Genomic DNA, 57,671 nt, shown 5'->3' with positions numbered 1-57,671 from the left:
CTTCGCCGATTGCAGCAAAAGTAAATGCAGTAGGATCGTCAACCACCAGCATGTTGTCTTGTTCCACTTTAAACATCGCAATGGAGCCAAATAAAGCGCCATCGTTTAAAGTAAATTTAACCCCCAACTCTGTTGAAGTAGATTGATTTGGTTCAAACCCATCGCCATTTGTATCAGTGCCCGATAAAGGCCTAAAGTTTTCGCCATAAGCAGCATAAACAGATACAAACTCGCTCGCCTCATACACAACACCCAACTGGGGGCTAACACGTGACTCATTTTGTTTTGATTGCGTATCAGCTAAACGATTATTAAGTGTTTGTTCGTAATCATCAAAACGTACACCAACGCGAATATCAAGCTTATCGGTTAGGCTTATTTGGTCTTGTATAAATACACCTAACGACTCTTGAACTTCTAACTTATCGGTATTGGCCGTCGGCGTAGGTAACTCATACGCCCCATATACAGGATTAAAAACATTTATATACTGATCGCCACGAACACGAAGAACAAATTGATCATTTTCGAACTTATCAGAATCAACACCTACTATTAAGCGGTGTTCTAATCCTGCAACCTCTAAATTACCCGTCACTTCTGCTCTAAACACCTGATATTTTGCATCGTAATCACGGTAACGTCTAAAGCGATTTACCTCTGCATCAACTACACCCGCAAAACCGGTTTCGGTAGCAAACCCTTCAAGCGACGTATCACGGTAGTTAGCGCCCAGTAATACGCTCCAATTATCATTAAAGTCATGAATAAACTCCAATTGATGACCCAGTACGTCAGCCTCTATTGGACCATCACCTGGCTCACCTAAAAAGCGACTTTCAGGAATAAGCCCAAGCTCGCCATCTATTGCTAATACGCCTCTATCAAAAGGAACTTCTTGGTCGCTGTATTCAAGCTCATATATTAATTGGCTGTTGTCATTAATGTTCCATGTAATTGAAGGGCTAAAGCCCTTTTTTGTTGTTTCTATCGTATCGCGAAAACTTTTGGCATCTTCATAAAAACCAACCAGCCTAATTGCTACGTCGTCATTAAGGGGGGTTGTGTAATCTACATCAGCGCGGTAGGTATCAAAGCTTCCTACGCTTAGCTTTAGCTCGCCGCTCGTATCAAACGTTGGGCGTTTAGTTACTAAGTTTACCGTACCGCCAGGTTCACCACGGCCAAATAAAGCAGCACGTGGACCTTTTAACACCTCAACCGATTCAATACCCGACAAATCACGTGAGCCACCAAAGCCACGCCCGGCATTAAACCCATTAACAAGATAATTACTTGGTAAGTTTTCATCGCCGACAAAGCCACGTAGCGCAAAGCTATTCCAAAGTCCGCCAAAGTTATTTTGACGCGCTACCGACGCCGATAAATCAAGCGCTTGATTTAAATTTATCGCACCCGCGTTTTCAAGTGCTTCTAAATCTATTTTTAATTCTGATTGCGGCGTTTCTAAAGGGCTAAAATTTCCTTGATAAGCTTGGCGTGTTCCAGTAACAGCAAGCCTTTCAATAACACTCATATTTACACTATCAACTTGCTCACTTTTATCAGCTGCTATTACCTGACTGCTAAATAAACTCACTAAACATGTGCTTAAATAAGTAAGTTTCAGCCCTTTTTTATTAGTATTCATTATAAACCTTGTTAATTAGTTGACTCATAAATTTTATTTTAACTGAACGCCTATGACCTCAGGCTCATCCTTTTTATTCAGTATTGTTTTACTAAAACTAGGCATGTTGTTAAGCGCAGCTTTAGTGGGCTCACCTTTAATAAATAACCAAGGGTAGTAAAATTCCCTTAAACATTTATGAAACCCTCGTATTTGATGCTCGTATCTAAATGCCGCTATTGCATCTGTTTTGGCTTTTCGCGTTAAGCTGCGTTGTAACAATAATGCAGGCGAAAACCACGATACCATTCCAGCTAACTGATACTTTTTGCGTGCTGCATCGCGGTACGCATGCGAAAGTTCAGCCGCTTTTTCATCCCCTACTTGTTGAAAGGCGTAATACCATTTCCACTCAAACTCGCTTTGCATATCAACATGATCTTTCCATGCGGGATTATTAGCTACAAAGGCGTCCATTGTAATTTGTTTTGGTAAGTCCCATGCATCGTTAACCGCCTCTCGCTGGCTAAGTACAATTTCGCCACCTTTAGGTGAATGCACTATTTTGTTAATCGCTAAATCACCTAAAATAGGAATAATAAAAGCAACTAGGACCCATATACCTATTAAAGCGGAGGCAACACGCGGCGCACTACTTGCTTGCTTGCCCATCCAAATACAAAGTGCAGCCCAAAAAACTAGATAGGCAACACACATAGTTGTTATCAATAAAACATCATAAATTGAACTACCAGCTACATAAGCGCCACCATAGAATGGCAACATTAAACACACGAGTAATAAAATAAACCTCACCAATATGCGTGCGCCCCATAAAGCAAAGTAAGAGCTCGACGTTGTGACTAATAAATCGTAACGACCACTGGTACGTTCGTTGGCAAATAAATCATGGAACAGCAAAATCACTATCAGCGGTGCCAAAGCACTTAACACAAACGCAAAATCAATTTTACCTGCTTGGGCAAGCTCAGGGTTTTGCGCATCGCTTTCGTAAATTTGTCCCTCCAGAGCGAGTAAGTTTACGCGGTGTTTCCATGGGTAAATATCGCGTTCACCCAAAGCAGCAAACGCTAAATTTGAAGGCGCTGAATACGTTAAATGAAAAGTATAATAAGCCAACATACCTGCATCAGTTTGCTGCGTTTGCACATTTAATCGTTCGGTTAGATCAGCTGATTTTAAACGTTCAATAGTTTCGCGTTGCTGACTTACTTCACTCAACCCACTGATAACGGCAAAGGCAGACACAGCAAATGTACAAAGTAAAAGCACCACTAAATATTTTTGACGAAGTAAAAAGCCAAATTCTCGCTTGAGGTGTAAAAATAAATAGCTCATAACAAACGTTTCCCTACAAACTTAATACCGCCGGCTAACACTGCAATCCACAGTAATAGCTGTAAAAATGCAGATGTACTTCGCTGGGCTCGCACCAACGCACTATCGCTATGAAAGGTAAAGTTTTGCAGTATTTTCCAATTATCAGCGCTAACACGTGCTTTTTTAGTGGCTGCGGCATCAGCATTGCGGTTCATGTCGTCTTGGTAATCAAGTTCTTCAATATGAACTTTGTTAAGCCCTTGCACAAAATCAAAACGTAGCTGCTCGGTTTCGCGTAAAAAGCGATGATGCGTTTCTATACTTGTACCAACCACAATCATAGAGAGCGAGCGAATCGCTACCATTGGTGAAACCCAACCAAAATAACGCGATACCTGCGTTTGCTTAAGCTCAGCTTGCATACGTTGCTGGGCAAATTGATTAAGTACTTCAGTTTGCTTAGCCTCTGATTCACTTGCCACTAACCCTCTAAAGTTTACCGGCAGCTCGTCAATGCTATTTACGTTGTACTTTTTAAGAAGTGATTGTTTAAATTGCTCAAAGGCAGGGTCGTTAGTGTTATGGCCATCGCCTACCTTTCTAAGCTCGGCTTTTACAGCAAAATCTGTTTCTATTTTACCGGCAGATGGCACAACTGTAGCTGCTGTCGTACTCGCTACGCGTGGCATAACAATACACAGTAAAATCCATACAAAGGCAAGTGCGGTAAAACTGCCACTGTTTTTACTAAACACACTAGAGGCCAGTAAAATAAGTAATACCCACACAGTTAAATATAAAGCGTAGCCAACAACAAAACTTACAACTGCCAGTAAGCTTTCACCTGTACCAAGTGTGAATAAAGCCGATACCGTAAGCGGAGTCAAAATTAAACCCACAACAGAAAGTAGCGCTAATCCTTTACCTGCAATTAGCGTTACACCCGATGTACCTTGCGATAACAAATACGAAAGCGTTTGCGATTCGCGCTCTCGGCTAATACCGCTGTAACCAATTAAAATCAGTAATAACGGCGCTAATGTTTGCACTATAAAGGCAGGCGTTAAACTGCCTAATTTAGTTAATGCAGTCCCTTGGCGACTATCTGCAAACATTGCGCTATTTTGTCTGTGCCCTTCTAAAAATATAGAGTTGCCTGTGTAAGCGTCAATACCGGGGTCGAGCGTACTAAGCGGCGCAGGCGTTCTAAACGCATAATGCCCGTAATGCACCATTCGGTGAGGATGGCGGTCGGGTTGATCAACAAAGCTTTTATCGCTTGTTGTTTGCAGTTCGTGCCTAGTATGGCTTAATTCCAGCATGGTAATGGCCGTTACAACTACCGAAGAAAGTGTAAGGATCAAACCAATGGCAAGCACAGTGACTGCCAATTTAGAGCGTAACCAATAACGCCATTCATCCTTGGCTATTAGCACTACTTTTGAAACGTTGTTTATACTCATTAATTGCCTCGGCTCTTATAATCACCAAAGGCAGCATGAACTTGTTCGGTATTAATACGCCCATTCTCAGGGGCATTAAATTCTCCTACCAGCTCGCCATTTTTTAATAAACCAATGCGATTAGCAACTTGGCAAGCACCATAAACATCATGCGTTACCATTAAAATAGTCGCACCCGTTAATGCAAGTTCACGTACAAGTTGATTAAATTCATCAATAGCAACTGGATCAAGGCCTGAGGTTGGCTCATCAAGTAAAAAAATCGGTGCTTCACGCAGTATCGCAAGTGCAATCGCTGTTTTTTGTCTCATGCCTTTTGAATAAGTTTGCATGTTGCGATCCCACGCATCTTGTTGCAGTGCAACACGATTAAAAGCCGCGTTAATTTGCTCATCTGATTTTTTAATATCAGCGAGTGATAAAAAATATTCAACATTTTCACGAGCAGTTAAATGGGGATATAACGTAGCCGACTCTGGCAAATACGCGGTTTTACCTCGTACAAAATCAAGCGCTTTACTCACCTCTTTACCCACGACTTTTACAGAGCCTTTAGTGGGCTTATTAAAACCCAATAACGTTTTTAAGGTGCTAGATTTACCCGCACCATTTCCTCCTAGTAGCGCATAAACCTCACCTGCCGCCACGCTGAAGCTTAAGTTTTTTAAAATGATGTTGTTTTTAATGCTAAAACTTAACGAGTCTACTTCAATAACTGCTTCGTTTTTAGTGGCTTGGGTCGTATTTGATGCTTTATTACGTGTTTGTTCCACACGCTGAGGTTCTATTGGTGATCTTTGATTAATTGCTGTTGATGTTGTCACATTCAAACTCTATTAAGGGGAAATTAGAATACCGTGAATGTTATACTATATCAAACACCAATTGCAACACTATAACATATTAATAGCTAACAATAGATACATCGTGCTGGGTTTCATTAACGAAAAGTTGTTCTATCCAAAATTACCATTTAGTGGAACAACTAAGCACAATAAAGAATAAGAATTGTAAAAAGCAGCAACTAATCAAAGTGATAAAACATATTTAAAGACCAATCTATAAAGAATAGTGAACAATAAACTTTTCAATTGTTAGAATGCCCACCTATTTTATTATCAAGAGATACAATGGCAAATTTCAATACTCATCTTAATACTGCCGTAATCATCACAGGCTTATGCTCTGCCACCTTATTATCTGCAGGCCATATTGATTTAAAGGGCGCACTCTGGTTATGGTTTTTAGGCTCAATTGGCGGCTTATTACCCGACATAGATTCAGATAACTCCACGTCACTCGATACTATTTTTAACTTATTTGCACTCAGCGCTGTATTACTGGTACTGCATTACATAACCACCAAGCTCATTATTGAAATTAGCTTTGTTGAGTTAATCGTAGTGCCCTTATTGGTTTACGGATTTATGAAATACATTATTAGACCCATTTTTGAATGGATCACAGTACACAGAGGCAGTTGCCACTCTTTACTATTTATACTGTTATGCGCGCTATTAACAACTCAAGTAACATGGAAACTAAATGACCAATCAACTACACAAGCAGCCGTCTTTGCTTGGTTAACAGGTGGGTTTATTTTACTCGGCGGGTTAATTCATTTATTGCTGGATGAAATTTACAGTGTCGATTTAAGTAATGTCACCATTAAACGCTCTTTCGGCACTGCTTTAAAAATAGCTGACTTTGATAATAAATTAATTACGCTAGCTTCAATTATTGCCATTGCAGGTTTAATCTATGTTGCCCCTCCTACAAAGCAAACTATTACAGCGTTAAGTGACTGGTCTCATTTTACGTTTTTATCATAACGTTTTAAGTAATAAGCCGTTTAACCACATACTCAAGAGGTGCTGCGCTTTTAGACCACACATTGCTTGAATCAAAACGATTTTGCCAATTAAATTTAGATTCAAAAAGTCATAGCTTTAGGCTATTTTTTATTAATTAATACTTTTATAGGTTTACATGAAATAATTAACTCGTTTTACCTGTCTTTTACCCAAGTATGAGAGCTATTACAGCTTTTAAAAGCATTAAATATAAAATTATAAGAGGTCCAAATGGAATTTACGAATAAACGCACCATCCTAATTACAGCATCTTTATTGTTGGTGTTAGCGATATCACAGGCTATTTTTTCTGCCCTTTACAGTGCTCAAATTAGCTTTTCAAGACAGTTTGCTTGGGGACTAGAAGCACTCGTTTTTACTTTACTTGTTGCCTTTGCGGGTTCTGCCATGGTGCAAGCAAAAAACGCTCAACTAGGCTGGTCGGCTATCGCGTTTAGCGCAGTACTTAACATAGTTCAGGTAAGCATTGGCCTAACTTTGTTTTCTACATTTGGAAAAGTTGCGGGTACCGTAGAAGGCGCACAACCTTTAATTAGTGGTGTGGTGTCTTTGTCATTCATGATTTACTACGCAGCCAAAGTATTATTGGGATTAGCAGCACTTGTTTTTGGACTGTCTTTTATTGCTAAAGGTGGCAAAGCGATTGGAGGCCTTACAGCCTTAGCTGGCGGAGTTGCAATGTTAGCCAATGGTATTTTAATAACTTTTGGCCGTGATGGATTTCTCCCATCAGGTGTTGCTGGCGCTTCGGGCATGATTGCAACGTTACTTTTGGCAATCTGTTTAATAAGCCTTTACCGTAAACAAGACTAAGGCTAATACCTTATTAGTAAGGTAGTTACTTAAATAAGTTATAAACATCAGCGTGTATTAGAGTGCTAATTCGCCGATGTTTTACGTTTAATGTGACAGCCATCTTATTTTTTAAGACTAATTCACAAAGTTGGTATGAGGCGCTGCGCTTTTAGAGGGGATAATAGATTGAATCAAAATTTATATCGGTAGACGATTTCTTTAGGTGTAAATGCTCAATCATTTTTTATGAATAACTTGGTAATATAATTTTTGCCGTTATCTTGGATATAATGTATTTCAACATAACCTCCATCAAAAATAACCTTATCGTTATATTTCCGGTTTGCAAAAAAATATGGCGCTGTTTGATAGTTATTATATTTAAAAAATACTCCTGACACTGAAAAACTCTGTGTTCGACTTGCCCCTTCTTTTTCTACTAATTTTTCAATTTCGCCTGTTACAACTCTCTGCTCATGCGATTTTATTTTAGCTATATATTGCATTTTTGAATATAAAGAAGTTATAGAAACTAGATTGTAAAGAATAAAAATAAAAAATAAGACGAAGAAATTAAACTTAAAAAACCGTTTAATATATAAATCGTATAATTTTTTGAGCCTCCCAATAAAGATTAAACTTATAACTATAAAAAGCACATATGGCAAAAATTCAATGCTATTAAAGCTAATTGTTGTCTCGTAGTAGTTTTTCATCATATGCACTTAAAATATCTCAACTTTTACACAAACTAACTAAACTAAACTAAACTAGACAGCCACTTTAATTGAACAAACAAAACAATGCCAAAAAATTCGCTCTTCAGGTTAAGAATTTATCTTTTATAACTGGGTCACTTTATTTCATCCGTTAAATAAGTCATTAGCCCTATTAAACCTAAATTACACGCATGAAAATAACTGCATAATGCAGTTGTGATTTATTACTGAATAGTTTTACTGAGTAGCTTAAGCTTTATGCAAGTAGCTTTTCGCAATTGCTAATATTTGATCGCCGTTTACGCTTTAAATTTTCACAGTAACTTGCTTGTGAGGCTGGCCTGCCTACTGCGCCATGAAATACGCGCGTAAATTGGGTTGTAAGCTTTAACCAGTTTTCTGGGGATATATTTAACCTTTCAAGCAAAGGAAGGTTCATATTATCAATATACCCGCGTTTATCCTCTCGTATTATTCGTCCTGTTAATTCAACAAGCTCAAGGTACGATTTAAGCTCAAACGGCAGCCCTTTTGGCATTGTTTGACGAGGCTTGCCTGCAAAGCGCAGTAGTGGTTTTGGTTGCTTACCTTCTTTTGCGTGTGTTATGCGTTGCTTGATGCTGGTATGGTTTGACTCTTCGGGCGTTTCTGCCATTTTTGCTCTAATGGGGTTTAAATCAACATAGGCCATACAGGCAGCAAGGGCTGCTTCATCTAATAATGCTTGAGACGTAAAGCGCCCCTCCCAAAAGCGGCCTGTGCAATTATCTTCTTTATTTGCTCTGCGGGCAATGTCTTCATTTAATAATCGCATAAACCAGCTGATACTGGATAGGCGCTCGCGGTAGTCATTTACTGTTTGATTGAAAAAGATGAGTTCGGCTTTACTTAGCTTTCCACCCTGTATGTATTTTTGCGTAAGTACAGTACCTTTACAGAGCTTATGCCAGCGAATGATAATCGCTTTATCGTTTAATCGATTCGCTTTTTTATCATCAACATACAGTACTAAGTGGGTGTGATTACTCATAACAGCGTAAGCACATACATCAATACAAAATACCTTCGCTAATTCAAGCAGCTTATCTTCAACCCACCCTCGTCGATGCTCGTAAGATTGACCAGTAAAACGGTCTTCGCCACATAAAAATGCACGGCGCACGCAACGCGAAATACAGTGATAGTATTTTGTATCAACCAAACTTACTTGACGCTTTCTTGCAATTGCCATAAGACACCCTGCTCGTTTTTTGCACTAACTAAAACGTAGTCCTAAATTTCGAAAAGAGCAAAATTTAGGATGGGTGTCATTGTTAATCGGTGTACGCGGCTGGGGACACTACTACCTAATAGCCAACGCTTATCAGCTAACGGTGGATTTAGATCACTGGATCCGCCGTAGGATAAGAATGTGCTACTGGCGGCAATGGCGTAAACCTCGCACCAAAGTACGCAGTTTAATGAAATTGGGTGTTAGCGAACGACTCGCCATAGCCTGTGGTATCACCAGTAAAGGCCCTTGTAGAAGCTCAAAAACAAAAGGAATTAACATTGCGCTAGGCAATGACTACTTAGCGTCACAAGGTTTAGTGTCATTGAGAGATATTTGGATCAATATTCATTACGGGAGATGAACCGCCCATTGCGGACCCGCATGATGGGTGGTGTAGGGGCTGGAGGTTAGAGACCTCCGGCTACCCGATTAGCACTACATACGCAAATGCCTGCTTATTTCATTTAACCAAGATAAAACTTCACCATCAAGGTCAATGTTACTTAAACGCTCAGGAGTCATATTATTTATAGCTCCTCGATTTAATCGTTTTTTAGCCTTACTTTCTTTTTGCCCTTGCTTTTTATCACTTACCTCATCCCAAGGAACGGTTGATTCTGAAGCTTCATGAACTGCTTGCGCAACTAAGGTTGGTACATCATCAAATGCTTGGAAATTTTCTGTCAAAGTAATTTCAAATTCCTCATTAATAGCCTCAAAATGAATATAGTTTTCCATTTCTCTTTTATTTGTAATAAATGAGCAACAATGATCTCCTCTTGCATTCACTCTGTCTGCTGCTGCTTGATACTTTGCTGCTTCAGGTGGTTCAATATCTCTATCTAAAACATGTACTTCTGGAACCTGTAGCCCCTCAAGTCTATTCGTCCATAGTTCCAATGTGGAACCACCCATTGGTATATAAACCAATTCACCATTCTGCTCCGCTAGTCTTAGATCGACAATATTGTCATCTGTAGCTGAAAGACAAGCTGATATATTACTCAGGTATTCAATGTCATTAGGTCCTTCTACGCCAACAAACACTTTTATGTTGTGGTTGGCAAACATACCGAGACTATCTTTGATCTTAAGAAATGTATTTTCATCATTATCTGCAAGTAGTCTTGTACCATCTTCAGCTTTATCAAGAAAACGTATAGAGTCTCGATCTATTCTCCCTGCTAAAATCGGGTTGTGTGTAGTAAAAATAACTTGATGATTATCTTCTAGTGAAAGCTCCTTCAAAGCATCAAGTAACAACAATTGGTTATTAGGGTGTTGAGATGTTTCTGGTTCTTCAATAGCAAAAATAACATCTTGAACATCTCTTTCACTTGCTAACTGTTCTGCTTTTGCTCTAAAGAAGTTAATTAAAAAAAGTCGTCTAACACCACTGCCACGTTTATTTAAAGGGATTTGATCTTCATTGGTTAGTGAAACAGAAAACACTTTACTCCAATTGAAGTTTGAAAAGTTTGGATTGAGTTGACTCGCTAATTCAGGGTCCATTTCTCTAATTTTGTCTATAGTTAAGTTAGTAACTTCTTCAACTTGCCTTTGTACAAACTCACCTATAGCATCTAAATCCACTGATTTTTCTTTAAGCGCTTCTTTAATTGCAAACTTTATAGGATCTTGAGCTTCTGCATCCTGATCTGAACTTGGTCTATCAGATTTAAATAATTGAAATAAAGGTAAGATGTTCTGTAGTGGTTTCCAGATTTTGGCTTTAATTTCTAGTTCTACCACTTCTTTTGATAGAGCATTCACAGGAACACTTGACCAGATAGCATGGCGTAAAGCTGACTTGATGGTTTGATTTACATCATCAAGTTCAATTTCTAACTGTCTTGCTCTACTACGCAACTGTGTTACTGATAGCGAAAATAAATCGTTAAAATTTTCTGCTGTTGGATGAACAGCATTCAGGTAGATTTCTTCACATTTTAATGCTGCGCCAGAATATACTCTTCTAATTTCAAGCTTGCTTTCTGAATTTAATAGATGTTCGTTTAATGGAGAAATTAAATTATCTGTATCTATTATCAAACTTTCAGGGATATCTCCAAACACACAAGTTATTTCAACATTATCGCTATTCCTTAACCCTGAAGAACGATCACCAGACTCAAGCCTGTCTGAGTTAAAAAAAGCATCAACGGCTTCAAGCACGCTAGACTTACCAACATCATTTTTTGCGATTAACGCTGTAAGTTCTGTGACAGGAATAGTTATTTCTTCTCTATAACAACGAAAATTTTTAATCTTAATTTTTTCAAGTTTCATCCAATGAATCCTATAAATATTTGGAGGTTAACAGCAGACTATGATTGGTAGTGCTAACAGTTTATTGAATCCCACTTTGGTGGGTTATAACACCCAAAAACGGCGTATATTACATTGTTCGATATTTACACTAAATAACTAGTAAGAACTAACTACAAGGGTTATTTAATGGCCTTCGTTATTTAACCCCAAAACGACTTTCAATAATGTTATGGGACAAAACTTACATGGCTTTATTTATACAGCCATTAATAAATCTATTTTTAAATGATTTATAAAATTACCACTCAGTTTTAAACCGTGAATCGTTCTCACAAGGTTTTCCATCACCATCGCCATCCATTTTTGTATTCGGGCAATTATTAATAAAAAATACAGCCTCTTCGCGTGAGCGCATTTCAGTACAATATTGCCTGCCATCACACGTAAAATTTTGCGTGTTTTTAGGAATAACGACTTTTGGGTATTTTTCATCAAAGGTGGCTAAATCGGCGTTGGTAATAACGGGAGTATGGTTATTAAATTGCTCGTTAGTTTTATAATGGTTGTATTTATTTACTGCGACAAAGCCAAGCACGGCAATAATGCTAATTGAGGCAACTTTACCTAAAAAGCTACTGGCAAAATTAGATTTAGCCATACGGTGCGGCTGTTGATTGTGTTTTTGATAAGGTGCTTTAAGCTCTGCAACGCCTTCTATACGGCAGTTAATTGCTTTGGTTTTACCGTCGGGCTGTGTTGCAACTTCAAAGTAAATGGTGTCGCCGACTTTTGGCTTGCGGCTCATGTGTTTGAGCGCTGATATGTGTATAAATGTGTCGTGTTCTAGGGTGTCTGATTTAATAAAACCAAAACCTTTGTCGGTTTTCCACGTCTTTAACAATCCTTTGTTCATTTATCCACCTGTTCTGCCTAAGCTGCGATTTACGCAAATTCCATTTAGTTAACACTTGTTATTATACGTTCCAGAATTAAAACCATGCAACAAGTAATATTATTTACAGTTATTTTAAATCTTCAAATTATTGGTATTTGTCAGCCGATTAAATAGCTAAAAAACATCTTTTAACGCAGTTTTAGAGCCACTGTTATTGTGCGCTATTACACTAAAACTGCCGTCTGTTTCGAGTACGACTGCGGCTACATCTTCAATGGCTAATATGCCTGCACCACGAATAGCAGCGCGAATTTCTGATTTAGTTACCCGCTGCGATTTAAGTTCAGCAGTGCAGTATTCACCATCACTCATTAAAAACGTGGGCTCTGCTTTTATAAGCGCTGCAAATTTTGACGAGCGCACACTAAGCCACGTAATAATATATTGCAGCCCTATTAACACAACAAACGCCAATATGCCCTCAGCTAACGGAACACTTTTTGAAATAATAACAGACGCCAATATAGAGCCCAGCGCAATGGTGACTATAAAATCGAACACGTTCCACTTTGAAAGCGTACGTTTACCCGATATACGTAGCCAAAACACCAGTGCAATATAACCCAGTACACCTATTGTAAGTACACGTAATAACCCCTGAATATCATCGTAAAACATAGTGGCTCCTTGTATTTAAAATTACTTATAGCGTTTAGTTAAACCGTACACGCATACAAATTAAAGCTATATGAATAAAAGGGTAAGTAATGAGTTAAAGCAGTTTAAATTTAACTTATGGTTGATTATGATAGCTTAAGCATTATATCTCTATTTTCGCTTCTTAATTTATACAAAGGATTACCATGTCTAGCTATAACGAATCTCCAGAGCAAATTGAACAAGCCACTAAAGGCTATGTGATGCAGCAAACTATGTTGCGTATTAAAGATCCCAAACCGTCGCTCGAATTTTATCAAAATGTATTAGGTATGAAGCTGTTAGGTAAGTATGACTTTCCTGAAATGAAGTTTACATTGTACTTTTTAGGCTACGAGCCAGAGCAGCCAGAAGGTGATGATAAAACCAAAGCTAAATGGGTATTTGGTCGCCCTGCACTCATTGAGCTTACCCATAACTGGGGCACAGAAAACGACGACAGCTTTGAGGGCTACCACAGCGGTAACCAAGAACCTAAAGGCTTTGGTCACATTGGTATTAGTGTACCCGATGTATACGCAGCCAGTGAACGCTTTGCAAAGTACGATGTAGAATTTGTGAAAAAGCCAGACGATGGCTCAATGAAGGGCTTAGCATTTATAAAAGACCCTGACGGTTACTGGATAGAAATACTCTCACCAGAAGGCATTACCGATATTATTTTTGGTAAATAACCAGCTTACTACACACTAAAAAGCCAGCTATTACGCTGGCTTTTGTGTTTGTAAATAAGAGTTACCTTATTTACGTAGTGCGTCTATTCGCGCATCAAGCGGTGGGTGCGATGAAAACAGCTCAGCAACACCTTTGCCACTTGCAATACCAAAGGCCATCATTGAGCCTTCTAATTGCGAAGGATGGTTTTGCTTTAATCGCTCAAGGGCTGAACGCATTTTATCAGCACCAACTAGTTTTGCTGCGCCGCTGTCGGCTGCAAATTCTCGTTTACGGCTGTAACTTGCAACCACTATGCTTGCTAGTACACCAAATAGTACTTGGAATAACATATCGAATAAGAAGTATGTCCAGCTACTGCCGCCCTCTTCCTCATCGCTATTAATAAAGTTATCTACAATGCCTGCCAGTACTTTTGCGGCAAATATTACAAAGGTGTTTACCACGCCTTGTATTAGCGTAAGCGTTACCATGTCGCCGTTAGCCACGTGCGATACTTCGTGGGCAAGTACGGCTTCGGCCTGATCTTTGGTCATGTTGTGCATTAAGCCTGTGCTTACTGCCACTAACGAGTTGTTTTTACTTGGGCCCGTTGCAAACGCGTTCATTTCTGGGCTGTCGTAAATAGCCACTTCTGGCATTTTAATACCTGCTTTTTGTGCTTGCGCAGATACCGTTTGTACAAGCCAATGTTCGGTTTCGTTTCGAGGCTGCGTAATTACATGCGCGCCTGTTGATTTTTTAGCGATCCATTTCGACATAAATAACGAAATAAACGATCCACCAAAACCAAATACGGTGGCTATAAGTAAAATTCCGCCAAGGCTACGATGGCTTAAGCCCAGCGCACTCATGATTATTGAAAGCACTACACCTAATACCAACATAACCGCTAGGTTAGTTAATAAAAACAAAAATATACGTTTCATATTGTCCTCACAAAAATAGGTTTGATCACCGAACATAAAATTAAATTAGGTTAAAGCAATCACTGCGTTATGACACACTATGTCATAACGTTAACGCTATTCTGTGACAAACTATGTCATAACACAAGTGTTATTTATGTGTTTATTGATAATTTTTTTAAGAAGCGTTTTACAGCAAATTTAAGTATGAGGTTTACTTATAGATCAGCTTTTTACAAGCTGTTATTTAGCTCTGCCATATCAATTGGAAAACCGCGCTCGTGTGCCAATATGCGTGCAACTTCGTCAATTTTGTCGCCGCTATTATGTTTAAGGTACGACCATTGGTGTGAACTGCGGTGATGATTTACAGCAGGATCGCTGCTTATTATTCCTAATTTTATAAACTCAGCCACTATTTGATCTGCCGCTATTAACGTTGACGATGCTTTAACATTTTCGGCCCGTGCATAATTAATATGCGAATATAAACTTACATCGGCTACGCGCAAAGTGTCGTCATCCCCTGGGATTTGTTGCCCGCCAAACAAGGCATTATTTTGTGTGCTAGCAGTTTTAAATGCAGGGACAAACTCGGCTACATACTCAATTGCTGTTTGGGTGCGTGTTTGCAAAGCTCCTTTATCCCAGCCATTTTTAATACAGTGCAGGTATTTATTGGGAATTTTAGGCTGTGCGCTCATTGGCGTTGCATCAGCTAAGCCATCATTAAACAATGTAATGTTGTTAGTCATGCCATGTATTTGAAAATATCCGTTAGGGTAAGGCGTTAGCTGCGCCATACCTTCTGGCGTACCACGGTTACCATAAATGATTATTTCGGGTATTTGCCCACCAGCACCTTGCCAATGAGTAATGTAAGAGGCTTTAAATTCGACCATGCGTTTTACATCTACACCAACGAGGTCGTCAATAATACCGGTTTGAAAACCACACGCATTAATTAGGTAATCTACCTCAATGGTTTGTGTATCAGATTGTTCATCAAGGCTTGGCTCTGATTGGTATTCAATGCACCACTTATGTGTTTGCTTATCTTTATTGGTATTTATAACTGGCGATACATTTTTAACACTGGTGCTTGTTAAAACATGAGCGTGTTTGTACTGTGCAAGGGCGAGTTGTGCACTGGCCGATAAACGAAATATATTCCAACCATATTCTTGTGCAACTATGAGCGGGAACTTTAACTTATCTAAATCTAAATGCTTAGCCACGGGTATCATCCACTCATCTAACGACGTGGGCTTGGCTACTTGTTTTTGTTTAGCAAGCTTTAGCATTTGCTCATAACTATATAACTGATAATAATGCTCTGGCTCTCCTAATACTTTATTAGCGCTGTCTTGCTCTACAAGCTCGCTGTAGGCTTGTGTTAATTTATTTAAACGCGGAAATAAATCCTCCGGGGCGTCGTCATCGCGCTTAGGCACTGCAAATACTGTGGGGCGAACATCGATGGTGTGAGGATAAAGGCGCGCAATATCTATACATTGCTTGAGTAAATCTATGCAGTCTTCGTCGGGTATTTCGCGATATAAGTTGCCACCAGCATGCAAATGGCACATTGGTGGGCCATCAATTAACGACTTTTTCTTTTCAAGTACATAAGTCTCTAACCCTAACGCAGCAAGCCTAATGGCTATTGTGGCGCCAGCTGTGCCTCCACCTATTATACCTACGCGTTTTTTAGGTAAGCCATAGTTTAGTGCTTTTGGCTCAGCGCTTACGTGCGCATCTGGGGCGTAGTTTTCAATAAATGGGGGCGTCATATAGTCGTTATGTCCTTAGTAACATTGTCTTTAAGCAAACTATGTATTTATAAACGTTTATATGTGTACTAAGGCTGACTATTTCAAGATTTACCTAAAAAGTAACTTTTTTAAAACCACTTAAGTGTTAATAGATAACGCACTAAGCAAGCTTTTGTATATTTGTAACTTAGGAGTTTGCTCGCTGTATGGGCTTATAGCAAGTATTGGAAACGGTAAACGTGCTTTAAGTGAATCAAGGTTTGCTTGGTATTCGTCCATGTTTTTATCAACTTGGTTTGCAATCCAGCCAACGCAGTTTATACCCATACTTTGCATATGCGCAGCGGTTAGTAACGCATGATTTAAGCAACCTAGTTTCATACCAACAACGAGTATTACCGGCAGTTGCTCTGCTTTAACCCAGTCGTATAAATAATCGTTTTTATTAATTGGTAATGCCCAGCCACCAGCGCCTTCAGTAAGTATGTAATTAGCGCCCTGTTGTTTTACGTTTTTATAAGCATCACTAAGTTTATCTACAGTAATACTCACCCCAACTTTCTCCGCTGCTATGTGCGGTGCAATAGGCGGTGCAAACGCAAACGGATTTACTACGTCGTATTTAGCGCTGACTGTTGCGCTTTCCATTAGTATTAGAGCATCGGCATTTACCAGCTGATCGAACGCCATTTCGCAGCCAGCAGCAAGGGGTTTAAAGCCAATGGCTTGTTTTTTGTGTTGGGCAAGTAACTTTAATAGCAAACTGGTAACGTGGGTTTTTCCGGCATCGGTGTCGGTGCCTGTTATAAAAAATTCTTTCATGCGTTGCCTTTAATGTCTTTGGGCTTATTTAATGTTTTTGTAATGATAACAGCACCACATGATAAGACACACATGCTTTGTTATTTATAAGCGGATACGCACTGCATACTTTTTGTAGCGCCGATTTAGTAAGTAGCCCTTGACGCGTATTGGTATGATTTTGTGTGGTAGCCCCAATAGCCTTAATAGAGGCAATAGCTTTTAAAGGTGTTGTGTATTCATCGGTGTAAATACGTTTTTTAGCGCTGTTAATAATAAACCCTGCATTTTGGACTGATTGGTTTATATGCAATTCACTATTAAAGGTATTTATGTGGCTGTTTGAATCAAGCGCGGCAAAGGCTGTTTTTATTTCGTTAAGTGAGCCCTCTACCACAGTGCTTATGTACGCCCGCCCGCCTGATTTTAATATACTGTAAAGTGATTGCATTAAAGCCGAAAAATTAGCAGACCACTGCACTGCAAAGTTACTGTAAATAACATCAACACTGTTTGCTTGTAGCGGTAAGTTATCCATATCGGCGCATATTTTTGGTGCGGTTAAATTACTACTTTGCAGCATGTTTATGCTCAAATCCATGGCAATAACGCTTGCAAACATACTTTGTAAGCGTTGTGTATTAACAAGCGGCCCTGCGCCTAAATCAACACAAAGCTTATTTTTATTAGAGCCTGGTTTTATGAGTGAAAATAGATCGCTCGCAGCATGTTTTTGTACATTTGCATGGGTGTTATAACTCGCCGCCGCCTTTGAAAACTTACTTTGGGTGGACTTTTTAAGCTCCTTGTTTAGCTCTCGACTTGGCTCCTTGTTTAACTCTATGTCCAATTCGCTACTTACTAGGCACGGTTTTACAAGTTGTGTTTGCACTAGGTCTGTTTTTAATACTGGCTGAGCAGTCATGCTATTGCACCTACTAAATGTTTAACTAAGTGCGTTATGTCCTGCTCGGTATGTGCGGCGGTTAAAGTAATGCGCAAACGTGAGGTGTTATATGCAACCGTTGGCGGTCTAATTGCAGTGAGCCAAATATCCTGTTGTTTAAGTTTATCTGCCGCTTGCAACGTTTGCTCAGCACAGCCTAATACTATGGGTTGTATGGCGGTGTTTGACTCCATTACAGCAATATTATGGGTTTTAGCGAGTTGCTTAAATAATGCAATATTAGCATTTAGCTTATCGCGTTTATCATCAGCTGTTTTTATGCTTTTAATACGCGCAAGTGTGTGGCTTGCCATAAGCGGTGACATAGCGGTTGAATAGGTGTAATCGCGATTAAATTGCAGCATGTAATCAATAAACTGTTTACTGCCTAATACACACGCGCCACTACTAGCCACTGCTTTACCAAAGGTAATGACTAATATATCTGGCAGCGTTTGGGTAATAAACGCTTCGCAACTCCCCAAACCTGTTTTACCTAATGCACCAAAGCCGTGTGCGTCGTCAATCATTAGCCATGCGTTGTGCTGTTTTGCAAGTGCGAGTAATTCTTTAAGAGGCGCGGTATCGCCATCCATCGAAAACACACCTTCGCTTATAATTAGCTTGTTTTGCGCTTTTGATTTTTCGAGCCGTGAGCGTAAATGGTTCATGTAGTTGTGATTAAAACGCACTAAAGCCGCGCTTGAGTGCATAGCCCCGTCAATCAAGCTTGCATGATTTAACTTATCTTGAAAAATAGCGCTGTTTTGTGCAGTGGCTTTATCTTGAAACAACGCTTTAATTACGCTGCTATTAGCGCTAAACCCTGAGTTAAATAACATTGCAGCGCCATAACCGAACTGCTCACATAAGTATTGTTCAAGCGCTTTTTGCTGCGCCTGATAACCTGTAACCAATGCTGAGCTGTGGCTGCCTAATGCGTGGGAGTCATTAAGATTAACAGCCACATCACCAAAACCTAAGTAATCGTTACTGGCAAAATTAAGATAGGTTTTATTATTAACCGTTATGGTGCGCGCTGTAGCGTGTTGTACTACGTGGCGTTTACGAAGTAACGCATCTTGCTGGCGAGCCTGCAGATGCGTATTTATAAAATCAAAAGGCATAGATATAAAAGCCTACGCTTCGTAAAACAATTCAGAGGTTGCTTTGTCGGCTACTTGCGATGAAAGCGAGGCTTCTACTGCTTCGTCTGAATAGTCGTGACGTTTTTCTGGGTTCATGCCTAATTTTTTAATTAGGTTCATATCGGCATCAGCGTCTGGGTTTTCGGTGGTAAGTAGTTTGTCACCATAAAATATTGAGTTAGCGCCTGCAAAAAAGCACATAGATTGCATTTGCTCGTTCATGGCGTTGCGCCCTGCCGATAAACGTACATAACTGTGTGGCATCATAATACGCGCTGTTGCTATGGTACGTATAAATTCAAAGTGATCTAAATCGTCTACGTTTTCAAGCGGTGTGCCTTTAACTTTAACGAGCATATTAATAGGCACGCTTTCTGGCTGTTGTGGCAAATTAGCTAGTTGCATAAGTAGTCCAAAGCGGTCGCTTGCTTGCTCGCCCATACCGACAATTCCGCCCGAGCATACTTTCATACCAGCATCGCGTACGTGGTCAATGGTATTTAATCTATCTTGAAAAGTACGGGTTGATATAATTTGCTCGTAATACTCAGGTGATGTGTCGAGATTATGGTTGTAGTAATCAAGCCCTGCGTCTCTAAGCTCATGGGCTTTTTCGTTTGTGAGTTTACCCAGCGTCATACAGGTTTCTAACCCTAGCTCTTTTACTTCTTTAACCATTTGCGAAATGTATGGCATGTCTCTGTCTTTTGGATCTGACCATGCAGCGCCCATACAAAAACGGGTAGCGCCTTTTTGTTTTGCAAGGCGTGCTTGCTCGACTACTTTTTCTACTTCTATTAAGCGTTCGCGTTCTAAATCTGTTCGGTAATGGCCCGACTGCGGGCAGTACTTACAGTCTTCTGGGCAAGCGCCTGTTTTAATTGATAACAACGTAGAAATTTGCACTTCATTTGGGTTGAAGTTAGCACGGTGAACCGATGCGGCTTTAAACAGTAAATCGTTAAATGGCATTTCAAATAATGCTTTAACCTCAGCGTGGGTCCAATCGTGACGAACAGGTGCAAGTTCCATAATACTCTCTTATTTTTTTCATAACGGTGATATTGGCTTAGTCTACGAGTTGAAGTACCATTGTCAACGAAGTCCACCAAGTTAAAGTTTACATATGATTAAAAAGAATACGATTGACCTTGATTTTGATCGTGAGCACATTTGGCACCCATATACGTCTATGACTAAGCCAATTCCGGTATACCCCGTTACACATGCTAATCACAATATTATTCACCTCGAAACTGGCGAGCAATTAATCGATGGCATGGCCTCGTGGTGGAGCGCAATACATGGCTATAACCACCCTGTTATAAATAACGCCATGATTGAGCAAATTAATAATATGAGCCACATTATGTTTGGCGGTATTACGCATAACAGCGCGGTAGAGCTGTGCAAAAAAATAGTAAATATAACGCCGCCCAGTTTAACTAAAGTATTTTTAGCCGACAGCGGCTCAGTAAGTGTTGAAGTAGCGATTAAAATGGCGCTGCAGTATTGGTTAAGCCAAGGCATTACAACAAAACAAAAATTAATGACGCCTTACAAGGGCTACCATGGCGACACCTTTGCAGCCATGAGCGTATGCGACCCAGTTAACTCAATGCATAGTTTATATTCAGGCTTTTTACCTGAGCATGTATTTGTACCCGCACCGGTTAGTCAATTTGGGGGCGAGTTTAACCAAACCGAAGCCCAAGAGCTTGAAGAATACTTTAAAGCAAACCACAGCCAAGTAGCCGCCTTTATCATTGAGCCTATTGTACAAAACGCGGGGGGTATGAACTTTTATCACCCTGATTATTTAGCCTGCGTGCGTAAATTGTGCACCCAATATAACGTACTGCTAATTTGCGACGAAATTGCCACAGGCTTTGGCCGTACAGGTAAATTATTTGCTGTAGAGCACGCCAATATAGAACCCGATATAATGTGTATTGGTAAAGCATTAACCGGCGGTTCAATGACGCTATCGGCCACTATCACTAGCGATAAAATAGCCATTGGCATAAGCGAAGGTGAAGCCGGTGTTTTAATGCACGGCCCTACGTTTATGGGTAATCCGCTTGCCTGTGCAGCGGCCTGCGCAAGTATTGATTTATTACTTGAACAAAACTGGCAACAACGAATAAAGCAAATAAACACACAGCTACAACAACTTAAGAAATGCAGTGAACTAGATGCGGTTGCCAATGTGCGTACCTTAGGTGCAATAGGTGTTGTTGAACTAAGCGACACTACGGGCAATGTTGATGTTGCTAAAATTCAGGCTTATTTTGTAGAGCAAGGCGTATGGATACGCCCATTCGGTAAACTAATTTACCTTATGCCACCGTATATAAGTGACGACACAAGTATAAAAACACTGTGTGATGCCATTTATAATGCCATTAAGGGCAAGCATTACGCTTAATAGTCGGTCTCAATAACTAATCCTAATACTGGTTATAGCGCTATTTGCTGTAACCTACCGCTACATTTAGTGTTTTTATCTATTAAGCGAGTTTGTGGTTATTGATCTCGTTAACTATTAGCTATATGATAATGTCTATCATTTACAATTACCTTTTTGGACTTCTTTGCTATGAAATTACTATTTAAACCAGCCAAAACTTTAGGTGCAAGCCTTTTACTAGCCTCGGCGTTTATGGCTCAACCAGTATTAGCTAACGGCCCTATTGGCGAGCATGTTAATCATCTTCAAGCTAACCTTAAAAGTTACGCAGAAGAAGTAGAATGGATGGTAGGCAAAGTTGATACCATGGTAAGCGACTACGATACTAAAGGCGCAAAATCTGTAAAAACTGATGATTTAATTGAATATTGGGAATCAGTTAAGTTTCACAGCGCAATAGAAACTAACTTTGTACCAGTATACGCTTCTATTTGGCAGGGTCTTTATGGCGTAAAAATGGCCATTGATAATAAGCAGCCTGCTGAGGAAGTTCGTAAACAGCAAAAAGCGATGAACATAGCCTTGTGGCAAGGTCTTGGGGCTGTTAAGCTTGCTGCAAAATTCCAGCAAAAAGGCTTGTTAGACACTGTAAAAGCAACCGCTACAGCTCAAATGACACAAAGTGCCACAATTGATGAAATTAAGCACAAATTAGACCGTGTAGTAGCTAAATTTGCTGAGCGTTTACGAGACGAAGCAACTGAAATTGTTCACGATACTTATCTGCACCTGTTTGAAGGCGTTGAAGGTACTCTTATTGAACAAGATGCAAAACTAGTTGAAGTGCTGGAAAAAGACTTTAACGTAACACTGCCACAAGCCATTAAAAACAGCAAAAGCGTAGACGAAGTACGCGATGTGATCAGTGACATGCAAACAAAATTAGACCGCGCTAAGGTTTTAATAGAAAAAGCCGAAAAAGCTCGTAAGGATGTATTTTAAGTGAAGCGTAGGACCTTTATTCAAGGCCTAGCTGCGTTAGGGGTGGTTGGCTCATTGCCACTGCCTTTTTCTCGTGCGCTAGCCGCTGATATAGCAAACCCTGTTTCTGTTGACGATTTACCAAAGCTTAAAGGCGAGTTAACGCTTTATTTAGGCCGAGGCGAAGGTGGTTTGTATGAAAACGTATTACAAGCAATCCAGAAAAAAAATCCAGACTTTAAACTCGGTATACGCCGAGGTCCTACTGCTGCTTTAGCAAATACCATTGTTGCAGAAGCTAAAGCTGGCGTTCGCCGCGCTGATTTATTTTGGGCGGTTGATTCAGGCGCAATTGGTTTAGTAACCGATGCAGGCCTTGCACAACCCATCCCTGGTGATTTATCTGCCCAGTTACAACCACAGTTTAGATATAAAGAATGGGCACCAGTAACTGGCCGTATTCGTACATTGCCATATAACACGTCGCGTTTGACTAAAGATCAAATTCCAACAAGTATTATGGAAATTGCCGACAGCGATTTAAGTATTGGTTGGGCACCCGCCTACGCTTCTTTTCAATCGTTTGTAACCGCAATGCGAATTTTAGAAGGCGACGACAAAACCGCTAAGTGGCTTAAAAAGATTCAAAAACGTGCTAAAACATACGCCGGCGAGCTAGGTGTTGTTATGGGCGTTGAGCGCGGTGAAGTTGATATTGGTTTTGCAAATCACTATTACACTTTGCGTTTAAAATCAGGTAAGCCTGATGCCAAGCTAGATTTAGCATTTACACAAAATGATGCGGGCTGTTTAGTTAATGCATCGGGTGTATTAGCGCTTAACGACGATCCGCTTGCTACTAACTTTATGCGTTACTTACTAAGTAAAGAAGTACAAGGTTACTTAGCCAGTGAAGCGTACGAAATTCCGTTAGTAAATGGTATTACCCAACCAGAGGGTTTACCGTCACTTGCTAATATTTCTCCACCTGAAGTAGATTTAACACAGCTAGCTGATTTACGCCCTACTATAGATTTGATGCGAAGCAGCGGCGTATTGTAATGAAAATACCTGCCTCTTATCCAATGGCGCTGCTTGCAGCGCTTGTTGCGCTAACACCTGTTTATGTATTAATTGTGCTTGCAAGCGATGCAAGCTCAGTGTTTGACACCCACAATCTGCAAATTTTAGGTAACACGTTATCGTTAATGGGTTTAACGGTACTCGGATCTATTTTAATTGGTGTGCCACTTGCGTTTATTAGCGCGTATGTGCATTTACCATTTAAAAAGCTCTGGCTGGTTGTATTTGCAGCCCCGCTGGCAATTCCCAGTTATATTGGCGCATTTACCCTCTATGCTGCTTTTGGCCCCGGTGGCGAAATAAACACCTTAACAGGAATAGAAACACCATCAATGTATGGCCTAACAGGTGCCGCCATTGTAATGACGCTTTATACCTTCCCGTTTGTAATGATGACAACTCGCTCATCTTTACTGAGCCTTGATGCAAGCATGGTTAATGCCGCGCGTACGCTGGGCATGTCGATGACGCAAAGTATATTTAAAGTTATATTACCGCGCGTAGTTAACGGTATTGCAGCAGGCTCTTTATTAGTCGCGCTTTATACGTTATCAGACTTTGGCACGCCGGCAATGATGCGCTTAGATACCTTTACCCGCGTAATTTATGTTGAATACAACGCCTTTGCGTTAGGGCGCGCTGCAATGCTTTCACTTCAACTGATGGTTATTGTTGGCTTTTTACTTTTAGTTGAATCACAAATAAAAACAGCGCCTGAGCGCCATGGTCGCCCGTTAATTTTATTTCCAAGTAAATTACAGTTAAGTGCCATGTTTGTTACGTTTGCACCTGTTTTACTACTCGCTATTGGCTTGCCTTTGGCTATATTTTCGCTTTGGTTAGCTCGCGATGGTTTTAGCTCTTTTGATTTTAGTATTGCGTGGAACTCTACGTATGCATCGAGTATTGCGGCAATTGTAGCAGTTATCGTTGCGATCCCCGTTGCACATGCTGCACTGAGTGGAAAAGCGGGTCGTATAATGGAGCGTGTTACTTACTTTGGTTTTGGTATTCCAGGCATAGTAATGGGCACAGCGCTTGTTTACGGTGGTTTGCAGTTACCGTTTTTATATCAAACACTGGGATTGCTTATTATTGCTTATATGCTGCGATTTTTACCACTTGCTGTAGGCTCTGTTAGAACAAGCACCGAACACTTAGATCCAAGCTTAGTAAAGTCTGCGCGGGTATTAGGGGCAAGCCCACGAGAAGTATTTACTCGCATAACACTGCCTTTAACTATGCGCGGTATTATTGCCGGTGCAGCACTGGTGTTTTTAGAGGCAATGCGCGAACTAGAAGCCACGCTACTACTTGGCCCAACAGGGTTTGAAACACTCTCTACTTATTTATGGCGTGTATACGAAGCGGGCTATTTTGGTCGCGCCGCTATTCCTGGATTATTGTTAGTAGTGATATCTGCCTGCGGCTTAGCTATTATGATGTCTGGCGAAAAACGCAACCAGTTTGAACATTAAGGATTTAAAAAATAATGCTATCTGTAAGTCAGTTGTCTATAGATTATGGCAGTAACCGCGTAGTAAGCGATTTAAATTTTTCGCTGGGTGAAAACGAAATCCTTATGCTTGTAGGGCCAACAGGTTGTGGTAAAAGTACAATTTTACAAGCCCTTGCTGGCCTTATACCTATTAGCGAAGGCGAAATAAACACGGGTAAATGGCGCGCTACTCCCAAATTAACACTACCTCCTGAAAAACGCAGTGTAGGTATGGTGTTTCAAGATTTTGCGTTATTTCCGCACTTAACCGTACAGCAAAACATTTGTTTTAGATTAAAAGATACAGCCCCTGCTGAGTATTGGATAAACCTACTTGGACTGAGCGATTTTAGAGATAAAAAACCAGCAACGCTTTCTGGCGGACAAAAGCAACGTGTAGCACTTGCGCGCACCCTTGCCCACCAACCTGATTTTGTATTGCTTGATGAGCCGCTTTCAAACTTAGATGCCGCCCTTAAAGACATGCTTCGTTGGGATATTAGAAACGCACTTAAAGCAGCTGGCGTACCGGCGATTTGGGTAACACACGACCAAGAAGAAGCACTCTCCGTTGGCGATCGTGTTGGTGTGCTTAAAGGCGGTAAAATTCAGCAAATCGATACACCCGAGCGCTGCTTTAGTACCCCAAACAATCGCTTTGTAGCACGTTTTTTAGGTGAAGCCAGCTTTATTAGCGGCCAATTTAGCCAAGGACAAGCCACTACCTCAATTGGTAATGCGCCAGCTCATGGCGTTGACTGTGAAAGTGGCAACGTTGATGTACTACTACGCCCTGACGATGTATTGCTTGTACAAAGCAGTGTTGGTAATAACGGCGAAGTGATTTGGGTACGCTTTGAAGGTGGCAGCCGCTTGTGCGCTGTAAAACTTGCGTGCTCTACTGTTGTAACCAGCCGAGTAAGCCATGAAGTTGTGGTAAACCTAGGCGACGAAGTGCATGTATCACTAAGTACATCGCACCCACTAGCGGTTTATAAATCTATAGATTAATATCTATACCTAACTCAAAATTAAGAGGAAACCCCATGAACGGACCAAACCCCAATAATCCTTCACCAATGGAAGGTTTTCCTCAAGTAGGTTTTTTAAAAAACTATATTACTTCTACCAATATTGAAGTAGGCGATTATACATATTATGACGATCCTGATGGCCCTGAGAATTTTGAAAAAAATGTGCTTTACCATTTCGATTTTATTGGGGATCGTCTGATCATAGGTAAGTTTTGTGCGATAGCTAAAGACGTTACTTTTATAATGAATGGCGCTAACCATCAAACTTCTGGATTTTCTACTTATCCATTTTTTATATTTGGTAATGGCTGGGAAAAATTTGTACCAAAATCAAATGATTTACCCTTTAAAGGCAATACAGAAATTGGTCATGATGTTTGGATTGGTTATAACGCTACAATTATGCCCGGGGTAAAAATTGGCAGCGGCGCTATTATTGCCAGTAAATCAGTTGTTACCTGCGATGTACCTGCTTATAGCGTTGTAGGTGGAAATCCCGCTAAAGTGATAAAAACCAGATTTGACGATAAAACAATAAATACGCTGCTAGATATAGCTTGGTGGGATTGGAGCAATGAAAAAATCACTGCTCATTTAGATGCCATTACACAATGCGATATAAAAGCCTTATCTAATCTCTAAGTGATTACCACTCAAACATGTACGCCATTTTACTTATTGTTTTTAGTGGGATGTGATGGGAGTTGCGTTTAGCGTATAAATGCTGCATTGATTTGTCTTTCACTTCACCCACTATCACTTCTTTTACTTGATAACCTAAGGCGATAGCCGCTTGCGAATACGCTACAAACTCCCACTTTTTAATATTAGTGTTATCTACAATTACCAAAGGAGTGCCTTGGGAAAGTGCATTTATAAAACGCGCTAAATTTAAATTGTGAAATTGCGGTAATTTAAACTTGTCAAAATGATACTCGCCTTGCTCATTAATAAAGTAATCATCTGTTGAGCAAATTAGGTACTGGCTTTCGTCAGCGCCGCCTAATTCGTCGGCAAGGTTTTGCGCGTAATAAGACTTACCACTTCCAGGTAGCCCACGTAATATAAAAACTTGTTTCATAGCATCGATTTTTTAAGTGTGAATAAAAATAAATTTAATTAGTTTGTTAATAATGCCACAAAATCACTAAATTTGAGAGTAACAAATAACATTAGAAGTAATAAACCCTCTAAAACTGCTTAAAAATAAACCGCATGCATAAAAACTTTTAAAGAGTTGCCCACAATAGTTTTTTTATTTAACTTTACTAGGTAAGATACAGGGTTCAAGTGCAGCGCCGTTTATGTGCAATTAATGCCCGAGTGTTGCGCACAGTTAAAATAAAATAGTTAGGCAACTTATATCATTGGAGTGAAGATGAGCCATTTAGCGATTTCAGAGCTATTAAAAGGCAATGTTGCGGTAGACAGCCAAGTAACAATTAAGGGCTGGATCCGTACTCGCCGCGATTCAAAAGCAGGAATTTCATTTTTAGCCGTTCATGACGGTTCGTGTTTTGATCCTATTCAAGCGGTAGTTCCTAATTCACTGAATAATTATGATGAAGTTACTAGCTTAACAGCCGGTTGTTCTGTGTCGGTTACTGGTGTTTTAGTACAATCTGCTGGCCAAGGTCAATCTTACGAAATTCAAGCTAACTCAGTGACTGTGTTAGGTTGGGTAGAAAACCCAGATTCATACCCAATGTCGGCAAAACGCCACAGCATTGAGTACTTACGTGAGCACGCTCACCTTCGCCCTCGTACAAATATGATTGGCGCGGTAACTCGTGTACGTAACTGTTTAGCACAAGCTATTCACCGTTTTTACCACGAGCAAGGCTTTTACTGGATCAGCACGCCAATTATTACGGCAAGTGACTGTGAAGGCGCTGGCGAAATGTTCCGTGTATCAACGCTTGATATGCAAAACTTACCACTTACAGACAAAGGCGATGTTGATTACAGCGAAGATTTCTTCGGTAAAGAAGCATTCCTTACTGTATCTGGTCAGTTAAATGGCGAAACTTACGCGTCTGCAATGTCAAAAATTTATACATTTGGCCCTACATTCCGCGCAGAAAATTCAAATACATCTCGCCACCTTGCAGAATTTTGGATGGTAGAGCCTGAAGTAGCGTTTGCTGATTTAGAAGATATAGCAAAACTGGCTGAAAACATGCTTAAGTATGTATTTAAAGCGGTACTTGAAGAGCGCCGTGATGACATGGAATTTTTTGCACAACGTGTAGAAAAAACCGCAATTACGCGTTTAGAAGAATTTGTAGATAAAGACTTTGCACAAGTTGATTACACAGACGCTGTAGAAATCCTTAAAAACTGTGGCAAAAAGTTTGAGTACGCTGTTGAATGGGGTGTAGATTTACAGTCTGAGCACGAGCGTTACTTAGCTGAAGAGCACTTTAAAGCACCGGTAGTTATTAAAAACTACCCACGTGATATTAAAGCATTTTACATGCGCCAAAACGAAGACGGTAAAACCGTTGCCGCAATGGATGTTGTAGCACCTGGTATTGGTGAGATCATTGGCGGTTCACAACGTGAAGAACGTCTTGATGTACTTGATGCACGCTTAGAAGAAATGGGCTTAAACAAAGAAGATTACAGCTGGTACCGCGATTTACGTAAATACGGTAGCGTGCCACATTCGGGCTTTGGTTTAGGCTTTGAACGCTTAGTTGCTTATGTAACAGGTATGGGCAACGTACGTGACGTTATTGCCTTCCCTCGTACTAAAGGCAGCGCAACTTACTAATATTTAGTAAGATGTTTATAAATACTTAAAACCAGCCAATTGGCTGGTTTTTTTGTGTCTTGAATTAACCGTATAAAAAAGCCGCAGCACTCAAAGAGCACCACGGCTTTCAACCAGAATACGTTTGTTTATTTAAAGGCTATAAAGCACTCTCTAACTGTGGCAGTACTTCAAACAAATCAGCCACTAAACCGTAATCAGCGACTTGAAAAATAGGTGCGTCTGGGTCTTTATTTATCGCGACGATTACTTTTGAGTCTTTCATGCCCGCTAAATGCTGAATAGCACCGCTAATCCCCACGGCAATATATAAGTTAGGCGCTACAATTTTACCTGTTTGCCCTACTTGCATGTCGTTAGGTACAAAGCCTGCATCAACTGCAGCGCGCGACGCACCAATAGCTGCACCTAATTTATCGGCAATACCATTGAGTAATGCAAAGTTTTCGCCGTTTTGCATACCGCGACCACCCGATATGACCACACTAGCTGCTGTAAGCTCAGGGCGTTCTGATTCGGTTTGCTCAACACTTACAAAGCTGCTTAATTGTGGATCTGATACTGTATCAATACTTGTTATAGCAGCAGCTGATTGCTCACCTTGTAAATCGAAGCTACTAGCACGCACAGTAATTACTTTTTTACTGTCGAGTGATTTAACCGTGGCGATTGCATTACCAGCATAAATAGGTCGTTTAAATGTATCTGCATCCACTACTGCGATAATTTCAGAAATTTGCGCAACATCTAATAGCGCGGCAACACGTGGCATAAAGTTTTTGCCCGTTGTAGTAGCACTTGCAACAATGTGGCTGTAGGTGTCGCTAAGTGATAAAACTAAATCGCTCATGCTCTCAGCTAACTGATGTTCATAAACGCTATTATCAGCAACTAAAACATTAGCTACGCCTTCAATGCTAGTAACTTGTGAGCTCATTGCGCTTAAGTTGTTACCTGCAATAAGTACATCAATAGGAAAACCCATTTTTACTGCGGCGTTAATAGTTTTTGAGGTTTCTGGTTTTAAGGCACCGTTGTCGTGCTCTGCAATTACGAGTGTTTTCATTTAAATCACCTTTGCCTCTGTTTTTAATTTTTCTACAAGCTGTGCAACGTCTTCAACAATAATTCCTGCGGTGCGTTTAGCTGGCTCTTCAACACTTATTAATTGAATACGCGGTGTTAAATCAACACCAAGCGAATCTGCTGCTATTACTTCAAGCGGCTTACGTTTGGCTTTCATAATATTTGGCAGTGATGCGTAGCGAGGCTCGTTTAAGCGTAAGTCGGTTGTAACAACTGCCGGCAAATTCAGTGCTACCGTTTGCAGCCCGCCATCAACTTCGCGGGTTACGTTTACTTTGCCATCTTTAATAACCACTTTTGATGCAAATGTACCCTGCCCACGATTAGTAAACGCAGCGAGCATTTGACCTGTTTGATTATTATCTGAGTCAATTGATTGTTTACCTAAAATTACAAGTTCAGGCGTTTCTTGCTCTACAATTTTAGCGAGTAGCTTTGCAATATGAAGTGACTCGAGCTTTTCATCAGTTTCGATGTGAATGGCTTTGTCAGCACCCAATGCTAATGCTGTGCGTAATTGTTCTTGCGATGCTTTAGGACCAATAGTTACGGCAACCACTTCACTGGCTGTGCCGGCTTCTTTGAGGCGAATTGCTTCTTCTATGGCAATCTCACAAAACGGGTTCATTGCCATTTTTACGTTGGTTAAATCAACGTCGCTGTTATCACTTTTAACGCGTGCTTTTACGTTGTAATCAATCACTCTTTTTATTGGTACGAGGACTTTCATAGGAACTCCATAATTATTTAAACCTACAAGGTAACGTGCACGTCAACCTATTTATTTTATGAAATTAGACTACTTCCTGTTGACGTAAACGTCAACCTAAAATAACCTTTAACTATTCACAGTCTGTAACGTTTAATTTGCAAGGTTAAAAATAGGCTGTACACCTTATTTAAATGCGTAGTAAACATTCAAATAAGTCCGTCATAGATAAAGAGGTTATTATGGTCGAACGTGAAACCATGGAATTTGATGTAGTAATTGTTGGTGCAGGCCCTGCTGGGCTTTCAAGTGCAATTAAACTCGCGCAATTAGCACAAGAAAAACAACAAGAGTGCATGATTTGCGTAGTCGAAAAAGGTTCGGAAGTAGGTGCACATGTACTCTCTGGGGCTATTTTTGAAACCAAAGCTTTGGATGAACTACTACCTAATTGGCAAGAGCTTGGCGCACCGGTTACAACCAAAGTAACTAACGATGAAATTTATTGGTTTAACAACGAGCAAAAAGCGACATCAATCCCCCACTTTGCTACACCAAAAACATTTCATAATGATGGTAACTACATTGTATCTATGGGTAACGTGTGTCGATGGCTTGCAGAGCAAGCTGAAAACTTAGGCGTCGAGATTTTTCCAGGATTTAGCGCACACTCTTTAATAATTGAAGATAAAGCAGTAAACGGGATTATTACTGGCGATATGGGCGTAGACAAAGACGGTAATGAAAAAGACGGTTACATGCCAGGCATGGAGCTTCGTGCAAAATACACTATTTTTGCAGAAGGTTGCCGTGGTCATTTAGGTAAACAATTAATTAATGAGTTTGCACTTGATGCAGGTTCATCGCCGCAGCATTACGGTTTAGGCTTTAAAGAAATTTGGCAAATTGATGAAAGTAAACATGAGCTTGGCAAAGTTGTTCATGGTACAGGTTGGCCACTTAGCGGCGATACTAATGGTGGTGCATTTATGTATCACAGTGAAAACAATCAAGTCGTTGTTGGTTTAATTGTTGATTTAAATTACGCAAACCCACATTTGAGTCCGTTTGATGAGTTTCAGCGAATGAAACACCATCCAGTTTTTAAAAACGTACTTGAAGGCGCTGAACGTATTGCTTACGGTGCGCGTGCTATTGCTAAAGGTGGCTTGCATTCATTACCAAAAATGCATTTTGCTGGTGGTTTACTTGTAGGGTGCGATGCAGGCACACTTAATTTTGCAAAAATTAAAGGTAATCACACAGCAATGAAATCGGGAATGATTGCCGCTGAGGTTATTTTCGAAGCGCTGCAAAATGAGTTAGCAAATACCGATTTAACTAAATACCAGACAGCGTTTGAGCAATCGTGGGCATATAAAGAGCTATATCAATCTCGTAACTTTGGCCCTGCAATGCACAAACTTGGTAAGTTTATAGGTGGTGCGTATAACACGCTTGATCAAAATATTTTTAATGGCGGTTTACCGTTTACATTTAAAGATAATACGCCCGATCACTCTACCCTTGTTGATGCAAAAGCTGCTGACAAAATTGCGTATCCAAAACCAGATGGACAACTTAGCTTTGATAAACTCTCAAGTGTGTTTTTATCAAATACTAACCACGAAGAATCACAGCCGTGTCATTTAAAACTTAAAGATGCGTCAATTCCTATTAACGTAAACCTAGTTAAATTTGATGAACCCGCACAACGTTATTGTCCTGCTGGCGTTTACGAAGTACAAGAAATAGCAGGCAATAAAGAGTTTGTTATTAATGCCCAAAACTGTGTGCACTGTAAAACTTGCGATATTAAAGACCCCAGCCAAAACATTACGTGGGTAACACCTGAAGGCGCTGGTGGACCAAATTACCCTAATATGTAACTAAATTATGCGTCGTATAGTTATATAACTACGTTTTTTACATATAAATTATAAACATATCCTAAATTGCAGGGGCTTCGGCCCCTTTTTTGCGCTATGCTCATATGCAGTATTAATAAATGAGTAATATCTATGCCGTCGTCAAAAGTTGTTTTTCGTTTTTTAGCAGAGCCTACCGATGTAAATTTTGGTGGTAAAGTTCATGGTGGAGTCGTCATGAAGTGGATTGACCAAGCTGGTTATGCATGTGCAGCTGGCTGGAGTGGTCATTATTGTGTGACTGTGTCAGTTGCTGGGGTTAAATTTAGACGTCCAATATTAGTAGGGCAAATTGTCGAAGTAGAAGCTAAAATAGCGCATACCGGTAAAACAAGTATGCAGATATTTATTCAAGTACGTTGTGGCGATCCAAAAACACAAAATATGGTTGAAACAAATCACTGTGTTATAAGTTTTGTCGCAATGGATGAAACGGGTTATCCAGTAGAAGTGCCTGAATTTAAAGCTGTGACAGACGAAGATTTAAAATTAGAAAACTACGCTATTAAAATGAAAGAAATAGCAATTGAAACTGAAAACCTGTTACACAATGTATAACTTTTAGCTGTTCTGTAAATTCAAAATGTAGCTGTGTAAAAAACTCATGTTGTTTTGTAAAACGTACAAAACTGTTTAGAAAACAAATCACTACAAAAGCTCGCGTTGCTTAAAAACCAAACAACCCCTTGCGATAACCAGTACTAAAGTAGGTATTATGAGGGGTTTTTACTTGTTTTTAAAATTGGCATGTTCACTGCACTTATTAAATTGAAGTTTGATTGACTTAATCGAACATTAATTTTTAATTTGTAAAGGAGCTATTCACAATGATTAAAACACTTTCTCTTTCTGCACTTGCATTAGCAACACTGGGTTTTAACACAGCAGCACACGCTGATATTTCTGATTTTGATTCTCCACGTATTTATACTGGTATCGGTTACGGTCAATATTCTTTTGAGTTTGAAGACAGTGACAACGACACTGACTTTGACGACGATGCACAAATGCTCAAAGGGTATGTTGGTACTCAATTTAACGAGTACTTAAGCTTAGAGCTTGCTTACCAAAACTTTGATGAAGTTAGTGACATAGACAGTAAAGCTGAGATTGATGGCGTATCACTTGCCGCACGCCTAGGGCTTCCTCTATCTGAAAGCTTCACTGTATACGCAAAAGGTGGTTGGCTTGAATGGGACGCAGACTACACACAAGACTTACCAGTAGGAAGTATATCAACCTCTACAGATGGTGGAGATGCGTTTTACGGTGCAGGTATTGAATATGCGCTTACAACAAATGTTCAATTTCGCTTAGAGTATGAACGTTACAAACTTGACGATGATATTGATCCAGACATGGATGTAGCATCTGTATCAGTTCAATACATGTTTTAATGAGTCTTTAACATGTATTAAAAGGGTAAGCTTAAGAGCTTACCCTTTTTTGTTTTAAGACCTGTTAATTTTCATCATATAAACCAAGCAGCCTATAAATAATAAACTTATTCACATTAATGCCATAGCCGCTAAATAAAGGTAGAATAGCGCTCTATTTTATTTGTATCCGAGTACTATGAGCGATTATACCATTTCGGCTATTGGCCACATTGAATCCCCTTATAAACAAAAGTTTGCTATACCTAGGCAACCTCGTTTAGTGCCACAAGCCAAGGCAAAACTTATTTTTGCACCTGATTTTAATCGCGAAGAGTTTGTACGTGGTTTAGATGAATTTACTCATATTTGGTTATTATTTCGTTTTCATGAAACGGCCGATAAAGGTTATTCTGCCATGGTTCGCCCACCTCGTTTAGGTGGCAATGAACGAAAAGGTGTATTTGCTACACGCGCTACATTTAGACCAAACGCGATTGGTATGAGCGCAGTAAAGCTCGAAGGTATTGAGTATAAAAACGGACAACTTAGTTTATTACTCGCTGGCATTGATTTACTTGATGGCACACCCATTATCGATATTAAACCGTACTTACCTTATTCAGATGCTATGTTTGACGCCAGTGCTGGCTTTGCAGATACACGCCCAGAAACACAAATGACGGTTGAATTTAGCCCTCAGGCAATTGAGTTTGTTGATGCGCAAACACAGTACCCAGATTTACATGATTTTATAGCTAATGTTTTAAAACAAGATCCCCGCCCTGCCTATAAAAAACAAAAAGATGGCGAGCAAAGCTACGGTATGACTTTGTACAATTATAATATTCGCTGGCAAGTCAATGGCGAGCATAACCTAGTAACAAGCATAGAAAAAAACTAAATAACTCACTTAGCGCTTTAGTGTAAAAGCATCCGCTGTTAAACTTAAGCTCTATTAAAAGAACATAATTACTCTATTTCGGAAAAAACATGCGTACAAGCCAATATATACTCGCAACACTTAAAGAAACGCCATCAGATGCTGAAATCGTATCACATCAGTTAATGCTTAGAGCCGGTATGATCCGTCGCGTCGCTTCGGGTTTATACACTTGGTTACCCTCTGGTTTACGTGTGCTACGTAAAGTAGAAAACATTGTACGTGAAGAGATGGACAAAGCTGGCGCCATTGAAATGCTAATGCCAGTTATTCAACCGGCTGATTTGTGGGAAGAGTCTGGTCGTTGGAATGAGTTTGGTCCTGAGCTAATGCGCTTTACTGATCGTCATAACCGTACATTTGCACTTGGACCAACGCACGAGGAAGTGATTACTGATTTCGTTCGTAAAGAAATTAATAGCTATAAACAGTTACCAGTTACTTTATACCAAGTACAAACTAAAGTACGCGACGAACGCCGTCCTCGCTTTGGTGTGATGCGTGCTCGTGAATTTACAATGAAGGATGCCTACTCTTTTCACCTAAGTGAAGAATGTTTAGATGCAACATATCAAGCGATGCACAAGGCATATTGTAATATTTTTGAGCGCTTAGGTCTTGATTACCGTCCTGTTATCGCAGATACAGGCTCTATCGGCGGAAGCGTATCGCATGAGTTTCATGTACTTGCTGAATCAGGTGAAGATGCCATTGCATTTAGTGATGGTAGTGACTACGCCGCTAATATTGAAAAAGCAGAGGCGCTTGCACCAAACGATCCACGCCCTGAAGCATCAAAAGAGCTTAAAGCGTTTCCAACTCCTGACGCTAAAACGATTAACGAGCTTAAAAAACACTACGGCGTTAAGCCACATCGCGGTGTTAAAACGTTAATTGTTTATGGTACGCCTGATGAAAACGAAGTACGTGGTCTTGTAGCCTTAGTACTGCGTGGCGATCACGAATTAAATGAACTAAAAGCTGAAAAGCACCCGTTAGTAGACTCTCCGCTAGAAATGGCAACAGAGGCTGATATTGTTGCTGCGATTGGTGCAAGACCTGGTTCACTTGGCCCGGTTGGCCTGTCGATGCCAATTATTGTTGATAGAACGGCTAACGTACTTGCTGATTTTGTTGCCGGTGCTAATAAAGATGACGAGCATTACAGCGGCATTAACTGGGATCGTGATGTAACTAATTATGAAGTTGCTGATATCCGTAATATTGTTGAAGGCGATATGAGCCCATGTGGCCAAGGCGTTTTACAAATTAAACGTGGTATTGAAGTTGGGCATATTTTCCAGCTTGGCACTAAATACTCACAAGCAATGAAAGCGGGCGTATTAAACGAAGACGGTAAAAACCAAACAATGACCATGGGTTGTTACGGTATTGGTGTTTCACGTATTGTTGCTGCTGCTATAGAGCAAAACAACGATCAATACGGGATCATTTGGCCAAAATCAATCGCGCCATTCGATTTAGCAATTGTGCCAATGAACATGCACAAATCGCATCGTATTCCTGATATTGCAAATGACCTTTACCAAGGTTTAAAAGATGCAGGTCTTGATGTGTTATTTGATGACCGTAAAGAGCGCCCTGGTGTTATGTTTAACGATATGGAACTCATTGGTGTGCCATTTACGCTAGTAATTGGTGAGCGCAACCTTGACGAAAACAAAGTTGAGCTTAAAAACCGCCGCACCGGTGAAAAGCTAATGATTGATATCGACACAGCAATTGATGCAATTAAAGCGGCTGTTAAAGGTTAATAACACGCACGCTTAAAATAGACTAAAAGGCCGCATTTAAAATGCGGCCTTTTTGATGAGCGATAATAGCAATGCATAATAATAGCTGCTCAATGACTCACCTTTTCTAGCTTTGTAGAAATCTTTTAATTACGTGCCTTGGTGTAAATTGTCATGGAGGCTTCGCTAAAGTGTCTCATAAGTGTCATTAGATTTATCTACAGTGTTTAATTATTACACTATGGATGACGGGCATGACAAACAATCAACTGCGTAAAAAACAACATTATCCAGCCATTTGGATATCTGATGTTCATTTAGGTTACAAAGATTGTAAAGCTGATTACTTACTTGATTTTTTAAACTCGGTAGAATCCGATACACTTTATTTAGTCGGTGATATTATCGATTTATGGTCAATGAAACGTCAGTTTTATTGGCACTCTTCACATTATCAAGTATTAAATTCTATACAACAAAAAGCAGCTAATGGGACACGCGTCATTTATATTCCCGGTAATCACGATGAGACGTTTCGTAACTACGTTGATCAAACTTTATTCGGTGTTGAGGTCCATCAGCAGTTTATTCACACCACTAAAGCTAATAAACGATTCTTGCTAGTTCATGGTGATGAATTTGATATCGCAACTCGCTATAACAAACTCATTAGCATAGCTGGTGATGCCGGATACGACTTTTTATTATTTTTAAATCGTTGGATAAATCGTATACGTAAAGTATTTGGTGGGAATTACTACTCACTTGCCGCGTGGATCAAAGCGCGAGTACACAAAGCCCGTGAAGCTATTGAAGCCTTTGAGGATGCCGCTATCCGCGAAGCTAAAAAACAAAAAGTAGATGGTATTATTTGTGGGCATATTCACCACCCTAAAATAAAAGTGGATGATGGAATTGTGTATTGCAACGATGGGGATTGGATTGAGAGCTGCACGGCACTTGTAGAGCAAAAAGATGGAAAAATTGAGTTATTACATTGGTCAGATACGCAAACCGTGCTCGACAGTGCTGATATTACAAAACTAGCTGCACCGATAGTCAGCTCAGTAGAAGCTAAACCAAAAAAATCAGCTGCATAGCAGCTGAACACTTACACAATGGATGTGATTCAGTTTAACCAAGTCAATAGCTTACTCTTTAGCGTTTGTGGCTTTATTGGCTTAGTAATATAATCGTTCATCCCTGCAGCTAAACAGCGCTCTCTGTCACCTTCCATCGCACTTGCTGTCATAGCAATAATTGGCACATACGAATATTCACTTCCCGCTTTACCACTTCTTATTGCGCTAGTAGTATCGTAACCGTTGAGATTTGGCATTTGACAATCCATTAAAATAATATCGAAGGTTTGACCCTCATGTAGTTTTAATACCTCTAATGCTTCTAAGCCATCTGATGCCGTGGTTATTTTTACTTTCGTATGTTTTAAAATAGCTTTAGCAACTTCAACGTTGATCATATTATCATCAACTAATAATACGTTAAAATTCGATAAGTCTGGCTCTATAGGTTCTTCAATTAAATGGTTAGCTGCTGCAACCACAAGTTCATTATTTGCGCCGAATAAACTCGCTAACTTGTAGCTAAACTGATCTTGGGTAAGTGGTTTATTTAAAATATGGTTATATTCGGCCACTATCGTAGACTGCTTGTTTACTACCATATCACGTAAAATCAGCACATATTTCTTATCATATTGATTACAAAAACTAATGAGGGCATCAATTTGTGGATGCTCATCATCTATAATTAATAAGTCGGCATCAAATGCACTATGTCCACTAAAATAATCTAAGCGGACAATTTTATCCTTATCTATTTTACACGCGTGTACTAGTAAATTTGTGACGTTGTTAAATACGTTATCACGCGCAATTAATGTTGCCACGTTAATTGATGTCGCTAATTCAATGCTCGTATTTAACTTTTTCTGCTGTGCAACATGCAACTCTACCGTAGCAATAAAAACACTGCCAATCCCTTTTTTACTAGTAACCGTAATATTACCTCCCATCAACTGGGCTAACTTTTTGCAAATAGATAAACCTAAACCTGTTCCACCAAAGTGACGAGTCGTACTTGAATCCTCTTGTGTAAACACCTCGAATAATCTATCTAAATTTTCAGGAGCAATACCAATCCCGGTATCTTTGATCGTAAAACTCATTAACAGTTTAGAATTGGTGATGTACTTAGAGCCAATTGTTAAGCTAACCTCACCTTTGTGGGTAAACTTAAAGGCATTATTAACTAAGTTTATCAAAATTTGTTTTAAGCGGTGACTGTCACCAATCACCATCCGGTCGATAACGTCTTTTGTATCTAAAAAAACTTCAAGTCCTTTTCGTTGTCCTTGCAATGCTAAAGAAGTAATCATATCACTGCATACGGTGACAACATCAAAAGTATGATTATCAATATCGAGTTTTCCGGCTTCAATTTTAGAGAAGTCTAAGATGTCATTAATTAAGTTCATTAATGAATGTGCACTGCTGTTAGCTAATTTTAAATAATGATGCTGTTGCTCAGATAGCCCCTCCTCTTTTAACATTTCTAGCATGCCTAATACGCCGTTCATTGGGGTACGAATTTCATGAGAAATGTTAGCAACAAAGTCACTTTTTGCTTGGCTCGCTGCTAGGGCTTGATCTATAGCGCGTTCTAGTTCTATGGTTCTTTGGGATACTTTAAGCTCTAAAGTACTATTTAAACCTTCAAGTTCTGATTGTATGTTTTTCAGTGAAGTAATATTTCTTAAAATCGCAGCAACTTGATAGCGGTTGTTATACACATCAAAAATACTACTGAGTGTTATCGAATAAAATTGCTTGTTACCAAATGCATCAGTATAAATAGCTTCGAAGGGCATTTTTGCCCCATCAATTATAGTTTCTTCAATACAATTAATATCCGCTTTATTTAAGTTGAATAGTGAAATGAAATCGTTTTCTTTGTCCTCTAGAGCACTGCCAAATACATTTTTAGCCGTGTTATTAAAATGAACAATTTGTCCCGTTTCTTCAATTGTAAAAATAGCGTCCAAAGAATTTTCTATTACTTTGTTATTTTGCTCTTTCAATGAATGTATAAGTAATTTACGGTTTATGAATCTTTGATATATAGAGGTTATTATTAAAAATATGCTAAAAAACACTACGAGTAAAATAATGAAATTTTGTCGCCTTTCACTCACTTTCAATAATAAATCATGAGTATTTAAGCTAACAGCTAATTCAAGAGGGAGCATCGCGATATCTCCTTCAAAATAAATCCGTTTTTTTAAGTAGTATTGTTGAGGGTAACTATTTATTGGCAGTGTATTGCCAACAGACATTTCTTCGGCTTCATTAAATTCATCATCCCAAGTCCTACTTTGGTTAAACTCAAAGCCAAATCGTAAGTCAGTATCTGGATGGTATAAAAATTCACCTTCATTATTCATTAAGTAAATAGCAATGCCCTTTGGAGACTCTACAATTAAGCTTTTAAATAATTCGTCTGCAAAATAATTAGTGACTAGTACTGCAAACACTTGCTTATGTTCGTCGAAAACAGGTTTAGCAACTCGAAAAGTACTAATGTAAGGCTGCTGTATTTCGCCATTTTCTCGATTGTAATTTATAGGGGAAATGTAAACTGAATTTGCATCTAATATACTGGCTTTAATTACGTAGTCACGTTGTCCTTTTTGTTGTAATTGTTCTCCATCGAGCCTAACTAGGCTGCCGAGCTCAGTGCGATCGACCCTAACAACTTCTCGGCCACCGTCTGCTAGTGTAATATAACGTGCCTGTAATATGCTTTCGTCTGTGCGCATAAAACCCGAAAATATACTTGCTAAGCGCTCTTGCCAGACCGCAATTGGCGTACCCAATAGTGGATCTATCAATTTATGTTCTGAGGCGCGAGAAATACCTTGGATTGGTGGTGTAGCATCTAGAAATCGGATAGCAGTAACGCTGTCTTTAAAGTGCTTTTTTAAAGACAGCGTTTTTGTTTCTGATTCTCTTTTTAATTCAATTTGAGCCGTATTATAAACGTCACTTCTTACTTTTTTCTCAAATAAATAAAGCGAGGGTAATGAAATAACTATAAATGTTATTACTACCAAAAGTATCAGCTTGTTATTTTTTGTGCTTCTTAAAAAAATATTCTTTTTTAACATTTACTTTCGCCACTAAATTGAACTACTAAACAGTATAGAGTATTAAACAATTAAATATCCTAAAAACCAGAGCTTACAGGTCTATAAGGGGTAATTTTCAATATTTAGCTTTTAGTTACTTAAAGATTGATAATCTGAGATGGCATCGTAAATCCATTTATGTATTAACCGTGCAATTATTTTATTAGTAACGGGTAACTATTTACGTATAGTTTTTCAGCATTACGCCCTGTTTATCATTCAAGATTGAAATTTGTTCAGTCAAGGGCCTATATCGCGGCACATGGTTTATAACCTTTGGGCTAGCTAGCTGCTCCTGCGTTACCTTACTGACTTACATTAAGAATAAGTAAAATGTCTGCAGATTACTAACGCGCTTTACCTATCTCAATATAAGCGGCAAAGAGTCAATAGTCATAAGTCATAAGTCATAAGTCATAAGGGAGAATGCAATTGGCAGCGTATGTTTGACATTTATGCTGCGCTATCGCCTATTTATAAATAATCCCTTATAAGTAACACCACATTATTTAGGCTGTATTTTGACTAAAAAACAGGTCTATTTTTGAGATTTTACCCACAAAAGTTCAACACGCCTAACTTAAATTAATAAACACCGAGGTAATTATAAGCATAGAGTACGTTAATACGTTCTGAACATTGGGAACTAATGACCATGAGAGCAACATTCGTAAACAGCTGTTTAAAAGGTTTTTTATACCAATCCGCAATAATACTTAATCAATTTCAGGGATTAAATCTGACTTTAACTGCGTTAAAATTCCTGTTATACGACTGCATGGATGCAGGAGGTAGGAGGTAGAGCAATTAGTGATAACAATTAAATAAAGAAACTTTTGCTTTGTTATCAACATAATTTTCTTACTTCAAAATAGGTCACGTAATTAAGGGTATTGGTGTTATTGATGATTTCCATAATTAAAATCAACATATAAAAATAGCAGCTAAACGCTGCTATAAAACTTAAATAGACGCTTACTGGCTTTGGTAATAAATTACCAAAGCCAGAATAACTTTATATCATCTAAAAAGTACATCTTCGCGATTAAACCACTTAACGCAAAAGGCCAGTAGCCCTGCTGCAATGATTGCAGTGGCTAAAAATATTAAGCCTATGAATGTGTAATCAACAGTCCCTTTTACTATTTCTTTAATCGCTAAAGCCACGTTTGTAACTGGAATAAATGCTGTTTTAGCAGTGAGTTCCATATTTGGCATTATTGAAATAATAATAGGGAAAAATACGCCCATACTAAGTGGTGCCATATAGTTTTGCGCTTCTTTAAACGTGCGAGCATAGATAGATATAGCCAGAGCTAAAGCCGAAAATATAGCTGCAACCGGTAATAATAGTAAAAATATCATCAGTAAGTCGGTAACTGCTAATGTACTAAATGCCGCTTTAATAAAATCAAGATCGGCAAATGCGATCGACAATGCTATCCAACAGCCCATACTTAAGACGGTTATGGTTGTGGAGGCAATGGATGTAGTTAACAAGGTTATAAATTTACCAAGCACCAGCTCTGTGCGCGTAATAGGTGTAAGTAGGAGTGTTTCTAGTGTGCCGCGTTCTTTTTCGCCAGCGCCTAAATCAATAGCGGGATAAGTTGCCCCCATCAATACTAATGGAATAAGTAGGTAAGGTAAAAACCCGCCAATTTTTTCGCCAAGGTTTTCACGTTTATCGGCTGTATCTACTTTTATGACTTCAATTGGATTAAGAATAGATTTTTGAACAGACTCTTCAATACCAAAACTGATTAGCTTTTGAGTTTGCAGCACGTCACTGTATTCTTTTGCGAGCTCTTTAACGCGTTCGAATAAAAAGTTGATAGATTTTGAATCGTTAAAAACAACCTGCCACTGGCTTTGTTTTCCATCGTCCAATGTTTGCACAGCATGACTTGGTAAATAAATACCCATATCAATATCGCCAGCGATTACACCTGCTTTAAGCTCATCAATATTGTTAAAGGTTTTATCCCCTTTATAAAGCTCAAAACTTTTGTGATAAAACACTTTATCTGTAAACTCTTGTGCGTAGTCACCGTTGATAATCGCGTAAGTATTTACTTTTTGCTCAGCGTCCATTGCAGCTTGCGAGCTTATAAATGCCATTACGGCAAACAATAACGGAAATATAGCAACAGGGAGCGCGACTACAAATAATAGCGTTTTTTTATCGCGTAATAACTCTCTTAATTCCTTTTTAAATACCTCAAACATCATGTTTCTCCGTTAATATGTTCATAAACGCTTGGTTAAGCTCATCACTATTGCCTGCTTGTTTAAACTCTTCTACTGTCCCGTCAAAACAGCTAATACCTTCGTTAATTACAGCGACTCGGTCACATAAAAGGGCTACTTCATCTAGATGATGGGTTGAGAAAATAACAGGCGTCCCTTGCGCCTTTAGACCCTTAATAAATTTAATAACGGTTTGTGTTGTCATTATATCAAGGCCCGTTGTTGGCTCATCAAGCACCACAACTGCTGGGCGATGAACAACTGCACGCGCTATATTTGCTTTTTGCTTCATACCTGTTGAAAGGTTTTCTGCCCGTTTATCTACAAATTTGTGCATGTCTAGCAATGTAAATAGCTCATCACAACGCGATGTAATATCGCTTTTGCTCATACCGTGGAGCTTTGCAAAATACTCTATATTTTCTTTTACAGTTAAGCGGCCATACAACCCCGTAGAGCCTGATAAAAATCCAATAGACTTACGCCCTAGTAGCGGTTTTTTTACAATATCGTTTCCGGCAATCGTTATTGAGCCTTCATCGGGCTTTAACGCGGTTGAAATCATTCTAAGTGTCGTCGTTTTACCCGCACCATTTGGGCCGAGCAATCCAAGTACCTCACCTTTAGCGCAACTAAAATTAACGTCTCGTACTGAGTGAAAGTAGTCTTTATCTTCACGAGGATCGATGTCGTCTATTTTATTTTTTTTGTGATCTTTAGTTAGCTTAAATTTCTTTTTAAGCCCAGCAACTTCTATCATGTTCGCATCCTTCGTTTCGCTCTAAAATAATCTGTATTGTTGTAAAAAGAGTCGTCTTTGTTTTCGTCATGCCAGCCAGGCACACCTAATAAAGGCAGTGGTGAAAGCTTTTTGTTATCGGCTAAGCAGTTATCTGTATTAATCATCTCATAAAGGGCTTGGTCAAGGTACTGGTATTGAGTTACTAAATCTTTACAAAATATTTCATTAGGTACACAAACAAATAATGCTTTACCCGTTAAACCTATATAAGGCTTTGTTAGCATTTCATAATTAGCATGACCAAACATAAAAGGTTTTATTGTTTTACCCCACTCATGTTTGTGTTCAACAAATGCAGTTTTCCATTGGTGATCACAAAGCCACTGCTGCCATTTACTTTCACTTATAGCCAATACAACGCCACATTCATCAAAAAGCGTTAGTGCATTACGATGCTTAGTACGTTGTTGCAGTCCATGCTCAGCTATATCTTGTACATGTCTATGGTTTATTAACGCTTTGGTTTTAGGAAATAAACACCATATAAACCCACCGAACAAGTCATGCCAATTTTCACTGCGTGTAGGCACAACACCCATCTCAAAAATTACTTGCTCGTAATACCGATCGCCAAAGTCTACCTTTGCATCTTCTTCAAAAGTAATAGGGATATTATTCTCATTCATAGCGGTTAAAAATGGAGAAAACCACTGCGGCGCCGGCCAATCTGTCAGTTCGTTAACTTTAAATAGCTCACGTAAATGCGCAAATGCACCTGTTTCTAAACTACTGATTTGCCACTGCTCGGGGGGAGTAAAACGCTTCATTTAAACCTTTAACAATTTATGCCTATAATTTACGAGAAGTTTACCGCAAAAACTGGTTCTGCTTAATAGAAGTTAATATACTAATCACAACTTAAAACAAAAAAAGAGCTGACATGAAACATTATTTCTCTCTCACACTCCTCGCTACGGCTGTTTTAGCAGGTTGCGCAACAACAAGTATTACCCCTACTGATGTAACAAATGGTTATAACAGTATTCAAGCTGATGAATTGGCTAAACATGTAAAAGTACTCGCATCGGATGAGTTTGGTGGCCGTGCTCCTTCATCACCTGGCGAAAAGCTAACGCTTGATTATTTAACTGCGCAGTTTAAAGCTTTAGGCTTAGAACCCGGTAATGGCGACAGTTACTTACAAGAAGTGCCATTGGTTTCTTTAGAAGCTGATTCGAACATGGTGCTTAGTATTGGTGGTAAAGACTATCAATATAAAAAAGACATGGTTATGGGTAGCAGCCGCATTAGCGCACAAGAAGGCATAGAAAATTCTGAACTTGTATTTGTGGGCTACGGTGTTAATGCACCTGAATACAATTGGAATGATTACGAAGGATTAGACGTTAAGGGCAAAACGGTTGTAATGCTGGTTAACGATCCGGGCTTTGCAACAAAAGACCCTGCTTTATTTACTGGCGACGCAATGACTTATTATGGTCGTTGGACATACAAATATGAAGAAGCAAGTCGACAAGGTGCAGCTGGCGCAATTATTATTCACGAAACAGCACCTGCGTCATACCCATGGTCAGTAGTTGAAAACTCTTGGAGCGGTGAGCAGTTTGGTTTTCAAAAAGAAAACAATAATATGGATCGTGTAGCCGTTGAAGGCTGGGTTACAACTGACGTAGCAAAAGAGCTTTTCACTAAAGCAGGTTTAGATTTTGATACTGCGAAAGAAAACGCAGCTAAAGGTGCTTACCATGTTGATATGGGCGATTTAACTGCTTCTGTTAATGTTAAAAATACGATTAAAAAATCAGTGTCGTATAACTTTATCGCCACGTTACCAGGAAGCGAGCAACCAGATGAGCACGTTATTTACTCAGCTCATTGGGATCACTTAGGTACGGATAAAACACGTAAAGGCGATCAAATTTATAACGGTGCTCATGACAACGCAACGGGTACAGCTGGGCTAATTGAAGTAGCTGAAGCCTTTACTAAGTTACCTAAGCACCCTAGCCGTTCAATGACATTTTTAGCGGTAACTGCTGAAGAGCAAGGCTTACTTGGCTCTAAATACTATGCAGCAAACCCAGTAATTGCAGCGAATAAAACAGTCGCTAACATAAACATGGATAGCTTAAATTTATTAGGCAAAGTAAAAGACATGAATGTGGTTGGTATTGGTAAATCACAAATGGATGAGTTTTTAGCAACTGCAGCTAAAGAGCAAGGCAGAACAATATCAGGCGATCCTAAACCGTCATCTGGTGGCTATTACCGCTCTGATCACTTTGCATTTGCTAACATGGGTATTCCAGCCATGTACGCCGGTGGCGGCACAGTAGCTGCTGATGAAGAAACGGCTAATTACCGTAAACGTATGAGCTTAGTACTTCGCGGTTGTTACCATCAACCATGTGATCGTTATAGAGATGAATGGGATTTATCGGGTGCTGTTCAAGACTTACAATTGTTTTATAAAGTAGGTTTTGATATTTCTGAGCAAGAGCAATGGCCAACGTGGAATACAAATTCAGAATTTCAACGTAAATAATATAAGTCGTGTTTACCATCAAAGGTTAAATTTACAGCGATGTGTTTTTTATTTTTAGGTTAGGTAGCCTATTGTGGTTATAACCCACAAGTAGGTGATATTGACACATAAATGGATACGCACATTGTTTTATTTTAATCGGAAATTCAAACAAGCATTCGACTTAATTAATGCAAATGATATTGATTATCGTTTAATTAAAATATACAGTGTGACTTAGATAATTTATTAGGTCGCATTGTATGATTCTACTCTCTCACTTTGGTTTAATAACTCCCGCGTCAAGACAGTTTATAGGCCAAAACAAACGTTTATTGCTACCTTTATTTATATTGGTTTGCTTAGCATTACCTACCTTACGTGAAATTACTGTGATTGCGTTAAGCGATGCTTTTTTTCAAGTGAGTGTGTTTGTTGCTGCTACCCTTTTGATTTATTACTACGCTATAGAGCATTTACCTCAACTAGAGCTGAGTTATTTAAGTGCTAAGTCGCCTATTTTAGAAATTAGTTTTGCTGCTGTTTTAGGTGCATTACCTGGCTGTGGTGGCGCTATTATAGTTGTTACGCAGTTTACTAAAGGTCAAGCGAGCTTTGGCTCTATTGTTGCGGTGCTAACAGCAACGATGGGCGATGCTGCTTTTTTGCTACTTGCCACACGCCCTACTGAAGGTTTAATTATTATGGGGATAGGATTAACTGTCGGTATAGTAAGTGGATTACTTGTTAATGCAATGCACAGTAAAGATTTTTTACGCCCAACAGCGCAAGAACAAAAACATCAAATTAAAATTTTACCCACTAATATTATTAAAATTAGTAAACCTGTGTGGATGATAACAATTGTACCTAGCTTAATCATTGCTTTCTTAATTGCATTTAATGTCGACTTCACAAAATTTGGCACAAATATAGATACTATGATCAGTTTTTTTGGTGCCGCAATGGCACTCTTTGTTGTCAGTATTTGGGCATTTTCGTCAAAGGGTGAAAGTTATAAAGAAGTGACCTCAGAAGATGATACGTGCAATCCTCCTTCTAAAATAATTAAAGTATTACAAGACACACACTTTGTAACTGCATGGGTAGTAGCCTCTTTTATGTTATTTGAAATTTTAGTCAATATTGCAGGACTGAACTTAAAAACGTGGTTTGTACATTACGCCTATTTAGCACCGCTTATTGCAGTTGTTATTGGGTTTTTACCTGGCTGTGGCCCGCAAATAATTGTCACTACATTGTATATTCAAGGCATTATTCCCTTTAGTGCTTTAGCAGGAAACGCGATTTCTAACGATGGTGATGCGTTATTTCCAGCAATAGCAATGGCTCCTAGAGCTGCAGTGATAGCTACGCTTTATACATCTATTCCCGCTTTACTTGTAGGCTATGGACTCTATTTTTTGGTTGATATCTAAAGATATACTGTAAATTATAAACACAAAAAAGCTCAGCAATTGCTGAGCTTTTTGCTAAAACATAGTAACTTACTCTGCTGCCACAAAACCTTCTTTAGGGTTTTGGCCAAAATCGTTTTCACCTTCGTGAGAATCTTGCGCTAAAAAGATAATTATAACTATCCAACCAATAATAGGTACTAACCAAAGTAGCTGCCACCAACCAGAGCGGCCAGTATCATGAAGGCGACGAGCACCGGCGCTTAATTGAGGAATTAATAGTGCAAGGCTATAAATAGTGCCAATAAGAGCTATACCAAGTACTTCATCAACTACTGATAATGCTAAAGCGATTAAAAAGTTAATCAAATAAAACATCCAAAAAGCTTTGCGGCGATTACGACCTGAAAAATCTGCGTAGCTACGCAACGCATCCATATAATATTCCATAATAATATTCCTTAATGTTATTTTTTATATTCCCTAATGGGCTTGATTTCAATTACTTTTTAGTAACAATTGTATCTTAATTAAAAACAGTTCATATTAAAACAAAAAACCAGCTTAAAGCTGGTTTTTTATTACACATTAACAATTGAGTTATTAACTCATTGCCATCATCATTGCCGAAGGATTTTCTAAGTACGATTTCCATAGGTTATTAAAACGAGCAATAGTCCCGCCATCAATAACGCGATGATCGCCAGACCAACTCACTTGCATAATAGCTTTACTCACAACTTGCCCACTTTCGTCAAAACGTGGTAGATGCTGTAGTTTACCAAGCGCAACAATAGCCACTTCTGGTTTATTAATGATAGGGGTTGCGATAGTGCCGCCAATTGCACCAATATTAGAGATGCTAATCGTCCCACCTTTTAAATCATCCGGTGCAACACGCCCTTCTCGCGCTGAATGAGTTAAGCGAGTTAAATCATTTGCCACATCTACAATGCTTTTACTCTGACACGATTTGATATTAGGGACTAACAAGCCAATTTTTGAATCAACCGCTATACCAATATTATGATCGCTATAATAGGTAAGCTCTGAGCAATCATCATTCACTTTTGAATTAAGTACAGGGTACTCTTTCATTGCTAGCGAAAGTGCTTTTACAAAAAATGGCATCATGGTGAGCTTTACGCCTTGTGCTTTGTACTGCTCTTTTAAGGAGCTGCGCAAAGCTATAAGCTGTGTTAAGTCTATTTCATCACTAAACGTAAAGTGCGGAATAGTTGAAACCGATGCCACCATTTGCTTGGCCATGGCCGCTTTAATGCCTTTAATTTGCTCTACTCGTACACCACCGCTTTGATTCTGTGTTTGGTTTTGTACTGCACTTTGAGAAGCATCGCTATTAAGCGGTGAAGTATCAATAGTATTTGGCACTTCGCCTTTTACAAACTCTTCAATATCTTGCTTGTAAATACGGCCATTTTTTCCACTACCTGGAACGCACGTTAAATCAACATCTAGCTCACGTGCTTTACGACGAACCGCGGGGGATGCAACCGCTTTTTGATTGATAACTTTAGCAGCTTGCTGCGTTTTAACAGAGGCAACTTTTTCAGCGACGGCATTAGTTTGAGCCTTTACGACCGCTTGGTTTATATCAACACTTGGCTTTACTGCACTGCCTGCAATTGTCATTTGAAACAACGGGCTATGTACTTTTGCTATTTCACCTTTTTGGTAATATAACTTTTGCACTGTGCCTGTATATTTTGCCGGAATTTGTACTAATGCTTTGTCGGTCATTACGTCACAAACCGCTTGGTCTTCTTCTATTTCATCGCCTTCTGCGACTAACCAATCAACAATCTCACATTCGACAATACCTTCACCAATATCAGGTAGTATAAAGTCCTCAACTACATCAGATACATTGTTATTAGTTTGATTTTCAGCTTGAACTGGCTCCTCTACTACTTCATTACTCGTACTATCACCACTTACATCCATAGCAAATAAAGGTGCATGTACTTTAGCAATTTCACCTTTTTGATAATATAGCTTTGAAATAATGCCATCATGCACTGCCGGAATTTGTACTAATGCTTTGTCTGTCATCACATCACAAATTGGCTGATCCTCAGATACGGTATCGCCTTCTTGAACTAGCCACTCAACAACTTCGCATTCAACAATGCCTTCACCAATATCGGGTAATATAAAATCTTTAGCCATGGTAACCCCTAAAAATCCATTGATTGTTTAATTGCAGCCAACACTTTTAGTGCGTCCGGTACGTATTCTTTTTCAAGTGCCAACGGGTATGGTGTATCTAGGCCACATACACGTAAAATTGGCGACTCTAAATGCAAGAAACACGCTTGTTGTATTGTTGCTGCTATCTCGGCACCAAAGCCATTAGTTATGGGCGCTTCATGACTCACGATTAAACGGCCGGTTTTAATAACCGATTTAGCAATCGTTTCAACATCCCATGGTAAAATACTACGAAGATCTATTACTTCACAGCTTATACCTTGCTCGCTTGCTTGCTGTGCAGCCGCTTCAATAATCTCCATTTGAGCACCCCACGCTAAAAGCGTAATATCGGTACCCTCTTGTACTACTTCAGCCGTGCCTAGTTCAATACTGTAATCTTCTTCAGGTACTTCGCCTGTTGATGCACGATATAAACGCTTAGGCTCAAAAAATATGACCGGGTTATCATCTTTAATTGCAGCACGTAATAAACCTTTAGCCTGATAAGGGTTACGCGGTACAACCACTTTTAAGCCCGGTGTATGCGCAAAATAAGCTTCGGGTGATTGCGAGTGATATAAGCCACCTGCAATACCACCGCCATAAGGCGTACGAATAGTTAAGTTACCCACATTAAATTCATTACCACTGCGATAACGAAATTTAGCAGCTTCATTTACTATTTGATCGAACGCTGGAAAAATATAATCAGCGAATTGAATTTCTGCCAATGCAGGTGCACCAAATGCCGCTAAACCATTAGCAAAACCTAAAATACCTTGCTCGGTTAAAGGCGTATTAAAAACACGATGTTTACCGTACTTTTCTTGCAAGCCTGATGTTGCTCTAAATACACCACCGAAGTAACCAACATCTTCACCAAAAATACAGGCTTGAGGGTGTTCATCCATCGTAATATCGAGGGCAGAGTTAATTGCGTGGAGCATGTTCATTTTAGCCATTACTTAATTCTCCCTGCGGTTACTGGGTAAGCATTTGGATGCTGTTTTATATGTTCTTTTAATTGCTCGTACTGGCGTTGCAATAATGGAATTGGTGTATCGTAAACGTCAGATACCAGTTCTTCTAAAGCGGGCTTTGCAACAACTTCAGCACGTTTAAGCGCTGCTAAAATTTCTTCACGAATCGACTCTTTTGCTTTTATATCGTCTTCTTCGTTTAACCAGTCTTGTTTGACCAGCCATTTTCTAAATTTATCAATAGGACAGGTTTGATTATTTGCTTCTTCATCTTTAGATCGATAACCACTTGGATCGTCTGACGTAGAATGCGCGCCTAATCGATAAGCAATTGATTCAATAAGTACAGGTTCACCTTGTGTTGAGGCTATTTCACGTGCTTTTTTAGTCGCTGCATACACAGCAAGTGCATCTGTGCCATCAACACGAATTGTTTTAATACCATAACCAACACCACGCGAGGCGATACCATCGCCTTTAAATTGCTCATCAGCAGGGGTAGATATGGCATAGCCGTTATTACGTGCAAAAAATATAACCGGCGCTCTGTGAACAGCGGCCATATTTAAACCGGCATGAAAGTCACCTTCTGATGCAGCACCTTCGCCAAAGTAACAAATAGTCACATTATCAATTGTGCTGGCAAGCTCGCCTGTTTTAGCGTCGATGTGCTTTATTTTTTGGCCATATGCATAACCCGTTGCTTGTGGTATTTGCGTACCCAATGGCGATGAAATCGTCATGTAGTTTAGCGCTTTAGAGCCATAATGGATTGGCATTTGGCGACCTTTGCCTAAATCCAATTCATTTGAAAACATTTGGTTCATAAATTGATCAAGTGTAAAACCACGGTAATGCAATGCAGCTTGTTCACGATATTGCGCCATGATCATATCGTCTTGATCAAGTGCAGCAGCAGAGGCTGTAACTGCGGCTTCTTCGCCTAGGCATTGCATATAAAAACTAACACGGCCTTGGCGCTGCGCGCCTTGCATACGTTCATCTAACAAACGTATAAAACGCATTGTTTCATATAACTTAATAGCGGTATGTTTTGAAATGTCAGGTGCGGTTGCACTAGGATGGATGTCGCCGTCCTCAGTTAAAATACTAAGGGTTGGAATATTAAGTGCTTGGCCATCAATAAATTCAAGCGCGTGGTTAATATTCAGCGATACGTTATTTGGATTACTCATAACCTACCTTCTTTTGTTGTCGGTAAAACAGTGCCCCTTTAAATTATTATTGTGGGTGATTGTTGCTGGTTAAACTTTGCAACATCTGCACTATCTTTAATTAAAGCTGCCAACACTTTACGTTAACGTAAAGTGTTATTCAACAAATCTGGGACGAAACAAAAGCAAATACTGGCTAAATAAGTGGCAAGTTAACGATACGGTTACTTTAATTAATAGTAATCATATAGTTAACTTTAAGTTACTAGTGGTCTGATGAGTTAAATTAGATGAAATTACTATCAATATCCATTGGAATAACAGTAAGGAGTGCTCTTTGCCCTAATGCTACGCTCGCATTTGGAAAAATAATAGCCTCTCCTTCAACGTCAGCGTAAATCGCTGTATCACCGTCGGTTGCAAGTAGTTCACCTTTCGCAAAGCCAGTAAAGTTCTCAGCATCGTCAGAAAAAGGAAAACTAAAATCGTGCTGCGTTCTATTAATTGTGCGGTGCACTGCAAACAATTCAAAATAGTTTGCATTAAATTCAGGATATTTAACTTCATTTTGACTAATTAATGCAGTTAAGGTTTGCTTTGTTTTTTCAAAGCGGGCCATATCATTTTGGCCAAATGGTTTAACCTGACCCAGCTCTACCGTAAAAGAGTCAGCACCGTGTCTAAATGACGAATAATAGCTAAATGTTGTTGCAGGAGATTTCATCATAAGCACGGTATTTACACCACAGCTCAATAAAAATTGTAACTGCGACTTTTTCCATGGCTTACCATGTAAAAATGGATACACAGCAAACTTTTCGTTTTTAGAGCCTCTAATTGCGGTGTGTAAGTCGTAATGACTTCGGCTGCTGCCTTGCTCACCACGGGCATAAAAATCGCTTACGTACTGCTCAAGCTTTGCAGCGCGGTTTCGCTCATTATTCATTGGTACACCTTCAACTGTATGGTGACCATTAAATAATCTATTTAAGTTTTCTTCTACAAAACGCAGGCCAATATTAATTGATTGTGGATTACCGTAAATAAACAAAACACGCTGCTTAAGTATCAGCTCGCCTTTTATAATTTGTTTAATGAGCGTATCACAAATTTCAATTGGCGCAGTTTCGTTACCATGTACAGCGCTTGAATAAATTACATCTTTGCTTGTTTTAACAGCAGGTTGAAACTCAATTACACCGGTATCGTGTATATTTACACGAGTCCCATTATCTAAAACAAACTCAGCTGCATCTAAATGCCATTCGTTGTCACGACTAAGCGTTAAAAAATCGCCCGTTTGTTTTAATTCATTTAAGTAAGATGGATTGGCTGACATATAATAAGCCCTTTAAAAATAATGTGGGAGTATACTCTTATGCATATATTTTTATAAATACACAAGGTATAGAAACGAAAACGGCTGAATAAATCAGCCGTTTTAAAATTATTAGATTAAGTTAGCTTATAACTGAATCTACAAGCTTTTTAGCTTCTTTTTCAAGTAACGCTAAATGCGCTTCACCTTTAAATGATTCAAGGTATATTTTATAAATATCTTCAGTACCCGATGGACGCGCTGCAAACCAGCCATTTTCAGTGACCACTTTTAAACCACCAATGGCGGCATCGTTACCTGGTGCATGAGTCAATTTTTGCAAAATAGGCTCGCCAGCAAGTGTATATGCTTTAACATCAGAAGCACTCAATGCTTTTAAACGTGATTTTTGACCGCTTGTGGCTGGTGCATCTAGGCGTTTATAAATTGGAGAACCAAACTCTTGTTCTAATTCTTTATAAAGCGCTGATGGCGTTTTACCTGTCACTGCAAGTATTTCTGCAGCGAGTAGCCCCATTATGAAGCCGTCTTTATCTGTACACCATACAGAGCCATCAAAACGTAAGAATGCCGCACCGGCGCTTTCTTCGCCACCAAACGCAAGTTTGCCTTTACTTAAGCCTTCAACAAACCATTTAAAGCCTACGGGTACCTCTTTAACTTTACGGCTGTTACGAGCAGCTACTTTGTCGATCATAGAGCTAGAAACCAATGTTTTACCAATTTCTACGGTTTCATTCCAATCACGGTGTTTAAGTAAGTAATCAATTGCCACTGCTAAGAAGTGGTTTGGATTCATTAAACCATCTGGCGTTACAATACCGTGGCGATCGTAGTCAGGGTCGTTACCAATAGACACATCAAAATCATCTTTTAATGCAATAAGATTCGCCATTGAATAAGGTGATGAACAATCCATACGAATTTTGCCATCTTTATCAAGTGGCATAAAAGCAAAACGTGGGTCAACAACATCATTAACAACGGTTAAATCTAAATTATATTTTTTAGCAATAACAGGCCAAAAATTAATACCCGAACCACCAAGTGGATCGATACCAATTTTGATACCTGCATCGCTAATTGCTTTTAAATTAACGATATTTGCTAAATCATCAATATAAGGAGTCATTAAATCTTCGTAGCGGATAAAACCTGAACGCGATGCTTTAGCGAATGGGAATAACTCAACTTCAACTAAATCTTCTAATAAAAGTTGATTAGCTCTGTCTTCAATCCATTTAGTGACGTCGGTATCAGCAGGTCCGCCATTAGGTGGGTTGTACTTAAAGCCACCATCTTCAGGAGGGTTATGCGACGGGGTAACTACAATCCCGTCTGCAAGCTCATTTGGGTGTAGCTTGTTATGACTAACGATGGCATGACTGATTACAGGTGTTGGTGTAAAGTCACCGTTTTCTTGCGTTATCACTTGCACTTCGTTAGCAACTAAAACTTCAATAGCTGAATTAAATGCAGCCTCACTCAGTGCGTGTGTGTCTTTACCTAAAAATAACGGACCAAAAATATCATTTTGTTTTCTGTAATCACAAATAGCTTGAGTAATCGCCAAAATGTGTGATTCGTTAAATTTAACATCGTAAGAACACCCACGGTGGCCTGATGTACCAAAAGCAACGCAATGCTCAGGATTCTGCTCAAGATCTGGTTCATTTAAATAATAGGCAGATACTAATTTTGGAACATTAACCAGTGCCGATTGTGGAGCAGTTTTACCTGCGCCTGAGTGAATAGCCATTATATTTCCTTACAGGTAATCGCGAATTTTTTCAGCTTGCTCTGCACTGTAACCAAGGCAAAGAGCCACTTCATGAAGCATCATTTTTTTACGCGTTGTATTAGAATTCGTCATAACCCAATATTCACTATCAGTTATGTTTTTAGGATTCATGCTACTGCCGCTATTAACTAAGTCTTCTTTGCTGGTAGCAAAGTAAACACGGTCGCGGCCTTTTATATCTAATACAGCCGAAAAGTCAGTTTTATGTGTACGGTAAAATGCACTTAAAATAAACAAAAAACGTCCAACAACGCCCTTTTGCATTGCCAGCTCTTCTTTATTTAGTACATTAAAAATATTATCACTTTTTTGCTGCACAGGTGCGTGAGCTACAGGTGTTTGTTTTTTTGTAGTCTCAGCAGCCGTTGGGTCTGAGCTTTTTAATGTAGCAGTGGACGTAGTCGCAGTTTGATTGTTTTGAGTTAGTTCTACGTTTGCGGTTAGAATTTTTTCGCCGCTCAGATTTAATAAACGACGTAAAATAGTGGATGCACTTTCACCAATACTTTGCGTATTGCTTGCAATATATTGATATAATTCGTCGTCTATGTCGATTTGTTTCATGTTATTCCTGTCATTACGGGTCACATTTCTTTCTCCCGTGTGATTATACCCAAACCAATCAGAAATGCGAGTTACAACAAGCACTCCCGTAAACATATTAATATTTACTTGATTGTTGTTGATTTAACAAACAAAAGCCCAATTGAATAAATAGTCGCTGTATTTTTTGCTTTTTAGAGCAATGCTCGGCAAACTATGGCCAAATTTTCAGGAGGCTAGTATGCAGTTAAATTACAAGCAACAAGGGCAAGGTCCTAACGTTATTTTGATCCACGGGCTTTTTGGATCATTAGAAAACTTAAATGTTATTGCAAAGCCATTAAGTGAACACTTTAATGTTATAAACGTTGATTTGCGTAACCATGGTCTGTCACCTCATAGCGATGAAATGAATTACCCAGCAATGGCACAAGATATTGTTGAGTTATTAGCCCGTTTAAACATAGACAAGGCCCATTTAGTTGGCCACTCTATGGGTGGTAAAGTGGCAATGGAATTAGCACTTACCCATCCTGAGCTGGTAAATAAATTGGTTGTACTTGATATTGCACCTGTTAGTTACCCCGCTCGCCACACAAAAATACTGCAAGCATTAAAAGCAGTTTCAGCACAATCAATCGACGATCGAAAACAAGCTGATGCAATTATGCAGCCTTTTATCGAAGAGCTTGGAGTTCGACAATTTTTACTTAAAAGCCTCGCTAAAAATGAAGAAGGTCGTTTTGCGTGGCGATTTAACTTAAATGTGCTCAATGAAAAATATTCGACAATCACATCCAATGTTAATGAAAACAATTCTTGTTTATGCGATACTCTTTTCATTAAAGGCAACGATTCTGACTATATTTTGCCCGAACATCGTACTGCAATTACAACACGCTTTAAAAACACCAAGGCTAAAATTATTCATGGAGCAGGTCATTGGCTTCATGCTCAAAAGCCCCTTGCTGTTAATAAAGCGATAAATGACTTTTTAACTGCGATTTAAAGTAATTTTAATCGCGTGTTTTTGATTCTGCGCACTAAATATATCAATATTTATATGCTATAGTACGCGCCGTTTAATTTAAAGGTTATACGTTGATGGTCAGTCAGTTAATTAACGAATTTGATACCCTAGGGTTGTATTTTGGCTTAGCCGGTATTTTCATATTCATCGGCATGGCAATTAAAGACGTACTAAAAAGTGGTAATGTACCAAAGTTCGGACAATACATTGTCTGGGGCGTGCTCTTTTTAGGTTGTTCAGGCTTTATTGCTAAAGGGCTTATTCAAGTATTTTGGCAAGGCGCAGGTGTAGGTTAAGCATGGCGAAGTCAGAAACAGATAGAACTACACTCGATTTATTTGAATACGAAAAACGCCCAGGCAGGCCTAAAACCAATCCCCTTTCACGGGATATGCAGTTAAAGGTAAATAAACGTAATCAAATAAAAAGAGATAAAGCACGTGGTTTAAAACGTGTTGAATTTAAAGTTTCATCACAGTTATATCAAGCATTAAGTGATATGGCAGATGCACAAAATATTAGCCGCAGTGCGCTGATTGAAACGATTTTACAAGAAAGATTGGCTATTGATACATAAAAGGTTTTAAATCCATGGCAAGTGTAGGCATTTTTTTCGGA

Annotated in this window: 51 protein-coding genes and 1 pseudogene (2 of these 52 cut by a window edge); 23 read left to right on the top strand and 29 right to left on the bottom strand. The window is 39.3% G+C overall.

Annotated features, from left to right (window positions below):
• The 4 genes in view from DO88_RS10515 to DO88_RS10525 are tightly spaced (at most 33 nt apart) and all read right to left on the bottom strand, a layout consistent with a single transcriptional unit that may run on beyond the window.
• Nucleotides 1-1,651: the 5' portion of a TonB-dependent siderophore receptor gene (locus tag DO88_RS10515; RefSeq protein ID WP_033039104.1), read on the bottom strand. Its footprint begins 461 nt before the window's first position; only the first 1,651 of its 2,112 coding nucleotides appear in the window; the start codon lies at nucleotides 1,649-1,651; its stop codon lies beyond the left edge, outside the window.
• Between the two features lie 33 nt (nucleotides 1,652-1,684).
• Nucleotides 1,685-2,989, bottom strand: a complete 1,305-nt coding sequence (locus DO88_RS0118285; protein WP_033039102.1) for a DUF3526 domain-containing protein — start codon at nucleotides 2,987-2,989, stop codon at nucleotides 1,685-1,687.
• On the bottom strand, nucleotides 2,986-4,434 hold the full coding sequence (locus tag DO88_RS10520; protein ID WP_033039099.1) for an ABC transporter permease: 1,449 nt from the start codon (nucleotides 4,432-4,434) through the stop codon (nucleotides 2,986-2,988). The genes DO88_RS0118285 and DO88_RS10520 overlap by 4 nt, the downstream gene beginning before the upstream one ends.
• Entirely contained in the window at nucleotides 4,434-5,258 is an 825-nt protein-coding gene (locus DO88_RS10525) for an ABC transporter ATP-binding protein (RefSeq protein ID WP_198022406.1), read from the bottom strand. Before DO88_RS10525 ends, DO88_RS10520 begins: the two co-directional genes overlap by 1 nt.
• Before the next feature lie 306 nt (nucleotides 5,259-5,564).
• Between DO88_RS10525 and DO88_RS10530 the strand changes: the two genes are divergently transcribed.
• Nucleotides 5,565-6,266, top strand: a complete 702-nt coding sequence (locus tag DO88_RS10530; protein ID WP_033039098.1) for a metal-dependent hydrolase — start codon at nucleotides 5,565-5,567, stop codon at nucleotides 6,264-6,266.
• A 252-nt stretch (nucleotides 6,267-6,518) separates the two neighbouring features.
• Nucleotides 6,519-7,121 carry a thiamine biosynthesis protein ThiC gene (locus DO88_RS10535; protein ID WP_033039095.1) on the top strand — a complete coding sequence of 201 codons (603 nt, stop codon included), beginning with the start codon at nucleotides 6,519-6,521 and terminating at the stop codon, nucleotides 7,119-7,121.
• 215 nt (nucleotides 7,122-7,336) lie between these two features.
• Here DO88_RS10535 and DO88_RS18895 read toward each other — a convergent pair whose 3' ends face one another.
• Both DO88_RS18895 and DO88_RS10545 read right to left on the bottom strand, forming a co-directional pair.
• Entirely contained in the window at nucleotides 7,337-7,609 is a 273-nt protein-coding gene (locus DO88_RS18895; protein WP_149605304.1) for a hypothetical protein, read from the bottom strand.
• A 469-nt stretch (nucleotides 7,610-8,078) separates the two neighbouring features.
• Nucleotides 8,079-9,053, bottom strand: coding sequence for a transposase (locus DO88_RS10545; protein WP_033039090.1), 975 nt, complete (start codon nucleotides 9,051-9,053; stop codon nucleotides 8,079-8,081).
• Nucleotides 9,054-9,144: 91 nt separating this feature from the next.
• Between DO88_RS10545 and DO88_RS10550 the strand changes: the two are divergent.
• Nucleotides 9,145-9,456, top strand: a pseudogene (locus DO88_RS10550) (group II intron maturase-specific domain-containing protein); the annotation flags it as partial.
• Between the two features lie 74 nt (nucleotides 9,457-9,530).
• Here the strand turns inward: DO88_RS10550 and DO88_RS10555 are convergent.
• The 3 genes from DO88_RS10555 to DO88_RS10565 form a co-directional block, all read right to left on the bottom strand.
• Nucleotides 9,531-11,384, bottom strand: a complete 1,854-nt coding sequence (locus tag DO88_RS10555; RefSeq protein WP_033039086.1) for an ATP-binding protein — start codon at nucleotides 11,382-11,384, stop codon at nucleotides 9,531-9,533.
• A gap of 280 nt (nucleotides 11,385-11,664) precedes the next feature.
• Entirely contained in the window at nucleotides 11,665-12,279 is a 615-nt protein-coding gene (locus DO88_RS10560) for a cold shock domain-containing protein (protein WP_033039085.1), read from the bottom strand.
• A gap of 156 nt (nucleotides 12,280-12,435) precedes the next feature.
• The gene (locus tag DO88_RS10565) at nucleotides 12,436-12,939 is read right to left on the bottom strand and encodes a DUF421 domain-containing protein (RefSeq protein ID WP_033039082.1); all 504 of its coding nucleotides are present in this window, start codon (nucleotides 12,937-12,939) and stop codon (nucleotides 12,436-12,438) included.
• A 185-nt stretch (nucleotides 12,940-13,124) separates the two neighbouring features.
• Here DO88_RS10565 and gloA point away from each other — a divergent pair, with 185 nt between their 5' ends.
• Entirely contained in the window at nucleotides 13,125-13,652 is a 528-nt protein-coding gene (gene gloA / locus DO88_RS10570; protein ID WP_008133768.1) for a lactoylglutathione lyase, read from the top strand.
• Between the two features lie 66 nt (nucleotides 13,653-13,718).
• Here gloA and htpX read toward each other — a convergent pair whose 3' ends face one another.
• From htpX to bioB, 6 genes are all read right to left on the bottom strand, one after another.
• Nucleotides 13,719-14,582 carry a protease HtpX gene (gene htpX, locus DO88_RS10575; protein ID WP_002961248.1) on the bottom strand — a complete coding sequence of 288 codons (864 nt, stop codon included), beginning with the start codon at nucleotides 14,580-14,582 and terminating at the stop codon, nucleotides 13,719-13,721.
• Between the two features lie 212 nt (nucleotides 14,583-14,794).
• Nucleotides 14,795-16,354, bottom strand: a complete 1,560-nt coding sequence (locus tag DO88_RS10580) for an FAD-dependent oxidoreductase (protein WP_033039079.1) — start codon at nucleotides 16,352-16,354, stop codon at nucleotides 14,795-14,797.
• Nucleotides 16,355-16,474: 120 nt separating this feature from the next.
• Nucleotides 16,475-17,158: a dethiobiotin synthase gene (gene bioD, locus DO88_RS10585; protein ID WP_033039077.1), complete on the bottom strand. Its 684-nt coding sequence runs from the start codon at nucleotides 17,156-17,158 to the stop codon at nucleotides 16,475-16,477.
• Nucleotides 17,159-17,186: 28 nt separating this feature from the next.
• Complete coding sequence (locus DO88_RS10590) at nucleotides 17,187-18,062, bottom strand: methyltransferase domain-containing protein (RefSeq protein WP_033039074.1); 876 nt, start codon at nucleotides 18,060-18,062, stop codon at nucleotides 17,187-17,189.
• A complete protein-coding gene (locus DO88_RS10595; protein ID WP_033039073.1) occupies nucleotides 18,059-19,210 on the bottom strand; it encodes an aminotransferase class I/II-fold pyridoxal phosphate-dependent enzyme in 1,152 nt (383 codons plus the stop codon). Before DO88_RS10595 ends, DO88_RS10590 begins: the two co-directional genes overlap by 4 nt.
• Before the next feature lie 12 nt (nucleotides 19,211-19,222).
• The gene (gene bioB / locus DO88_RS10600; RefSeq protein WP_002961242.1) at nucleotides 19,223-20,263 is read right to left on the bottom strand and encodes a biotin synthase BioB; all 1,041 of its coding nucleotides are present in this window, start codon (nucleotides 20,261-20,263) and stop codon (nucleotides 19,223-19,225) included.
• Between the two features lie 94 nt (nucleotides 20,264-20,357).
• Here bioB and bioA point away from each other — a divergent pair, with 94 nt between their 5' ends.
• The 6 genes from bioA to DO88_RS10630 all read left to right on the top strand — a co-directional run bounded on the left by bioA (nucleotide 20,358) and on the right by DO88_RS10630 (nucleotide 26,879).
• Nucleotides 20,358-21,659 (top strand): adenosylmethionine--8-amino-7-oxononanoate transaminase, encoded by a 1,302-nt coding sequence (gene bioA, locus DO88_RS10605; protein ID WP_033039070.1) that lies wholly within the window; start codon nucleotides 20,358-20,360, stop codon nucleotides 21,657-21,659.
• Between the two features lie 171 nt (nucleotides 21,660-21,830).
• Nucleotides 21,831-22,643 (top strand): hypothetical protein, encoded by an 813-nt coding sequence (locus DO88_RS10610; RefSeq protein WP_033039068.1) that lies wholly within the window; start codon nucleotides 21,831-21,833, stop codon nucleotides 22,641-22,643.
• Nucleotides 22,644-23,684, top strand: a complete 1,041-nt coding sequence (locus tag DO88_RS10615; protein WP_033039065.1) for an extracellular solute-binding protein — start codon at nucleotides 22,644-22,646, stop codon at nucleotides 23,682-23,684. It begins immediately after the preceding gene.
• The gene (locus DO88_RS10620; protein WP_033039063.1) at nucleotides 23,684-25,183 is read left to right on the top strand and encodes an ABC transporter permease; all 1,500 of its coding nucleotides are present in this window, start codon (nucleotides 23,684-23,686) and stop codon (nucleotides 25,181-25,183) included. The genes DO88_RS10615 and DO88_RS10620 overlap by 1 nt, the downstream gene beginning before the upstream one ends.
• Before the next feature lie 14 nt (nucleotides 25,184-25,197).
• Nucleotides 25,198-26,214, top strand: coding sequence for an ABC transporter ATP-binding protein (locus DO88_RS10625; RefSeq protein WP_033039060.1), 1,017 nt, complete (start codon nucleotides 25,198-25,200; stop codon nucleotides 26,212-26,214).
• Nucleotides 26,215-26,249: 35 nt separating this feature from the next.
• Entirely contained in the window at nucleotides 26,250-26,879 is a 630-nt protein-coding gene (locus DO88_RS10630) for a Vat family streptogramin A O-acetyltransferase (protein ID WP_033039058.1), read from the top strand.
• 4 nt (nucleotides 26,880-26,883) lie between these two features.
• Here DO88_RS10630 and DO88_RS10635 read toward each other — a convergent pair whose 3' ends face one another.
• The gene (locus tag DO88_RS10635; protein ID WP_008133749.1) at nucleotides 26,884-27,318 is read right to left on the bottom strand and encodes an AAA family ATPase; all 435 of its coding nucleotides are present in this window, start codon (nucleotides 27,316-27,318) and stop codon (nucleotides 26,884-26,886) included.
• A gap of 297 nt (nucleotides 27,319-27,615) precedes the next feature.
• Here DO88_RS10635 and asnS point away from each other — a divergent pair, with 297 nt between their 5' ends.
• Nucleotides 27,616-29,013 (top strand): asparagine--tRNA ligase, encoded by a 1,398-nt coding sequence (asnS, locus tag DO88_RS10640; RefSeq protein WP_002961230.1) that lies wholly within the window; start codon nucleotides 27,616-27,618, stop codon nucleotides 29,011-29,013.
• A gap of 139 nt (nucleotides 29,014-29,152) precedes the next feature.
• Here asnS and DO88_RS10645 read toward each other — a convergent pair whose 3' ends face one another.
• Complete coding sequence (locus DO88_RS10645; protein ID WP_033039056.1) at nucleotides 29,153-30,079, bottom strand: electron transfer flavoprotein subunit alpha/FixB family protein; 927 nt, start codon at nucleotides 30,077-30,079, stop codon at nucleotides 29,153-29,155.
• Nucleotides 30,080-30,829, bottom strand: a complete 750-nt coding sequence (locus DO88_RS10650) for an electron transfer flavoprotein subunit beta/FixA family protein (RefSeq protein ID WP_033039055.1) — start codon at nucleotides 30,827-30,829, stop codon at nucleotides 30,080-30,082.
• A 221-nt stretch (nucleotides 30,830-31,050) separates the two neighbouring features.
• On the opposite strand from DO88_RS10650, the gene DO88_RS10655 reads away from it, so the two are divergent.
• From DO88_RS10655 to DO88_RS10680, 6 genes are all read left to right on the top strand, one after another.
• A complete protein-coding gene (locus DO88_RS10655; RefSeq protein ID WP_033039053.1) occupies nucleotides 31,051-32,697 on the top strand; it encodes an electron transfer flavoprotein-ubiquinone oxidoreductase in 1,647 nt (548 codons plus the stop codon).
• 132 nt (nucleotides 32,698-32,829) lie between these two features.
• Nucleotides 32,830-33,294 (top strand): acyl-CoA thioesterase, encoded by a 465-nt coding sequence (locus DO88_RS10660; RefSeq protein WP_007375777.1) that lies wholly within the window; start codon nucleotides 32,830-32,832, stop codon nucleotides 33,292-33,294.
• Nucleotides 33,295-33,563: 269 nt separating this feature from the next.
• Nucleotides 33,564-34,133, top strand: coding sequence for an outer membrane beta-barrel protein (locus DO88_RS10665; RefSeq protein WP_008133741.1), 570 nt, complete (start codon nucleotides 33,564-33,566; stop codon nucleotides 34,131-34,133).
• A gap of 178 nt (nucleotides 34,134-34,311) precedes the next feature.
• Nucleotides 34,312-35,016 carry a tRNA (N6-threonylcarbamoyladenosine(37)-N6)-methyltransferase TrmO gene (gene tsaA, locus DO88_RS10670; RefSeq protein WP_007375775.1) on the top strand — a complete coding sequence of 235 codons (705 nt, stop codon included), beginning with the start codon at nucleotides 34,312-34,314 and terminating at the stop codon, nucleotides 35,014-35,016.
• 89 nt (nucleotides 35,017-35,105) lie between these two features.
• On the top strand, nucleotides 35,106-36,830 hold the full coding sequence (locus DO88_RS10675) for a proline--tRNA ligase (RefSeq protein ID WP_007375774.1): 1,725 nt from the start codon (nucleotides 35,106-35,108) through the stop codon (nucleotides 36,828-36,830).
• Between the two features lie 233 nt (nucleotides 36,831-37,063).
• Entirely contained in the window at nucleotides 37,064-37,909 is an 846-nt protein-coding gene (locus DO88_RS10680) for a UDP-2,3-diacylglucosamine diphosphatase (protein ID WP_033039051.1), read from the top strand.
• 29 nt (nucleotides 37,910-37,938) lie between these two features.
• On the opposite strand, the gene DO88_RS10685 is transcribed toward DO88_RS10680, so the two are convergent.
• The 4 genes from DO88_RS10685 to DO88_RS10700 all read right to left on the bottom strand — a co-directional run bounded on the left by DO88_RS10685 (nucleotide 37,939) and on the right by DO88_RS10700 (nucleotide 44,835).
• Entirely contained in the window at nucleotides 37,939-40,941 is a 3,003-nt protein-coding gene (locus DO88_RS10685; protein WP_033039127.1) for an ATP-binding protein, read from the bottom strand.
• Nucleotides 40,942-42,036: 1,095 nt separating this feature from the next.
• Nucleotides 42,037-43,245: an ABC transporter permease gene (locus DO88_RS10690; protein ID WP_033039050.1), complete on the bottom strand. Its 1,209-nt coding sequence runs from the start codon at nucleotides 43,243-43,245 to the stop codon at nucleotides 42,037-42,039.
• Nucleotides 43,238-44,026, bottom strand: a complete 789-nt coding sequence (locus tag DO88_RS10695) for an ABC transporter ATP-binding protein (protein WP_033039048.1) — start codon at nucleotides 44,024-44,026, stop codon at nucleotides 43,238-43,240. The genes DO88_RS10690 and DO88_RS10695 overlap by 8 nt, the downstream gene beginning before the upstream one ends.
• Nucleotides 44,023-44,835 (bottom strand): DUF3025 domain-containing protein, encoded by an 813-nt coding sequence (locus tag DO88_RS10700; RefSeq protein WP_033039046.1) that lies wholly within the window; start codon nucleotides 44,833-44,835, stop codon nucleotides 44,023-44,025. The genes DO88_RS10695 and DO88_RS10700 overlap by 4 nt, the downstream gene beginning before the upstream one ends.
• A gap of 113 nt (nucleotides 44,836-44,948) precedes the next feature.
• On the opposite strand from DO88_RS10700, the gene DO88_RS10705 reads away from it, so the two are divergent.
• Nucleotides 44,949-46,574, top strand: coding sequence for a M28 family metallopeptidase (locus DO88_RS10705; protein ID WP_033039042.1), 1,626 nt, complete (start codon nucleotides 44,949-44,951; stop codon nucleotides 46,572-46,574).
• A 242-nt stretch (nucleotides 46,575-46,816) separates the two neighbouring features.
• Nucleotides 46,817-47,992, top strand: a complete 1,176-nt coding sequence (locus tag DO88_RS10710) for a putative manganese transporter (protein ID WP_033039039.1) — start codon at nucleotides 46,817-46,819, stop codon at nucleotides 47,990-47,992.
• A gap of 69 nt (nucleotides 47,993-48,061) precedes the next feature.
• On the opposite strand, the gene DO88_RS10715 is transcribed toward DO88_RS10710, so the two are convergent.
• The 7 genes from DO88_RS10715 to seqA all read right to left on the bottom strand — a co-directional run bounded on the left by DO88_RS10715 (nucleotide 48,062) and on the right by seqA (nucleotide 56,044).
• Nucleotides 48,062-48,421, bottom strand: coding sequence for a DUF805 domain-containing protein (locus tag DO88_RS10715; protein ID WP_033014910.1), 360 nt, complete (start codon nucleotides 48,419-48,421; stop codon nucleotides 48,062-48,064).
• 153 nt (nucleotides 48,422-48,574) lie between these two features.
• On the bottom strand, nucleotides 48,575-50,161 hold the full coding sequence (locus DO88_RS10720; RefSeq protein WP_033039037.1) for a dihydrolipoyllysine-residue acetyltransferase: 1,587 nt from the start codon (nucleotides 50,159-50,161) through the stop codon (nucleotides 48,575-48,577).
• An 8-nt stretch (nucleotides 50,162-50,169) separates the two neighbouring features.
• On the bottom strand, nucleotides 50,170-51,147 hold the full coding sequence (locus tag DO88_RS10725) for an alpha-ketoacid dehydrogenase subunit beta (protein ID WP_033028368.1): 978 nt from the start codon (nucleotides 51,145-51,147) through the stop codon (nucleotides 50,170-50,172).
• Nucleotides 51,147-52,361 (bottom strand): thiamine pyrophosphate-dependent dehydrogenase E1 component subunit alpha, encoded by a 1,215-nt coding sequence (locus DO88_RS10730; protein WP_033028369.1) that lies wholly within the window; start codon nucleotides 52,359-52,361, stop codon nucleotides 51,147-51,149. Before DO88_RS10730 ends, DO88_RS10725 begins: the two co-directional genes overlap by 1 nt.
• Nucleotides 52,362-52,626: 265 nt before the next feature.
• The gene (astE, locus tag DO88_RS10735; protein ID WP_033039035.1) at nucleotides 52,627-53,679 is read right to left on the bottom strand and encodes a succinylglutamate desuccinylase; all 1,053 of its coding nucleotides are present in this window, start codon (nucleotides 53,677-53,679) and stop codon (nucleotides 52,627-52,629) included.
• Between the two features lie 121 nt (nucleotides 53,680-53,800).
• Nucleotides 53,801-55,438 (bottom strand): phosphoglucomutase (alpha-D-glucose-1,6-bisphosphate-dependent), encoded by a 1,638-nt coding sequence (pgm, locus tag DO88_RS10740; protein WP_033039033.1) that lies wholly within the window; start codon nucleotides 55,436-55,438, stop codon nucleotides 53,801-53,803.
• Between the two features lie 9 nt (nucleotides 55,439-55,447).
• Entirely contained in the window at nucleotides 55,448-56,044 is a 597-nt protein-coding gene (seqA, locus tag DO88_RS10745; RefSeq protein ID WP_007375759.1) for a replication initiation negative regulator SeqA, read from the bottom strand.
• A 220-nt stretch (nucleotides 56,045-56,264) separates the two neighbouring features.
• On the opposite strand from seqA, the gene DO88_RS10750 reads away from it, so the two are divergent.
• From DO88_RS10750 to fldA, 4 genes are all read left to right on the top strand, one after another.
• A complete protein-coding gene (locus DO88_RS10750; protein WP_008133719.1) occupies nucleotides 56,265-57,032 on the top strand; it encodes an alpha/beta fold hydrolase in 768 nt (255 codons plus the stop codon).
• A 95-nt stretch (nucleotides 57,033-57,127) separates the two neighbouring features.
• Nucleotides 57,128-57,349, top strand: coding sequence for a DUF2788 domain-containing protein (locus DO88_RS10755; protein ID WP_002962930.1), 222 nt, complete (start codon nucleotides 57,128-57,130; stop codon nucleotides 57,347-57,349).
• A 2-nt stretch (nucleotides 57,350-57,351) separates the two neighbouring features.
• On the top strand, nucleotides 57,352-57,630 hold the full coding sequence (gene ybfE / locus DO88_RS10760; RefSeq protein WP_002962928.1) for a LexA regulated protein: 279 nt from the start codon (nucleotides 57,352-57,354) through the stop codon (nucleotides 57,628-57,630).
• 14 nt (nucleotides 57,631-57,644) lie between these two features.
• Nucleotides 57,645-57,671, top strand: the beginning of a protein-coding gene (fldA, locus tag DO88_RS10765; RefSeq protein WP_007375757.1) for a flavodoxin FldA. It continues 501 nt past the right edge of the window; only the first 27 of its 528 coding nucleotides appear in the window; it begins with the start codon at nucleotides 57,645-57,647; the stop codon falls past the right edge of the window.

It is taken from the genome of Pseudoalteromonas sp. S3431, assembly GCF_000690035.1.
In the GTDB taxonomy this organism is placed as follows: Bacteria; Pseudomonadota; Gammaproteobacteria; order Enterobacterales; family Alteromonadaceae; genus Pseudoalteromonas; species Pseudoalteromonas fuliginea.
Note: the sequence above shows the minus strand (reverse complement) of the source record. Positions and strands in the feature narration are given on the sequence as shown.

Coding starts and splice junctions, on each gene's coding strand:
- DO88_RS0118285 (WP_033039102.1), bottom strand. CDS start 2,989: ATGAGCTATTTATTTTTACACCTCAAGCGAGAATTTGGCTTTTTACTT.
- DO88_RS10520 (WP_033039099.1), bottom strand. CDS start 4,434: ATGAGTATAAACAACGTTTCAAAAGTAGTGCTAATAGCCAAGGATGAA.
- DO88_RS10530 (WP_033039098.1), top strand. CDS start 5,565: ATGGCAAATTTCAATACTCATCTTAATACTGCCGTAATCATCACAGGC.
- DO88_RS10535 (WP_033039095.1), top strand. CDS start 6,519: ATGGAATTTACGAATAAACGCACCATCCTAATTACAGCATCTTTATTG.
- DO88_RS18895 (WP_149605304.1), bottom strand. CDS start 7,609: ATGCAATATATAGCTAAAATAAAATCGCATGAGCAGAGAGTTGTAACA.
- DO88_RS10545 (WP_033039090.1), bottom strand. CDS start 9,053: ATGGCAATTGCAAGAAAGCGTCAAGTAAGTTTGGTTGATACAAAATAC.
- DO88_RS10555 (WP_033039086.1), bottom strand. CDS start 11,384: ATGAAACTTGAAAAAATTAAGATTAAAAATTTTCGTTGTTATAGAGAA.
- DO88_RS10560 (WP_033039085.1), bottom strand. CDS start 12,279: ATGAACAAAGGATTGTTAAAGACGTGGAAAACCGACAAAGGTTTTGGT.
- DO88_RS10565 (WP_033039082.1), bottom strand. CDS start 12,939: ATGTTTTACGATGATATTCAGGGGTTATTACGTGTACTTACAATAGGT.
- gloA (WP_008133768.1), top strand. CDS start 13,125: ATGTCTAGCTATAACGAATCTCCAGAGCAAATTGAACAAGCCACTAAA.
- htpX (WP_002961248.1), bottom strand. CDS start 14,582: ATGAAACGTATATTTTTGTTTTTATTAACTAACCTAGCGGTTATGTTG.
- DO88_RS10580 (WP_033039079.1), bottom strand. CDS start 16,354: ATGACGCCCCCATTTATTGAAAACTACGCCCCAGATGCGCACGTAAGC.
- bioD (WP_033039077.1), bottom strand. CDS start 17,158: ATGAAAGAATTTTTTATAACAGGCACCGACACCGATGCCGGAAAAACC.
- DO88_RS10590 (WP_033039074.1), bottom strand. CDS start 18,062: ATGACTGCTCAGCCAGTATTAAAAACAGACCTAGTGCAAACACAACTT.
- DO88_RS10595 (WP_033039073.1), bottom strand. CDS start 19,210: ATGCCTTTTGATTTTATAAATACGCATCTGCAGGCTCGCCAGCAAGAT.
- bioB (WP_002961242.1), bottom strand. CDS start 20,263: ATGGAACTTGCACCTGTTCGTCACGATTGGACCCACGCTGAGGTTAAA.
- bioA (WP_033039070.1), top strand. CDS start 20,358: ATGATTAAAAAGAATACGATTGACCTTGATTTTGATCGTGAGCACATT.
- DO88_RS10610 (WP_033039068.1), top strand. CDS start 21,831: ATGAAATTACTATTTAAACCAGCCAAAACTTTAGGTGCAAGCCTTTTA.
- DO88_RS10620 (WP_033039063.1), top strand. CDS start 23,684: ATGAAAATACCTGCCTCTTATCCAATGGCGCTGCTTGCAGCGCTTGTT.
- DO88_RS10625 (WP_033039060.1), top strand. CDS start 25,198: ATGCTATCTGTAAGTCAGTTGTCTATAGATTATGGCAGTAACCGCGTA.
- DO88_RS10630 (WP_033039058.1), top strand. CDS start 26,250: ATGAACGGACCAAACCCCAATAATCCTTCACCAATGGAAGGTTTTCCT.
- DO88_RS10635 (WP_008133749.1), bottom strand. CDS start 27,318: ATGAAACAAGTTTTTATATTACGTGGGCTACCTGGAAGTGGTAAGTCT.
- asnS (WP_002961230.1), top strand. CDS start 27,616: ATGAGCCATTTAGCGATTTCAGAGCTATTAAAAGGCAATGTTGCGGTA.
- DO88_RS10645 (WP_033039056.1), bottom strand. CDS start 30,079: ATGAAAACACTCGTAATTGCAGAGCACGACAACGGTGCCTTAAAACCA.
- DO88_RS10650 (WP_033039055.1), bottom strand. CDS start 30,829: ATGAAAGTCCTCGTACCAATAAAAAGAGTGATTGATTACAACGTAAAA.
- DO88_RS10655 (WP_033039053.1), top strand. CDS start 31,051: ATGGTCGAACGTGAAACCATGGAATTTGATGTAGTAATTGTTGGTGCA.
- DO88_RS10660 (WP_007375777.1), top strand. CDS start 32,830: ATGCCGTCGTCAAAAGTTGTTTTTCGTTTTTTAGCAGAGCCTACCGAT.
- DO88_RS10665 (WP_008133741.1), top strand. CDS start 33,564: ATGATTAAAACACTTTCTCTTTCTGCACTTGCATTAGCAACACTGGGT.
- tsaA (WP_007375775.1), top strand. CDS start 34,312: ATGAGCGATTATACCATTTCGGCTATTGGCCACATTGAATCCCCTTAT.
- DO88_RS10675 (WP_007375774.1), top strand. CDS start 35,106: ATGCGTACAAGCCAATATATACTCGCAACACTTAAAGAAACGCCATCA.
- DO88_RS10680 (WP_033039051.1), top strand. CDS start 37,064: ATGACAAACAATCAACTGCGTAAAAAACAACATTATCCAGCCATTTGG.
- DO88_RS10690 (WP_033039050.1), bottom strand. CDS start 43,245: ATGTTTGAGGTATTTAAAAAGGAATTAAGAGAGTTATTACGCGATAAA.
- DO88_RS10695 (WP_033039048.1), bottom strand. CDS start 44,026: ATGATAGAAGTTGCTGGGCTTAAAAAGAAATTTAAGCTAACTAAAGAT.
- DO88_RS10700 (WP_033039046.1), bottom strand. CDS start 44,835: ATGAAGCGTTTTACTCCCCCCGAGCAGTGGCAAATCAGTAGTTTAGAA.
- DO88_RS10705 (WP_033039042.1), top strand. CDS start 44,949: ATGAAACATTATTTCTCTCTCACACTCCTCGCTACGGCTGTTTTAGCA.
- DO88_RS10710 (WP_033039039.1), top strand. CDS start 46,817: ATGATTCTACTCTCTCACTTTGGTTTAATAACTCCCGCGTCAAGACAG.
- DO88_RS10715 (WP_033014910.1), bottom strand. CDS start 48,421: ATGGAATATTATATGGATGCGTTGCGTAGCTACGCAGATTTTTCAGGT.
- DO88_RS10720 (WP_033039037.1), bottom strand. CDS start 50,161: ATGGCTAAAGATTTTATATTACCCGATATTGGTGAAGGCATTGTTGAA.
- DO88_RS10725 (WP_033028368.1), bottom strand. CDS start 51,147: ATGGCTAAAATGAACATGCTCCACGCAATTAACTCTGCCCTCGATATT.
- DO88_RS10730 (WP_033028369.1), bottom strand. CDS start 52,361: ATGAGTAATCCAAATAACGTATCGCTGAATATTAACCACGCGCTTGAA.
- astE (WP_033039035.1), bottom strand. CDS start 53,679: ATGTCAGCCAATCCATCTTACTTAAATGAATTAAAACAAACGGGCGAT.
- pgm (WP_033039033.1), bottom strand. CDS start 55,438: ATGGCTATTCACTCAGGCGCAGGTAAAACTGCTCCACAATCGGCACTG.
- seqA (WP_007375759.1), bottom strand. CDS start 56,044: ATGAAACAAATCGACATAGACGACGAATTATATCAATATATTGCAAGC.
- DO88_RS10750 (WP_008133719.1), top strand. CDS start 56,265: ATGCAGTTAAATTACAAGCAACAAGGGCAAGGTCCTAACGTTATTTTG.
- DO88_RS10755 (WP_002962930.1), top strand. CDS start 57,128: ATGGTCAGTCAGTTAATTAACGAATTTGATACCCTAGGGTTGTATTTT.
- ybfE (WP_002962928.1), top strand. CDS start 57,352: ATGGCGAAGTCAGAAACAGATAGAACTACACTCGATTTATTTGAATAC.